Raw genomic sequence first — 55,042 nt, forward strand, 5'->3', positions numbered from 1 at the left:
ATCGAGCACCGGCCTTCGGGGGCGGACGCCAACCCCTACCTGGTGATGGCGGCGATCCTCGCCGGGATTCATTACGGCATCACCGAGAAGTCCGAGCCCGGCAATCCGGTGAACGGCAACGGCTACGAGCGCCGCGCCAAGTACATCCCCGGCAACTGGTTCGACGCCATCGACGCCTTCTGGCGGGCCTCGATCCTCAAGGAGTATTTCGGCAAGGAATTCGTGGACACCTATTGCACGCTGAAGGAGGTGGAGGCCGACCGCTTCTACGCCGAACCCACGGCGCGCGACTTCGAGTGGTATCTGCGCACTGTCTGAGGGGTAAGAAGATGCCGCCGGATTTCCTGTTCCTGCTGCCGCCCGCCGGCATTTTCATCTCCGTCCTTCTCACCGTGGCTGCCGTTGCGCTGGCCTTCGAACTCCTGATGATGCTTCGCCCGGTGCGCGAGGCGAGCGCCCGCTTCGCGGAAATCACGCCGGGCGTGGTCGCCGTTTCGGGCGCCCTGTTCGGGCTCTCGGTGACCTTCCTTGCCAATTCCGTGTGGACGACGGAGGACCGCGCGCGGGAGACGGTGAATGCCGAGGCCCGCGCCCTCCGGGTTATGCAGGTCTACATGGACCAGATGACGGGGCCCTCGCGCGATGGGCTCTCACGGCTCATCGCGGACTACGGAACTGCCGTTTCGGCGGAATGGACGGCGATGACCGACAGGCAGGCGCGGAGCCGGGGCGAGCAGGCGCTGCGCGACGTCTACGCCTCGGTCATCAAGGGGTTTTCCGAAGGCGAACAGAACCGCACCCTGCAGCAGCGCCTGCTGACGGCGCTCGATACGCTCTCGGCGGCGCGCCAGCAGCGGCTCTCCATGGCGCAGGACGTCGTCAGCGGCGGGCAGTGGTTCCTGGTTACCGGCCTCGGCGCCGTGCTGCTGTCGATCGTGGCGATGAGCCATGCGAAGGTGCCCTTCGCGCGGCGCGTGGCGCTCTGCGTCGTCACCACGGCGGCGAGCATCATGCTGTTCATGATCGTGCTGCACGACAGGCCCTTCGTGGGCCATGCGGCGGTGACGCCGCAGCCGATCCTCAGGGCTGCGGGCTTCATGCCTTAGGAGCGACGGGTTGACCCGGCGCCCTCCCTCGTGCCTGATGCGCGGCGGATCTGACGCGCGCATGAGGATGGAATGAACCCGCTACGATTGCTGGCCGGCAGCCTTCTGCTTTGCCTCATACCCGCGCCCGCCTGGGCGGCGGAAGGGCTGGACGGCAGGAGCCTGGGGCTTCTCTGGGCCGTGCCATTCATCGGCATGCTGCTGTCGATCGCGGTCTTCCCGCTCCTCGCGCATCACTTCTGGGAGCATCACCGTGGCAAGGTGGCGGGTTTCTGGGCGCTCGCCGCACTCGTGCCGATCGCACTGGCGAGCGGCGCAGGAACCGCCTCGGAGGCCGTGGTTCACACCGCCCTCCTCGAGTACATCCCTTTCATCCTGCTGCTTCTGGCGCTGTTCACCGTGGCGGGCGGCATCGTGATCCGCGGCAACCTTCACGGTTCGCCCGCGACCAACACGGCGCTCCTGGCGATCGGGGCCGGCATGGCGAGCGTCATCGGAACGACCGGTGCAGCGATGATCATGATCCGCCCGGTGATCCGCGCCAATGACGACCGCAAGCACAATGTCCACGTGGTCGTCTTCTTCATCTTCCTCGTCGCCAATGCGGGAGGCGCGCTGACGCCGCTCGGCGATCCGCCGCTGTTCCTCGGCTTCCTGCGCGGCGTGGACTTCTTCTGGCCCACCGTGCACCTGCTGCTGCCGACGCTGCTCATCGTCGGCGTGCTGCTGCTCGGCTTCTTCCTTCTCGACAGCTGGATCTACGGCAAGGAAGGCCACGGGACGCGGGATCCCACGCCGGACCGCGCCGTTTCCGTGACGGGCGGCGTCAACTTCCTGCTCATTCCCGCGATCATCGGGGTCATCCTGCTCTCGGCGTCGCTCGACCTCGGCAGGGTGACCATCCACGGCACCGAGGTGGCGATCGCAAGCCTGGCGCGCGACCTCGCCTTCATCGTGATCGTCGTCCTGTCGCTCGCCTTCACGCAGAGCGGCAACCGCGAGGAGAACAGCTTCAGCTGGGAGCCGATCCGGGAAGTGGCGGAGCTCTTCGCCGGAATCTTCATCACCATCATCCCCGTGCTCGCCATGCTGAAGGCCGGGACGGAGGGAGCCTTCGCGCCGCTCGTCCAGCTGGTCGCCGGGCCTTCCGGCGCGCCCGACAACCTCGCCTACTTCTGGATCACCGGAGGGCTCTCCTCCTTCCTCGACAACGCGCCGACCTACCTCGTGTTCTTCGAACTCGCAGGCGGCGATCCGCAGCAGCTGATGACGGAGGGCGCGGTGACGCTCGCCGCGATCTCGGCTGGTGCCGTGTTCATGGGGGCCAACACCTATATCGGAAATGCACCGAACTTCATGGTCTATGCCATCGCGCGTGACGCCGGCGTGAAGATGCCGGGCTTCTTCGGCTACATGCTGTGGTCCGGCGCCATCCTGCTGCCGCTCTTCGCGGTGGTCTCATGGCTGTTCTTCGCCGGGTGAGCCTCTCCTACTCGCCTTTCGACTTCTTGGTCGAGGCCATGAGCCGGTCGATATAGGCGAGAATCAGCGCGGAGACGACGAAGGCCAGGTGGATGATGGTGAGCCACATGAGCTGGCTGTCGGTGTATTGCTGGGCGTTGAGGAACACCTGCAGGAGATGGATCGACGAGATCGCCACGATGGTGGAGGCCACCTTGATCTTGAGCGATCCGGCGTCGACCTTGCCCAGCCAGGATATCTCGCCGCCGTCGGCGTTGTCGAAGCGGCTGACGAAGTTCTCGTAGCCCGAGATGATGACCATCACGACGAGGCTCGCCACGAGTGCGGCATCGATCAGCGCCAGCATCTTGAGGATGGTGTCCGTCTCGCGGAGAACGAAGAGCTTGGCGACGAAATCCAGCAGCTTGCTGCTGAAGGAGATCGCGTAGAGCAGGAGCGCCGCCGCGAGGCCGAGATAGAAGACGACCAGGAGCCAGCGCGAGGCAAGGATGATGGCCTCGATCGTGTGTTCGAGCTTCTTCATGACAAGGGACCCGTCAATTGGACGGGCCCCCTGATAACGCAAATTCCGCCCAAGGCAAGCGGCTCAATCGGCCGGCCTGGCGCCGGGGACGGGCTCCGGCATGTCGTTCCGCGTCTTCCACAGCGACCAGCCGATGCCCGACGCCAGCACGCCGATGGTGACGGCGAGCGAGAGCGCGGTATCGATCTTCACGCCGAGCGGCACGAGGAAGATCTTGATGCCGACGAGGACCAGGATGACCGCCAGCGAATACTGCAGGTACTTGAAGCGGTGCATGGCGGCGGCGAGCGCGAAATAGAGGGCGCGCAGGCCCAGTATGGCGAAGATGTTCGAGGTGTAGACGATGAAGGGATCCTGCGTCACCGCGAAGATCGCCGGCACCGAGTCCACCGCGAAGACCAGGTCCACGAACTCGACGATGATGAGCGAGACGAAGAGCGGCGTGATGAACAGCGCCATCTTGCCCGTCTTCGGGTCGACCTGGCGAATGGTGAACTTCTCGCCGTGCAGCCTCTCCGTCACCCGGAAATGGCGCTTGATGAGCCTCAGCATCCAGTTGTCGTCGAGGGAGGGCTTGTCGTGCGAGGTCTTGAACATCTTGAGGCCGGTGAAGACCAGGAAGGCGCCGAAGAGGAACAGGATCCAGTGGAACGACATGACCAGCGCCGCGCCGAGCCCGATGAGGATGGCGCGGAACACGATGACGCCGAGGATGCCCCAGAACAGCACCCGGTGCTGGTAGATCCGGGGAATGCCGAGGAAGGCGAAGACCGTGGCGATGACGAAGATGTTGTCCATCGCCAGCGACTGCTCGATCAGGTAGCCGGTGAAGAACTCGAGGCCGGACTGGCTGCCGCGGGCATACCAGACCCAGCCGCCAAAGGCGAAGGCGATGGCCATGTAGCCGCCGTAGAGCAGGAAGCTCTCCCTGGCCTCGATCTCCTTCTGGCCCTTGTGCAGGAAGCCCAGGTCGAGAACGAGGAGGCCGATCACCACGGAGATGAAGATCAGCCAGAAATAGGCGGGAGTGCCGAGAAAATCGGTGAATAGCGTCGCCTGGATCAAATCCATCGCCGGACCCTCTGTTCGCAGTTGATCGTCTGCGGCTCCGACATCGCGAGACATGCCGTCTCGCCAGAGGGGCCCGGCGCCGCTGTGTCTGGCGAAATAATGCGAATTGCGGCAAGTTCAAGAATTGACACGATGAAATTTTCGTAAGGTTGGGAGGCGGGATTGCGAAGCACCAGGTCCATTCAGGTGGTGGGCTGCCATGCCGAGGGCGAGGTGGGCGACGTGATCGTCGGCGGAGTGGCCCCCCCGCCGGGAGAAACGGTGTGGGAGCAATCCCGCTTCATCGCCGCGGACGGAACGCTCCGCGCGCTGGTGCTGAACGAGCCACGCGGCGGCGTCTTCCGGCATGTGAACCTGCTCGTTCCGCCGAAGAACCCGAAGGCGCAGATGGGCTTCATCATCATGGAGCCCGAGGACACGCCCCCGATGTCGGGGTCCAACTGCATCTGCGTGGCAACCGTGCTGCTCGATGCCGGCATCCTGCCGATGAGCGAGCCCGAGACACGGCTGGTGCTCGAGGCGCCGGCGGGGCTCGTCGAGGTGGTGGCGCAGTGCCGGAACGGCAAGGCGCAGTCGATCACGCTCCGGAACGTGCCGGCCTTCGCCGAGAGGCTCTGCGTTCCGCTCGAGGTCGAGGGGCTCGGCACCCTCACGGTGGACACCGCCTTCGGCGGCGACAGCTTCGTGATGGCGGATGCGAAGAGCCTGGGCTTCGCCGTGGCGCCGGACGAGGCGCGCGAGCTCGCCATGATCGGGCGCCGGATCGTGAAGGCGGCGAATGAGCAGCTGGGCTTCACCCATCCGGACCTGCCGGGCTGGAAGCACTTCTCCTTCGCCTTCCTCACAGGGCCGCTCGAGACCGTGGACGGCTGCCTTTCGAGCCGCAACGCCTGCGTGATCAAGCCCGGCAAGATCGACCGCTCGCCCACCGGCACCGGCTGCTCGGCCCTGATGGCGGTTCTCCATGCGAGAGGGCTGATGAAGGAGGGCGAGCGCTATGTCGGGCGCTCGATCATCGAGAGCCGCTTCACCGGCGAAATCGCCGGCACCGCGAAGGTGGGCAATCACGCCGCCATCATCCCCACCATCACGGGCCGCGCCTGGATCACCGGGCAATCCACACTGCTGCTCGACCCGGAGGACCCGTGGCCGGGAGGCTACAGGATCGCCGATACCTGGCCCATGGAGGTGAAGGAATGAAGATCACGGAAATCCCGGTCACCTGCCTCGTGGAGGCGCGCGACAAGCTCGGCGAGGGCTGCTTCTGGGACGCCGCCAACGAGTGCCTGTGGTGGCTCGACATCATCGAGCCCTCCGCCATCCACCGGCTGCATGTGGCGAGCGGCGCCTATCGCCGCTGGCAGTTCTCGGAAAAGGTGACCGCCATGGCGAAGCGCCGGGACGGCACGTTGCTGGTCGGTTCGCAGAAAGGGCTGAACGTCTTCGATCCGGAGACGGGGGCGCTTTCGCCATGGCGCGCCATCGACCCGGAAACGCCGGGCAACCGCGGCAATGACGGGGCGTGCGACGCCAGAGGCCGCTTCTGGTTCGGCACCATGATGAACAACATCGGGCCCCTGGGGGAGGACCTGCCGATCACCGCCGCGACCGGCAAGCTGTTCCGCATCGATGCCGACGGCACGCCTACGGTGATGGAAAGCGGCATCGGGGTTTCGAACGGACCGTGCTGGTCGCCCGATAACCGCACCTTCTATTTCACGGACTCGATGGCGCAGATCATCTGGGCCTATGACTTCGACCTCGACTCGGGCGCGATCTCCAACAAGCGCGTGCTGAACGACACGAAGGATTACGGCTATCCGGATGGCGCCGCGGTGGATGGGGAAGGCTTCATCTGGAGCGCCAGGTGGGAAGGTTCCTGCGTGCTGCGCATCGCGCCCGACGGCCGTCTCGACCGCGTGGTGCCGATGCCTGCGAGGCGGGTCACGAATGTCTGCTTCGGGGGCGCCAGGCTCGACACGATCTACGTGACGACATCGCGGCTCCATGTGGCGGAAGTGGACCTGCGGCGGCACCCGCTGCAGGGCGGGCTGTTCTGCTTCGACCCGGGTGTCTCCGGTTTCGAAAAACACGCTTTCGCGGGGTGATGGGACGGGTTATCCGTGATGCGAACGGAGCGGCATGGGAGACAGTTCATGAACCTCGTCCAAATCCTCGACAGCAAGGGCAAGCGCCGAGTCGGACTCGTCGAGGGCGGCGAGGCGGTGCTTCTGAAGAAGGCGGCCTCGACGCTCGAGCTTGCGCGCATGGCGCTGAAGGAGGGCGTGAAGCTGAAGGCCATGGCCTCCTCCCTCGCCGGCAGCGCGCGGGAGAATTACGCGGCAGCGCTGAAGGAGAACCGCGTGCTGACGCCGGTTGACCATCCGGACCCGGCGCACTGCATCATCACCGGCACCGGCCTCACGCACCTCGGCTCCGCCGCGGCACGCGACGGCATGCACAAGAAGCTCTCGGGTGCAGCGGAAGAACTCACCGACAGCCTCAAGATGTTCAAGCTCGGCCTCGAGGGCGGCAAGCCCAAGGCCAGGGGCGAGGCGGGCGTGCAGCCGGAATGGTTCTACAAGGGCGACGGCTCCTGGCTGGTGGGCCCGGGCCGGCCGCTCCCCCTTCCCTCCTTCGCGCTCGACGGCGGCGAGGAGCCGGAACTCGCAGGCCTCTATCTGATCGACGAGAAGGGCCGGCCGGTGCGGCTCGGCTTCGCGCTCGGCAATGAATACTCCGACCATGTCACCGAACGGCAGAACTATCTCTATCTCGCGCACTCCAAGCTGCGGCATTCGGCGATCGGGCCCGAAATGGTGATGGGCCGGATACCGGACTCGGTCGAGGGCATGAGCCGCATCATCCGGAACGGCAAGGCGATCTGGGAGAAGCCCTTCCTCACCGGCGAGGCCAACATGAGCCACACGCTGGCCAACCTCGAATATCACCATTTCAAGTATGACGGCTTCCGCCGGCCGGGCGATCTCCACATCCACTATTTCGGGACGGCCACACTCTCGATCGCCGACAACGTGAAGACGGAGGACGGCGACGTGTTCGAGATTTCTGCCCCGCCGTTCGGCGCTCCCCTGCGCAACCTGCTGAAGGCCATGAAGCAGGGCTACAAGCCAGGCGGCGCCAGGAGCCTGTGAGGCTTAACCCGGGATTCAGGCCCTGCCCCTATGGTCCTCCGGCTTCATGGAGGACCACGCGATGCCCGCAGCCATGCCCGAATCCCTGTCGAAGATCATGGCCGCCGGCCGGATCGGGCCCGAGGAGGTGCTGGCGATCCGCCGCATCGTCTATCCCGATGGCCATGTCGGCGCGGACGAGGCCGGCTGGATGTTCGACCTCGATGCCGCCGCGCGGGAACGCGACCCGGCGTGGTGCGAGCTCTTCGTCGAGGCGCTGACCGATCACGTTCTGAACCAGATGCCGCCTGAGGGACATGTGAGCGGCGACAACGCCGACTGGCTGCTCCGCGGGATCGTGCGGGACGGCCATGTCAGGACGGAAACCGAACTGGCGCTGCTGGTGAACGTCCTGGAGAAGGCGGTGACGGCCCCGGGCCATCTCGCCAACCTGGCGATGGGCGAGATCAAGGCGCAGATCCTCGCGGAGGGCCGGGCGACGGCCGGGAAGGTCGATCTGCTGCGCCGCGTGCTCCATGCTTCCGGGGGCCAGCAGGCCACCGCCATCACCCGCACCGAGGCCGAGCTGCTCTTCGACATCAATGACGCGCTGGCGGAGGCCGCGAACGATCCGGCCTGGAGCGATCTCTTCGTCAAGGCGATCGCCAACCACATCATGTTCGCCTCGGGCTACAGCGTGCCGACGCGCGAGGAGGCGCTCCGGCTCGAGACCTGGCGGGACGACACGTCGGTGAACGTCGGCGGCTTCCTCGGCCGCATGGCGGACGGGCTCCGCGGCGTCGGCGCCCTCTACCGGGCGCCGAGCGAGGAGAAGGAACACGCTCGCCGCACCGCGATCCAGGCCGGCGCCGAAACCGTGACGGACGACGAAGCCCGCTGGCTCGCCGGCCGCCTGCTGCGCAACGGCAAGCTCGATGGAACGGAGCGGGCCCTCGTCGCGTTCATCCGCTCCGAGCAGCCGAGCCTCCATCCGGCTCTCCAGGCGGTCTTCGACAGGGCCGCCTGACCGGGACGGGCCGAGTTCAGCCGTGCATTCGGCGGGGCCCCGCGTTATGGATGGCCCATGAGCACGGAGTTCATCGCCCTCGACTGGGGCACAACCTCCTTCCGCGCCTACCACGTGGGCCGGGATGGCCGCGTCTGCGACACGATATCGGCTCCCGAAGGCATCCTCTCCGTGAAGGACGGGAGGTTCGAGGAAGCGCTCGAGCGCCACATCGGCGCGTGGGACGTGAAGCTTCCGGTGCTGGCGGCCGGCATGATCACCTCGCGCCAGGGCTGGATCGAGCTTCCCTATCTGCCCTGCCCCGCCAGCGCGGCCGATCTCGCCCGCGCGCTCCACATGCACACCACCGCTTCCGGGCGGCGCATCGCCTTCGCCACCGGCCTCTCCTACCGGGCGCCCAACGGCATGCCGGACGTGATGCGGAGCGAAGAGGTGCAGGTCTTCGGCTCGCTCGACCTCGGCGTCAGCCACTTCGTGACGCCGGGCACGCACTCCAAATGGATTACCACCCGGGGCGAGCAGCTCGTCCGCTATTCCACCTACGTGACGGGCGAGGTCTATGCGGCGCTGAAGGACCACACGATCCTCGGCCGGCTGATGAAGCCGGGACCGGAGGACGAGGAGGCCTTCGCCATGGGCGTGCGAGCAGCACTCGACGACCCGGCGGGCTTCCTTCACCGCATCTTCTCGGCGCGTTCCCTCGGCCTGTTCGGGGAACTGGCGCCGGAGGCGATCGCCTCCTACCTTTCGGGCCAGGTGATCGGCACGGAAGTGGCGCATGCCATCCGCGACAACCCGCGCGACGCCGAATATGCGGTGCTCGCCTCGCCCGGCATCGGCGGGCGCTATGTGAAGGCGATCGAGATCGCGGGGCTGAGGGTGCGCTACGGCGACCCCGAGGCGATCGTGAAGGGGCTGGCGATCATCGCACGAAAGGCAGGGATCATCTGATGCTCGATTTCGAACAGGCCGCCGCGGAGTGCGGCATCATCGCCATCCTGCGCGGCATCACCCTCGACGAGGTGGCGGCGGTGGGGGATGCGCTCTTCGCCGCGGGCATCCGCATCGTGGAGGTGCCGCTCAATTCGCCCGATCCCTTCCGCTCGATCGCGGCACTCGCCGCTCGCTTCCGGGGCCGCATGGTGGTGGGTGCGGGAACGGTGCTCGATTCCGGGAGCGTCGACAGGGTGAAGTCGGCGGGAGGCCAGATCTCGGTCTCGCCGGACTGCAACCCCGAGGTCATCTCCCGCGCCGTGGAGCGCGGGCTGGTGCCACTGCCCGGCGTGTTCACGCCGACAGAAGCCTTCGCGGCGCTGCGGGCCGGGGCCGTTCATCTCAAGCTCTTCCCGGCGGAAGCGGCGAGCCCCCGCACGGTGAAGGCCTGGAAGGCGGTGCTGCCGAAGCATGCGCGGCTCTATGCCGTGGGCGGCGTGACACCGTCCAACATGCAGGAATGGGCCGATGCAGGCTGCGCAGGCTTCGGCGTCGGCTCCAACATTTACAAGCCGGGCATGAGTGCCGATGATGCGGGGCGAGCGGCGCGCCAGTTCATGGCGGCATGGGCTGCACTGAGGGGGACGTGACATGAAGGTTGCGATGGTGACGGGCGCCGGTTCGGGCATCGGCAAGGCGGTGGCGCTCGCCTTCGGGCGTGAAGGTTATGCCGTTGTGCTGGCGGGGCGCCGCGCCGACCTCCTGAACGAGGTGGCGAGAGCCATCGGACCCAATGCGCTGGCGGTGGCGACCGACGTCGCCGATCCGAAATCGGTGAAGGCGCTGTTCGCCGCCTGCAGGGAGAGATTCGGCCGCCTCGACGTGCTCTTCAACAATGCCGGCACGGGAGCGCCGGGCACCATCCTGCTCGAGGATCTCTCGATCGAGATGTGGCAGAACGTCGTGAACGTCAACCTCTCGGGCGTCTTCTACTGCATGCAGGAGGCCTTCCGCATGATGAAGTCGCAGAGCCCGCAGGGCGGGCGAATCATCAACAACGGCTCGATCTCGGCCCATGCGCCGCGGCCCAATTCGGCACCCTACACCTCGACCAAGCACGCGGTGACGGGCCTCACCAAATCCGGCTCGCTCGACGGCCGGAAGTATGACATCGCCGTCTGCCAGATCGACATCGGCAACGCCGGCACCGAGATGACGGAGAAGATGAAGACAGGGATGCCGCAGGCCAATGGCAGCGTGGCGCCGGAACCGACGATGGATGTCGAAAACGTGGCGCGGACGGTGCTCTACATGGCCTCCCTGCCGCTCGAGGCCAATGCCCAGTTCGTCACCGTGATGGCGACGAAGATGCCTTACATCGGGCGGGGATAAGGCCCCTCATCCGAGGCGCGGGCACCTTCTCACTCAGTTCCCGTCTTCGGGAAGCCGCGGCAGGGGATGGACGGCGATGCCTTCCTCGATCAGCGCCTTGGCGTCTTCCGGCGAAGCCTCGCCGTAGATGCCGCGCTGCTCGGTCTCCTCGTAATGGATCTTGCGCGCCTCATCGGCGAAGCGCTCGCCCACATATTCGGCGTTCTCCTCGACGTGTTTGCGCATCTGGCGGACCATCTGCATCATCATGGCGAGGCGGGGATCGACAGGGCCCGAGACCATCTTCCTGGGAGCATCGTCCTTGCGGTTCGCCTTCGCGGGAATGCCCGGCGCCATCAGCTGCTTCTCGACCTTGGTGGAACCGCAGAGGGAGCAGGCCACGAAGCCGCCCGCCGCCTGCGCGTCATAGGCGGCGCTGTTGCGGAACCAGCCGTCGAAGGCGTGGCCCTGGTCGCATATGAGGTCGTAGCGGATCATGGGCCTCAGGTAGCAATGCCAGAGAAGGCTTTCAAGATCGTAACGCCGGCTGCTTGCCCGTGGTTCAGGGCCGGTATGCGCGCACGGGCGCGATCCGCCTCGCCAAGCTCGATCCCTGCCATGAGCACGCCGGGTTCGGTTCCCGCTTCCGCCAGCACCTCGCCCCAGGGCGAGACGACGAGCGAGTGGCCATAGGTCTCGCGGCCGGACTCATGCCGCCCGCCTTGCGCCGCCGCCAGCACGAAGCTTCCCGTCTCGATGGCGCGCGCCCGGAGCAGAACGTGCCAATGCGCCTGGCCGGTGGGCACGGTGAAGGCCGAGGGCACGGTGAACAGCTTCGCCCCGGCCTGCGCCAGCGCGCGGTAGAGATGGGGGAAGCGCATGTCATAGCAGATGGTGAGGCCGACCGGCGCCAGGGCCGTTTCCGCCAGAACGGCGATGGAGCCCCCCTGATAGGCGTGGGACTCGCGCAGGCTCTCGCCGGTCGGCAGGTCCACGTCGAAGAGGTGGATCTTGTCGTAGCGCGCCGCCACCGATCCATCGGGTGCAAAGAGCAGCGAGCGGTTGAGGAGCTTCTCGCCCGGGCCCTTCAGCGCCAGCGAACCGATGTTGAGCCAGATGCGCAGCTCGCCCGCCAGAGACGCGAAGCCCGCAACGCACTCATCTTCCGCCTCGGGCCGCACCAGCGCACGCAGGCGGGCACGGTCCGGCTCGAGGATGTTCGTCATTTCCGGGGTGGAGACGAAGCCGGCGCCCTGCGCTGCGGCATCACGGATCATATCAGCCGCATCAGCGAAGTTTCGAGCCATGTCGCGGCCCGAGCGCATCTGGACGAGGGCGGCGCTGATCACTGGGGCTGGAGCAGCGGGTCCAGCTTCCCCCGCCGGTCGAGCTCGTGGATGTCGTCGGACCCGCCGACATGGGTTTCGCCGATGAAGATCTGCGGCACGGTGCGCCGGCCGTTGGCGCGGATCATCATCTGCTGGCGGATGGCGGGGTCCTGCACATCGATCTCCTCGAAGGCAACGCCTTTCCTCTTCAGCAGCGCCTTGGCGGCGTGGCAGTAGGGGCAGTAGGGAGTCGTATAGACCGTGACGTGGGGCTTGGCAGTCATGGAGGTCAAATATGAGGCTTCGCCGGCAGGGCGACAAGGGCGAAGCTCAGCAGCCCGACGCGTGCCGCACCCGCAGCCTTGAGCGCGGCGGCGCAGGCTTCCGCGGTCGCGCCGGTGGTGCGCACGTCGTCGACGAGCAGCACGCATTTCCCCGTGAGCGCTCCCGCCCCGCCGGGCGAAACCTCGAAGGCGCCCTTCACGTTCCTGCGGCGCTCCGCCTGGTCGAGACCCACCTGTGCCCGCGTCCGCCTCGTCCGGAGCAGGAGATCGTGCCGCCAGGGTTTCCCGGCCAGGCGGGCGACATGCTGCGCCAGGAAGGCGGACTGGTTGAACCGCCGCTGCCAGAGGCGCAGCCGGTGCAGCGGCACGGGAACGATCACGTCGGCTTCGGCGAGAAGCTTCCACCCCGCCCGCGCCATCATGCGCGCCATGAGGAGGCCCGCCTCCTGCCGGTCCTGGTACTTGAGCGCGTGCACCAGCTTCGCGGCATGATCCTCGAAGAGCACGGCGGCGCGCGCCCGGTCCCATCCCGGAGGGTCGGCGAGGGCGGCGGCGGAGAGCGCCCCTTCGCCCTGGTCATAGACGAAGGGCGTTCCAAGCATGTCGCAAACGGGTTCATCGAGGTGCTGCAGCTTCGCCCAGCACAGGACGCAGAGCGAGGCCGGCTCGCCGACGCCCGCCGCGCAGGCGAGGCACAGGCTGGGAACGAGAAGATCCACGGCGCCGCGCCAGATGCGGGTGGGGAGAGATGAGAGGGGTGCACGCATGACGTAACGTCATCATAGCGGTGGAACCGTGGATTTGCAGCGGCATTTCGTCTAACAGCGGCGCCGAACAGTTCCCCGGAGCCCCGATGTCCTTCACCCGCACCGACCTCGACCGCCTCGCCGCCATCATGGCGGAAGCCGCAGAGACCGAAATCATGCCGCGCTTCCGCAGCCTCGAGGATGGCGGCATCCGCGAGAAGACGGGCGCCCTCGACCTCGTGACCGATGCCGACGAACAGGGCGAGTGGCTGATCCGGGACCTCTGCGCCAAGGCCTTCCCTCAGGCGCTGTTCGTGGGCGAGGAGTCGGTGGCGCGCGACAAGGGGCTGCTCGCCAAGCTCAAGGACGCCGACCTCGCCATCATCGTCGACCCGATCGACGGCACCTCGAACTTCGCCTGGGGCCTGCCGCTCTTCGGCGTGATGGCGGCGGTGGTCTCGAAGGGAGAGACGGTGGGCGGCCTGATCCTCGATCCCGTGGGCCGAGACTGGCACAAGGGCCTGAAGGGCCACGGCGCCTGGGCCGAAAGCGCCACCGGCCGGACGCGCGAGCTCCGCGTGGCGAAGCCCGGTCCGCTCGCGGAGATGACGGGCCTCTCCTCCTGGTACCTGATGCCGGAGCCGCAGCGCTCGAAGACGGTGGCGAACCTCGCCAAGAGCAAGGCCTGCTTCAACTACCGCTGTGCGGCCTATGAATACCGGCTGATCGCCGAGGGGCTCGTGCACTTCACGCTGCACTACAAGCTGATGCCGTGGGACCATGCGGCGGGCGTGCTGATCCACTCCGAGGCCGGCGGCTTCTCGGCCCTGCTCGACGGCAGCCCGTATGACGCCACGAAGCACGAGGGCGGCATCATTTCCGCGCCGGACCGCGAGACCTACGAGCTCGTCAAGCGCGAGCTCGTGGGCTGATGACGGGCGCCCCGGCCCTGTTCGACCGTGAACTGGCGGCCTTCCGCTTCAGCCGCAGGCGCCGGGACGAACCCAGCATCCTGACGCGGACCATCGCGGAGGAGCTGGCGGAACGGCTCTCCCTCGTCAACCGGCGCTTCGAGCGCGCGCTGCTCATCGCGGCGGAACCGGACCCCATCGCCGCGCGGCTGAGGGAGAGCGGGCAAGTGAAGGAGGTGGAGCCGCGGGCACCTTCCGCGGGCGACGATCTCGGCCTCGCACCGGCGCAGTACGACGCCATCTTCAGCGTGCTCGACCTCCAGTCCTTCAACGACGTTCCCGGTGCGCTGATCCAGATGCGCCGCGCGCTCAGGCCCGACGGGCTGCTGATGGCCTGCCTGTTCGCGGGCGAGACGCTGAGCGAGCTGCGCCAGTCATGGCTGGCGGCGGAAAGCACGGTAACGGGCGGCGTCACGCCGCGCGTGGCGCCGATGGCGGATGTGCGTGAGCTCGGTTCCCTCCTGCAGCGCGCGGGCCTCGCACTGCCCGTGGCCGATCTCGACCGCACCATGGTGCGCTATGCCGATGCCGTGGCGCTGATCCACGAGTTGCGGGAGCTCGGCCTCTCCAACATCCTGGCCGACCGCTCGCGCACACCCGTGACGCGCCAGCTCCTGGGCGCCGCCGTCAACCACTACCACCAGCATTTCGCAGATCCCGACGGGCGCATCCGCGCCACGGTGGAGATTGCATGGCTCACCGGCTGGGCCCCGCATGAAAGCCAGCAGCAGCCGCTGAAGCCCGGGAGCGCCAGGGCGCGGCTGGCGGATGCGCTGAAGGTGGTGGAAAAGAAGGTCTGAGGGCCTCTTGAGGAACCTACAGCAGATCGATCAGATGCGGGATCAGCGGCACGTCGGCCGGCGGCATCGGATAGTCCCTGAGTTTCAGCGGCCGGACCCAGGCCAGCTCCTGGCCTTCCATGCCCTTCACCTGGCCCTTCCAGCGGCGGCAGACGTAGAGCGGCATCAGCAGGTGGAAGCTCTCGTAGGAATGGCTGGCGAAGGTCAAAGGGGCGAGGCAGGATTCGGCGACGTCGATGCCGAGCTCTTCCTTCAGTTCACGGATCAATGCGGTTTCGGGCCTTTCGCCCTGCTCCACCTTCCCGCCCGGGAATTCCCAGAGGCCACCCAGCTGCTTCTCCGCCGGGCGCTTCGACAGCAGCACGCGGCCATCGGCATCGACGAGCGCCACGGCGGCGACGAGCACGATCTTCATGGAGGGATCAGCTGCGGTAGGAGCCGTTGATGTCGATGTAGCGGTGGGTCAAATCGCAGGTCCAGACCGTGGCCCTGCCCTTCCCGACGCCGACGTCGGCCTCGATCACGATGTTCCGGCCCTTCATGTGCGGCATGATCTCCTCCTCCCTGTAGGAGGGCTCGCGCATGCCGTTCTTCGCCACCGTGATGCCGCCGATCTTGATCTTCAGCCTGTCGCGCTCGGCCTTCTCGCCCGCCTTGCCGACGGCCATCACCACGCGGCCCCAATTGGCGTCCTCGCCGGCGATCGCCGTCTTGACCAGGGGCGAATTGGCCACCGACATGGCGATGCGGTGGGCGGCGCGATCGTTCTCCGCGCCGGTGATGGTGATCTCGATGAACTTCTCGGCCCCCTCGCCATCCTTCGCAACCTGCTGGGCGAGATCGAGGCACAGGCCGTCCAGCGCTCTCGCGAAGGGTCTGAGCCGCGCATCGTCCGGGGAACGCAGGCCCTTCACCGCACCACCCGCCCCGCCGGTGGCGAAGAGCAGCACCGTGTCGGACGTGGAGGTGTCGCCATCGACCGTGATGCAGTTGAAGCTCCTGTCGACGCTGCGGGTGAGCAGCTTCTGCAGGATCTTCGGCGGCAGCGCCGCATCGGTGAAGAGGAAGACGAGCATCGTCGCCATGTCGGGGGCGATCATGCCCGAGCCCTTGGCGATGCCGTTGATGGTGACGGTCCTGCCGCCGAGCTTCACCTTGACGGTGGCCGCCTTGGGGAAGGTGTCCGTCGTCATGATGGCCTTGGCGGCCATGCCCCAGCCGTCGGGCCGGGCCTCCCCGTTCAGCTTTTCGAGCGCGTCGGTGATGAAGGAGGGATCGAGCGGCTCGCCGATGACGCCGGTCGAAGCCTGGAAGATCTCGGAAGGCGAGCAATCGAGGAGCCGGGCTGCCGACTTCGCCACGGCCCGGACCGTGGAGACACCCGCCTTGCCGGTGAAGGCATTGGCGTTCCCGGCATTGATGACCACAGCGCGGGCGGATCCTCCCGCGAGGCTCGCCGCGCACCAGTCCACCGGGGCCGAGCGCGATTTCGAGCGGGTGAAGCAGCCTGCAACCGAGGTTCCGGGCTCCATCACGGCCAGCAGAACGTCGGGCCTGTTCCTGTAGCGGATGCCGGTCTCGGCCGCCGCCAGCTTCACGCCGGCAATCGGCGGAAGCTCCGGAAACGCCGCCGGCGCCAGCGGCGAAACCTGATGTGCCATGAACCGTCCCCCCTGAACCCGCCGGCCGGAGCCGGCTTACTGCGCCGGAAGCTGCAGGTCGCCCTTGCCTCCGCTCGATTCGCCGGCCGGAGCGCTATCCGTTCCCGCCGCCGCAGCGCCGCCCTGCTCGAGGGACTTCTGCTGCTTCTCCTGGAAGGCCTTGGCGGCCTTGGAGGCCTCCTCGGCGTATTTCTTCAGGTCCTCGTCGACGATCTCGACCTTGGAGGCCGCGCGGATCTTCTCCATGGTCTCGCCGACCTTGCGGCGCAGCAGCACGTTGCGGATCGCCGACTTCACCTGGTCATAGGGCTGGGCGGCGCCCTGCTTCCTGTCCTCCAGGCGGATGATGTGCCAGCCGAAATCGGTCTTGATGGGCTGCGAGGTCTCGCCCACCTTCAGCGCGAAGGTGGCCTTGGAGAATTCCGGCACCATTTCGGGCGCGGTGAAATAGCCGAGGTCGCCGCCGTAATCCTTGGAGCCGTCGAGGCTGAACTTCTTCGCCAGGTCCTCGAACTTCTCGCCCTTCTGCAGGCGGGCGAGGATATCCTTGGCCTCCTGTTCGGTGCCCACAAGGATATGGCGGGCGCGCACCCGCTCCGTCTGCTGGAGCTTGGCGGCTTCCTGGTCGTAGACGGCGCGAATCTCCTCTTCCGTCACCTGCGGCCGGATCTTCTGGAAGAAGTAGGCGTCGCGCAGCGCCTTGGCCTGGTAGAGCGCCAGGCGGCGCTTGTATTCCTCGGTGTCGGCGATTCCTTCCTTCACGGCGTACTGGGCGAGCAGGTGCCGCTCGATCAGGTACTCCACCACGAAGGGATAGCGCAGCTTCGGCGGCAGGTCCGGGAGCTGGCCGATGATGTCGTCGGTGGCCATCTGCACTTCCGACACGCGGATCTCGTGGCCATTGACCACGGCCACCACCTTGTCCTCCTTCGGGGCAGCATCCTCCTGCGCCGAGGCGGGGATCACGAGGGTGAGTCCCAACAGGGCTCCGGCCGCGCAACCATTGAGAAACTTTCGAGAAAACGACATAAAGTCCACCGTTCCAGAGCCCAACCGACCGGCCCCGCCTGAGTTGCCGAGCGCTGCTCTTTGTCTTCCAAAGAAGGCAAGAATAAGCCCCGGCCACCGTTCGGGGCGGCCGCAATTCGGGGCGCACATTGGGCTTGCCGGGCCACGCACGCAAGTGGCCGCCGAACAGAATGGGGCCGCTGTTGCGCGGATGCAACACATTGAAATCGCGCGGCCTTGGCCCCATCTCGCGCGCTGACGCGAGATAAAAGCGCGGCGGCTGATTGCCCCCGTCCCGCAACTTGACTAGAAAGCGCCACGGCCACGGGGCGCAACCGCCCTTTCCTGAAGGAACGAATCAATGTTCGGATTGCGCGGCATCGCCGCAAAGATTTTCGGCTCGAGCAATGACCGGAAGGTCACCAAGTACCGCGGCCGGGTCGAGGAGATCAACGCGCTCGAACCGGAACTCGCCGCCCTCTCGGACGAGGCGCTGCGCGCCCGCACGGCCATGCTCCGCGAACAGGCGGCCGGCGGCAAGAGCCTGGACGAACTCCTCGTTCCCGCCTTCGCCACCGTGCGCGAGGCCGCCAAGCGCACGCTGGGCCAGCGCCACTTCGACGTGCAGCTGATCGGCGGCATGGTGCTGCACGAGGGCCGCATCGCCGAGATGAAGACCGGCGAAGGCAAGACGCTGGTCGCCACTCTTCCCGTCTATCTCAATGCGCTCGCCGGCAAGGGCGTTCACGTGGTGACGGTGAACGACTATCTCGCCCGCCGCGACGCCGCCTGGATGCACCAGATCTACGGCTTCCTCGGCCTCACCACCGGCGTCATCGTCCACGGGCTCACCGACGAGCAGCGCCGCCAGGCCTACGGCTGCGACGTCACGTATGCCACCAACAACGAGCTCGGTTTCGACTATCTGCGCGACAACATGAAGTACCATCTCGAGGAGATGGTGCAGCGCGGGCACAGTTTCGCCATCGTGGACGAGGTCGACTCGATCCTCATCGACGAGGCGAGGACGCCGCTCATCATCTCGGGGCCGGTGGACGACAAGTCCGACCTCTACAACGCGGTGAACCGGTTCATCCCGGCACTGACGCCCGAGGATTACGATCTCGACGAGAAGCAGCGCGCCGTCACGCTCACCGAGAAGGGCAACGAGCACCTGGAGCAGGTGCTGGGCGAGGCCGGCATGCTGCGCGGCACCAACCTGTACGACGCCGAAAACGTGACGATTGTTCACCACGTCCAGCAGGCGCTCCGGGCGCACAAGCTGTTCCAGCGCGACAAGGACTACATCGTCAAGGACGGGCAGGTCATCATCATCGACGAGTTCACCGGGCGCATGATGCCGGGCCGGCGTTACTCGGAGGGGCTCCACCAGGCGCTCGAGGCCAAGGAGCAAGTCGCCGTGCAGCCGGAGAACGTCACGCTCGCCTCGATCACCTTCCAGAACTACTTCCGGCTCTACGGCAAGCTCGCCGGGATGACCGGCACGGCCGCCACCGAGGCCGAGGAGTTCATGGACATCTACAGTCTCGATGTGCTCGAAATCCCCACCAACGTGCCGGTGGCGCGCCAGGACGAGGACGACCAAGTCTACCGCACGGCCCGCGAGAAATACACCGCCATCATCGAGACGATCGAGGAGGCGCGCGGCCGCGGCCAGCCGGTTCTGGTCGGCACCACCTCGATCGAGAAGTCGGAGGTGCTCTCCGACCTGCTCAAGGCCAAGAACATTCCGCACAACGTGCTGAACGCGCGCTACCACGAACAGGAAGCCGCCATCGTGGCGCAGGCGGGCGTGCCCGGCGCTGTCACCATCGCCACCAACATGGCGGGCCGCGGCACCGACATCAAGCTCGGCGGCAATCTCGAGATGCGCGTCGCCATCGAACTCGCCGAGACGCCGGCGGGAGCGGAGCGCGAAGCCCGGATCGCCGCCATCAAGGACGAGATCGAGGCCAACAAGCAGAAGGTGCTGGAGGCCGGCGGGCTGTTCGTGATCGGCACCGAGCGCCACGAGAGCCGGCGCATCGACAACCAGCTGCGCGGCCGCTCCGGCCGCCAGGGCGACCCCGGCCGCTCGCTCTTCTATCTCTCGCTCGAGGACGACCTCATGCGAATCTTCGGTTCCGAGCGCATGGACTCGATGCTGAAGACGCTGGGCCTCGAGGAGGGCGAGGCGATCGTCCATCCGTGGATCAACAAGGCCCTCGAGAAGGCGCAGCAGAAGGTCGAGGCGAGGAACTTCGACATCCGCAAGAACCTGCTCAAGTTCGACAACGTGATGAACGACCAGCGCAAGGTGATCTTCGAGCAGCGCATCGGCATCATGCGCGGCGAGGAGGTGTCGGAGACCATCGACGACATGCGCCACAACACCATCGAGGAGCTGGTCACCAAGCACATTCCGCCCAACTCCTATGCCGAGCAGTGGGATGCCGAAGGCCTGCGCGAGCGCCTGCGGGAGGTGCTGGGCATGGACTTCCCGGTCGATGAATGGGCCAAGGAGGAAGGCATCGCCGAGGAGGAAATCCTCGAGCGCGTGAGCACGGCGGCGGACGAGCATTATGCCGCCAAGCGCCAGGCCTATGGCGCCGAAATCATGAACCAGGTGGAGAAGACCTTCCTTCTCCGCACCCTCGACCAGCTCTGGCGCGACCACATCATCACGGTCGAGCAGCTGCGCCAGGTGATCCATCTCCGCGGCTACGGCCAGCGCGATCCGCTGAACGAGTACAAGACGGAAGGCTTCAACCTGTTCGAGAGCATGGTGAACCGGCTGCGCGAGAACGTGACCGCGCAGGTCATGCGCGTCGAGGTGCAGATGCGCGACGCCTCCGAGCTCGCGGACCTTCCGGACGAGGACGAGCTTCCCTTCATGGAGGCGCATCACATCGACGCCACCACCGGCGAGGACGACGTCGGCGAGGGCCTGCTTCTCGTCGACATGGCGAAGACCGCCGGAGCGAAGCCGGGGATCGACCCCAAGGACCCGAAGACCTGGGGCAAGGTCGCCCGCAACGACCCCTGCCCCTGCGGCTCCGGCAAGCGCTACAAGCACTGCCACGGCGCCTACGCCTGAGAAGGGCTCCGCCTCAGGCGGCGCTGGTGTAGGCGATCGTTCCCATCATGCCGGCGTTCATGTGATAGGCATGGTGGCAGTGGAAGGCCCAGGTGCCGGGATTGTCGGCATCGAAGACGATCGTCACCGTCTCCATGGGAGGAACCAGCACCACGTCGCGGAGCGCCCCGTCGATCGCCGTGTTGCCGATGGCCGTCACCTTGAAGTAATGCCCATGCAGATGCATCGGATGCGACATGCTCGTCATGTTGTGCATCATCACGGCGATGCGTTCGCCCTGGCGCACCGAGAAGATCACGTCGTGCATGGATGCCTTGCCGTTGAGGCCCCAGAGATAGTCCGGCCCGCCGCCCGTCAGCATCAGCATCTCGGTGCGGCTCACCGGCTCCTCGCGCAGCTTGGCGACGGGGCGGTAGAGCATCTCCTGCCGAAGATCGACGGCCGGCGCCGCCTCTCCCGCCCCCGCGAGTTTCGGGACTGAGGCACCCGATGTCGCGAGAACGATGCCGGTGCGCTCGCCCACGCCCTCGGGCCGGAACAGGACGGGGAAGGCGCCGCCGCTTCCGGGGACGCGGATGCGGAGATCGGCGCGCTGGGCGATGGCGAGCGGGAACAGGCTGGCCCGGAAGGGCAGGATGGCGTGGCCGTCGACCGCGATCAGCTCGGCTTCGAGGGCACCGAGATCGATCCACATGTTGCTCGCGGCAGCCGCATTGATGATGCGGAGGCGGACGGAGCCGCCCTTTTCGACCTGCAGGACTTCCGGATCCTCGAGCGTGCGGTCGTTGGCGAGGAAGGCGTCGTAGGCGACGTCGTTCAGCATACCGGCCGCCGGCGGCGCGCCCCCTCCCGCGGCATGGCCCATCTGCGCGTGGTCCATGCTGCCATGGTCCGTTCCATGCGCGGCATGGCCACCGCCACCGCCGCGGAGTTCCGCAAGGATCTCGGCGGGGTCGCGGAAGGTGAAATCGTGGAGCATCACCACGTGCTCCTGCTGGTCGAAGAGGGGTTCCTCGGTTTCCCGCACGATCAGCGGTGCGGCCAGCATCTGCTGTTCCTGGAGGCCGACATGCGAGTGCATCCAGTGCGTTCCGGAACGGGTGTTGGCGAAGTCATAGTCGTAGGACTGGCCGGGGCCGATCGCGTCCTGCCCCAGCATGGCGACGCCGTCCTGGCCGTAGGGGGGCGTCAGCCCATGCCAGTGGATGATGGTTTCGGCATCGGTGTCGTTGAGCAGCCGCACCCTGAACCGTTCGCCGAGCAGCATGTCGAGCCCCGGCTTGCCGTTGCTCCCCGTGAGGCCGTAGACGGTGGCCGCCCTGCCCTTCACCTCGATCGTTCGCTTCGAGACGGTGAGAATCCGGGGCTCGGCCGCAGCAGCGGGCCTGCCGAGCCCCGCGGAAAGGGCGGCTGCGCCGATTCCGCCCAGGAAAAGTCTGCGATTCATGGAAGTCCTTCGCTGATTTGCCATTCCGGCCATATCTGCCGGTGCAAGCCGACGCGATCAAAGCGACATTTTCGCAATTCTCCGTGAAGTGGAGAAATATGAGCGGATTTAGCAACCAAAAGTTTATGGCGCCATGCTCATCTGTCGCCCGGAGCGCGGGCGAGGAATGATCGATGAAAGGCTTGTTTTACAGCTTCCGGAGAGACGACGCGGGGACGGTGTCGGTGGAGTATGTGCTGATCGCCTGCGCCATCGCCGTGGGGCTGGCTCCCCTGATCGGCAGGACGGCCGGGGTCACGGGGCAGCTTTACACGCCGCTCGCCAATTATTTCGAGGTTTTCGCCAACTGACCGGGCTCAGAGGCCGCGCCCGATCGCCAGGAACTTCTCCCGGCGCTGGCTGCGCAGGGTTTCGCCCGGCACTGCGTCATAGGATTCGAGCGCCCGGGAGATCGCTTCGCCCGTGGCGGCGATCGCCTCTGCCGCGCCGCGGTGCGCGCCGCCCTTCGGCTCGGGGATGATTTCGTCGATGACGCCGAGCTTCTTCAGATCCTGGGCGGTGATCTTCATGGCGGCGGCGGCGTCCTTGGCGCGCGCGGCATCGCGCCAGAGGATGGAGGCCGCCCCTTCCGGCGAGATCACGCTGTAGATGGCGTGCTCGAGCATCAGCACGGTGTTGGCGGTGGCGATGGCGATCGCTCCGCCGGAGCCGCCCTCGCCGATGATGACGGCAATGCTCGGCACGCCGAGGGCCAAGGAGCAGTCCGTCGAGCGCGCGATGGCCTCAGCCTGGCCGCGCTCCTCCGCGTCGATGCCGGGATAGGCCCCCGCCGTGTCGACGAAGGAGATGACGGGAAGGCCGAACCGGTCCGCCATCTCCATCAGCCTCACCGCCTTGCGGTAGCCCTCGGGCCGCGCCATGCCGAAATTGCGCTTGAGGCGGGAGGGCGTGTCATTGCCCTTTTCCTGGCCGATCACCATCACGGGGCGGCCCGCGAAGCGGCCGAGGCCGCCGACCACGGCGAAATCCTCGGCGAACTTGCGGTCTCCGGCAAGCGGCGTGAACTCGGTGACGAGCTGGCCGATATAGTCGAGGGCATGCGGGCGCTCGGGGTGGCGGGCGACCTGCGCCTTCTGCCAGGGATCGAGACCGGCATAGAGATCGGTGAGAAGCTTCGCCGCCTTCTTCTCGAGTCCCTTCACCTCATCCGAGATCGAGACGGCCTTGTCGCCGGCGGCGAGCGCGCGCAACTCGGCGATCTTGCCTTCGAGTTCGGCAAGCGGGGCTTCGAATTCGAGATAGGTGGGCATTTGGCCTCTGGCTTGGTCGCGTTTGGCGCGGAAACTGGCCGTCCGCGCTCCGGAAGTCAACTTTTCTTGGCAAGGGGATGATGCGTCTCGACCACCGCCGTCAGCCGTTCCGCCTGCACATGGGTGTAGATCTGGGTGGTGGAAATATCGGCATGGCCCAGCATCTGCTGCACGGCGCGGAGATCCGCCCCGCCGGCCAGCAGATGGCTGGCAAAGCCGTGGCGCAGAACATGGGGCGAGACCTTGCCGGCATCGAGGCCCGCCTCCCGCGCCAGGCTCTTGAGTTCCAGCGCGAAGTGCTGGCGCGTCAGGTGTCCGGCGGCGCCGAAGGAGGGAAAGAGCCATTTGTGCGGCGCCCCTCCCGCCCGGGCCAGAAGCCCCAGATAGTCCTGCAGGGTCTCGCGCGCCCTGCCGGACACCGGCACCAGCCGCTCGCGGCCGCCCTTGCCGCGGACGAGGATGAAATCGCGCTCGGCGGTGGCGGCCTGGACGGTGAGGCCCACCAGCTCCGAGACGCGGAGACCGGTGGCATAGAGGAGTTCGACCAGGCAGATGAGCCGCCAGGCCTTGAGCAGCGCCCTGCCCTTCGCCTTCAGCGCCCGCCGGCGCGCCGCATCGAGGAGCAGGCTCACATCCTGTTCCGAGATCATCTTCGGAAGCGGACGTGAGCCACGCGGGCTGTCGATGGCAGTCGCCGGGTTTTCGGGGCTCAGCCCGTCGCCATGGAGGAAGCGGTGAAACTGGCGGATGGCGGAGAGCTTGCGGGCGGCCGAGCTCTTCGCCATGCCCTGCGCCTCGAGCGACACGAGATGGCCGCGGACGTGTTCCGGCCCGGCCGAGCCGAGGTCGACCCCCCGGGCCGCGGCGTGAGCGGCATAGGCTTCGAGATCGCGGCGGTAGGCGGCGAGCGTGTTCGCCGCTGCGCCACGCTCGGCGGCCATCATCTCGAGAAAGCGATCGATGAGGCGATGGTCCGCCGCGGCCTGAGACCTGCTGCCCGGCTTGCTACTTGGCACGGAGCTTTTCGCTCGACAGGGGCTTCACCACCTCGGCCTGCTCCGGCGGGAAATTGGCCAGTGCCCACACGCCGCCGTAGATCGCGCCGCCGAGGCACAGGAGAACCAGCAGAAACTTGACCGTATCAGGCATCGACTCCCCACTTCGGAAGCAAGCTTAGCGGTTAAGCCCTGCTTCGGAAAGGCTTTGCGGTCAGGGATCATGCGCGATAGAACCCGCCCAGTTGAGGTTATTGGATGGCACGCCGCTCGATTGCAAAGGAGACCGAGGCCGTGAGGCAGCGCCTGGGCGCACGTCCCATCGTGCTGGTGGGCCTGATGGGAGCGGGCAAGACCAGCGTCGGCCGCAGGCTCGCCGAAAAGCTCGGCATTCCCTTCGTCGACGCCGACCACGAGATCGAGGCGGCGGCGGGGAAATCCATCAAGGACATCTTCGCCGAGCACGGGGAGGCCTATTTCCGCGAGGGCGAGCGCCGCGTCATCCAGCGGCTGATCGGCAACGGGGCACAGGTGCTGGCCACCGGCGGAGGCGCCTACATGAACGAGGACACCCGCGCGAGGATCAGGCAGCATGGCATCTCGGTCTGGCTCAAGGCCTCCCTGCCGGTGCTCATGAAGCGGGTGGCCAAGCGCCAGGACAGGCCGCTCCTGCAGAACGGAGACCCCGAGACGGTGATGCGCAACCTGATGGACAAGCGCTACCCCGTCTACGGGCTCGCCGACGTGACGGTGGAGAGCCGCGACGTGCAGCACGGCCAGATGGTCAACGACGTGATCCGTGCCCTCGCGCAGTGGGACGGCTGGGACAGGCAGACGCATGGCTGAGATCAATGCCGCGGAACGGCACGACATGGTTCGCGTAGCGCTGGGCGAGCGGAGCTACGACATCCACATCGGCGAGGGGCTCCTCGCGCGTGCCGGAGACATCGTGACCCCGCTGCTGAAGCGGCCCCTCACGGCGATCGTGACCGACGAGAACGTGGCGGCGCACCACCTGGCGACTCTCGAGCGGGCGCTGGCGGCGAAGGGCATCCGCTCCACCGCCATCGTGATGCCGCCCGGCGAGGCGAGCAAGAGCTACCGGCACCTCGCCGAACTCTGCGACAAGCTGCTCGCCGCCGGAATCGAGCGGCGCGACCGCGTCATCGCCTTCGGCGGCGGCGTCATCGGCGACCTCGCCGGGTTCGCCGCGGCGATCCTGCGGCGGGGCGTGGACTTCATCCAGATTCCGACGACGCTGCTTGCCCAGGTCGATTCCTCGGTGGGCGGCAAGACCGGCATCAACTCGCCCCATGGCAAGAACCTGATCGGCGCCTTCCACCAGCCGCTGGCGGTGATCGCCGACATCGGGCTGCTTTCCACCCTGCCGCGCCGCGAGCTCGCCGCCGGCTATGCCGAGGTGGCGAAGTACGGACTCCTCGGCGATGCCGGCTTCTTCGAGTGGCTGGAAGGGGCTGCACCCGCCATCCTGCGCGGCGATTCCCAGGCGCGCATCCACGCGATCCGCACCTCCTGCGAGGCCAAGGCGCGAATCGTGGCGGAGGACGAGACGGAAACGGGCGTGCGCGCCCTGCTCAATCTCGGCCACACCTTCGGCCATGCGCTCGAGGCCGCCACCGGCTATTCACATCGCCTGCTCCATGGCGAGGGCGTGGCGATCGGCATGGTGCAGGCCTTCCGCTTCTCGGAACGCCAGAAGCTCTGCCCCGCGGGCATAGCGGACCGGGTGGCGCGCCACCTGAAGAGCGCGGGCCTTCCCGTGCATGCGAGCGAGATCGCAGGTGAACTTCCGCCACCCGCCACCCTTCTCGACATCATGCGCCAGGACAAGAAGGCCCAGGGCGGCCGGCTCACCTTCATCCTCGCCCGAGGCATCGGCCAAGCCTTCATCGCCAGGGACGTGGCCGAGCACGACGTGCTGGACTTCCTCACGGAGGACCTGCGCCAGCGATGAGCCCCGAGCCCGGATGGACCATAGCCGCGATCTTCCTCCTGCTTGTTCTTTCCGCCTTCCTTTCAACCCTGCGCGCGGCGCTTGAGAACGTCTCACGCACACGGCTGGCCGAATTGCAGAAGAAGGGCGTAAGCCGCGCCGGGCTGGTGCTGAAGCTGCTGGACGCGGAAGACCGCAGCACCGGGGGGCTGGCGCTCGGCCAGATGCTGGCGGCGATCCTCGCCGCCTCGGCGGCCGCCTTCGGCCTCGCGGCGGGTGAGATGCTTCCGCACGAGTCGCTTGCCCTCGCCGCGGCGGGGCTCGTCCTGTTCGTCTTCTTCGGGCGCGTTCTGCCCGCCGCCTATGGCGCTGCGCGGGCAGAGCGCGCGTCGATCGTGCTCGCCGGCGCCGGCCAGGCGGCCTTGGTGCCGCTCCAGCCGCCCGCCGCATGGCTTTCCGCCGCGGCGCGCGTCCTGCTCCGGCAGTTCGGGCTCAACGGCCGGCACGACGGCCACTCCGTGCACGAGGAACTGCGCGAGACCATCGACCTCCACATCAAGGAGGGAACCGTGATCAAGAACGACCGGGACATGCTGGGCGGCATCCTGGCCATGCAGGACCTCGAAGTGGCCGACATCATGGTCCACCGCACCAAGATGACGATGATCGACCGCGCGGAAGACCCGAAGGAGATCGTCGCCAAGGTGCTGAGGAGCGGCCACACGCGCATTCCGGTGTGGAAGGACGACCCCGACAACATCATCGGCGTGCTGCATGCCAAGAACCTCTTCGCGGCTCTCCAGAAGCATGGCGGCGATGCGGCGAAGATCGACATCGAGGATATCCTGCTGCCGCCCTGGTTCGTGCCCGACACGCGCGCCATTCCCGACCAGCTCAACGCCTTTCTCAAGCGCAAGAGCCATTTCGCCATCGTGGTCGACGAATATGGCGAGGTGCAGGGGCTCGTCACGCTCGAGGACATCATCGAGGAGATCGTCGGCGACATCAAGGACGAGCACGACCAAATGGCGAGCGGTGTGCGGCCGAAGCCGGACGGCTCCTATCTGGTCGATGGCGCGGTGCCGATCCGCGACCTGAACCGGGCCTTCGACTGGTCTCTGCCGGATGAGGAGGCAAACACCATCGCCGGGCTCGTCATCCATGAGGCAAGGATGATTCCCGAGGTCGGCCAGGCCTTCATCTTCCACGGCTTCCGCTTCGAGATCCTGAAGAAGCGACGCCACCAGATCACGGCGCTGCGCATGAGCCCGCTGAAGCGAGAGGCGAATGACGCCGAGGCCGGTTGACCTCGCCATCGTCGGCGCGAGCTTTGCTGGCCTCCTCTGCGCCAGGGCGGCGGCGCTGCGCGGGCTCAGAACCGTGGTGATCGAGGCCAAGAGCGATCCCGGCGCGCGCATCCACACCACCGGTATCCTGGTGAAGGAGGCGGCGGACGAGGTGGACATGCCGCCGCAATTCTCCCGCGCCATCCATGGCGTGCGGCTCTATGCACCTTCGCTGAAGTCGATCGACCTCGCCTCGCGCGAGTATTATTTCCTCACCACCGACACGGCGGGGCTCATGCGCTGGTTCGCGGCGGAGGCGCGCCGTGCCGGTGCCGAGATCCTGTGCGGCCGCAAGCTCGAGACCGCGGTGCGCCGCGAAGAAGGGTTCCTGCTGCCGCAGTTCGATCTCAGGGCCCGCTATCTCGTCGGCGCCGACGGGGCGCGCTCGACCGTGGCGAAGCTCTTCGGCCTGGGGCGGAACGAGAGGTTCCTGACCGGGCTCGAGATCGAATACGAGGATCTGCCGAGGGCAGACCCGGATCTGCTTCACTGCTTCCTCGATACGCGGCTGGCGCGCGGCTATCTGGCCTGGGTGGCGCCGGCGCCCGGCTTCTTCCAGGCGGGGCTTGCCACCAACGATGCGGCGAAGCCCGATCTCAAGGCCTTTCTCGCCCGCACCGAGGGATTGTTCGGCTTCTCGACGGCAAGGGTGAAGGAGCGGCGTTCCGGGCTCATTCCCTGCGGCGGGCCGGTCACGCCCTTCGCCGCGCCCGGCGTCCTGCTGATCGGCGATGCGGCGGGGCACGTCTCGCCGCTCACCGGCGGGGGCATAAGGCTTGCCTTCCGCTATGGCCGCCGCGCCGGGCAGCTCATCGCCGACCACCTGCTGCGCGGCGGGCCGCCGCCCGGGAACGTCCTGGCGCGGGAGCTTCCCTCCTTCGGCAAGAAGCTGGCGCTGAGGAGCGTCATGGACTTGGGACCGCCGAACTGGCTCTACGACCTCGCGATCGGAACGGCGCCGATGCGATGGTTTGCGCGGCAGGTCTATTTCCACCGCCGCAAGGGCGAAGCGCCAGGACCGGGGGGTCAGGAAGGCGGCGAAGACTGAATGGCAAGCGCGTGGACGCGCTCCTTCAGCTCTTCGGCAAGCGCGGCGTTGACCATGCGGTGCTGCTCGACGCGGGACTTGCCGCGAAAGGCCTCGGCCACGATCTTCACCCGGAAATGGCTCTCGCCATCAGGCCTGGCACCGGCATGGCCGGCATGGCGGTGCGATTCATCGACCACCTCGAGCGCCGCCGGGGCGAAAGCCTGCACGAGCTTTGCGGAGATTTTTTGGCCTACGGGGCCGAGTTCCGGGCCGGGCGTCATTCGGTCTCTCCTCGATGGCGGCGCTTGCTTGGACGGGCCTCTATCACCATAATTGCCGCCGATGAAGCTCGATTCAAAATACTTCGACAAGATCCGCGTGAAGAAGCCCTCGACGGAGAAGAGGGCTTCCGACTCGATTCCCCAGTGCGACTGGCCGGACTGCCCGCGCCCGGGCCGGCACAAGGCGCCGATGGGGCGCGGGCACGAGGGCAAGTTCTACAACTACTGCACCGAGCACGTGCAGGAATACAACAAGACCTACAACTACTTCTCGGGCATGAAGGACGACGAGATGGCGGAGTTCCAGAAGGAAGCCCGCCTCGGCCACCGCCCGACGTGGAAACTCGGCCAGAACGCGACACCCAACGCCTCGAACGTGCGCCGCAAGGCCGCCCAGATGCGGGCCGATCCTTTCGGCCTCAACGGAGCGGGCGACAAGATGCCGGGCCGCCACCCGACCGGCCGCGCGCTGCGCTCGACCGAGATCAAGGCGCTGCAGACCCTCGGCCTCGACGACAGCGCAACGCCCGATCAGGTGAAGAGCCAATACAAGACGCTGGTGAAGCGGCTTCACCCCGATGCCAACGGCGGCAGCCGGATCAACGAGGACACGCTCAAGGCCGTGATCCAGGCCTATGATCACCTGCGTTCCAGTGGGTTCTGCTAGGCGGGGCTGAGCCTTGCCCTTACGGGCACGAACGTCTAAAACCCGCCCGCGCAACACCGGAACATGAAGATTTCCTGACATGAATGCAAAGGCCACCGCAGAGGCGAACGGCATGCCCGACATCAAGGTGTCGGTGAAGCAGCTCTTCGGCTTCGATTCCAATCTCGAAGTTCCCGCCTACTCGAAGGCCGCGGAGCATGTCCCCGATCTCGACCCCGACTATCTGTTCAACCGGGAGACCACGCTCGCCATCCTCGCGGGCTTCGCCTACAACCGCCGTGTGATGGTGACGGGCTATCACGGCACCGGCAAGTCCACCCATATCGAGCAGGTGGCCGCGCGCCTCAACTGGCCCTGCATCCGCGTCAACCTCGATAGCCACATCAGCCGCATCGACCTCATCGGCAAGGATGCCATCGTGCTGCAGGAGGGCAAGCAGGTCACGGAGTTCCGCGAGGGCATCCTGCCCTGGGCTTACCAGCACAACGTGGCGCTCGTCTTCGACGAGTATGACGCCGGCCGCCCGGACGTGATGTTCGTGATCCAGCGCATCCTCGAAAGCTCGGGCAAGCTGACGCTGCTCGACCAGTCCAAGGTGATCCGCCCGCATCCCGCGTTCCGGCTTTTCGCCACGGCCAATACGATCGGCCTGGGCGACACCACCGGGCTCTACCATGGCACGCAGCAGATCAACCAGGCCCAGATGGACCGCTGGTCGATCGTCACGGCGCTCAACTACCTGCCGCATGCGCAGGAGGTGGGGATCGTGCTCGCCAAGTCGAAGTTCTTCGACAACGACAAGGGCCGCAAGACCATCTCCAACATGGTGCGCGTCGCGGACCTTACCCGCAACGCCTTCATGCAGGGCGACCTCTCCACCGTCATGTCTCCCCGCACCGTCATCACCTGGGCGCAGAATGCCGAAATCTTCGGCGACGTCGGCTTCGCCTTCCGCGTCACCTTCCTCAACAAGTGCGACGAGCTCGAGCGCAGCGTGGTGGCCGAATTCTACCAGCGCTGCTTCGGCGAGGAACTGCCCGAGTCCTCGGCGCACATCGCCATCGCCTGAGTGAAGAGCGGTGGCGAAGGAGAAGGACTCACCCGCCAACGAATTCAAGCGCGTCCTCACCGTCGCGATGAAGACCATTGCCGAGGACCCGGAACTCTCCGTCGCCTTCGGCAATGAAAGTCCCTCGCTTGCGGGCAACCGCGCCAAGCTGCCGCAGGTCGGCAACGAGCTGAAGGCCTCCGACGTCGCCATCGTTCGCGGCCTGTCGGACAGCTTCGCCCTGCGGCTCGCCAATCACAGCGACAAGGTCCATGCACGCTACCAGCCGCAGGGCAAGAACGCCCGCGCCGTGTTCGAGGCCGTGGAGCAGGCCCGCATCGAGGCCTTGGGCGCAAATGCGATGCCCGGCATGAAGGTCAATCTCGCGGCCATGCTGGACGACCGCTACCGCAGGAAGGACGTCGCCCGCTACACCGACCGCAAGGATGCGCCGCTGGACGAAGCCGTGGCGCTCATGGTGCGCGAGAAGCTCACCGGTGAGCGCCCGCCGGAGGCGGCACGCGCCATGGTCGATCTGTGGCGGCCGTGGATCGAGGACAAGGCTCAGTCCCAGCTCATCCATCTCCTCGACAATATCCACGACCAGGCCGCCTTCTCGCGCATGTCGCGCGACATCATCGCGGCCCTCGACATGGCGGAGGAACTCGGCGAGGACCCCGACCAGTCCGACGAGAACGACGAGAGCAGCGAGCCGCAGGAAGAATCCGGCGAAAGGCAGGAAACGCCCGAGGGCGAGGAGCAGGAAAGCGCCCAGCAGTCCATGGAGGAGATGCAGGACGCCGAGGGCGAATCGGAAGCCGCCGAGATGGACGCCCAGCAGATGGACGTCGACGAGCAGCCGGACGAGCAGGAAGGCGAGGAGGAAGCCGACGGCGAGGAGCCCTGGCGCCCGCAGCTGCCCTTCTCCTCCCTCACCAACGAGGATTTCTACAAGGTCTTCACCAACCAGTTCGACGAGGAGATCTCGGCCGAGGAGCTCTGTGACGCGGACGAACTGACGCGCCTCAGGAACTACCTCGACAAGCAACTCTCGAACCTGCAGGGCGTGGTCGCCCGGCTTGCCAACCGGCTGCAGCGCCGCCTCATGGCGCAGCAGAACCGCTCCTGGGACTTCGACCTGGAGGAAGGCGTGCTCGATGCCGCGCGCCTGACGCGCGTTGTGATCGATCCGATGCATCCGCTCTCCTTCAAGGTGGAGCAGGACACGGAATTCCGTGACACGGTGGTGACGCTGCTTCTCGACAATTCGGGCTCGATGCGCGGCCGGCCGATCACCGTGGCCGCCACCTGCGCCGACATCCTCGCGCGCACGCTGGAACGCTGCGGGGTCAAGGTGGAGATTCTCGGCTTCACGACGCGCGCCTGGAAGGGCGGGCAATCGCGGGAGAAATGGCTCGCCGCCAACAAGCCTTCGAACCCGGGCCGCCTCAACGATCTTCGCCACATCATCTACAAGTCGGCGGACAGCCCATGGCGGCGCGCCCGGCGCAACCTCGGGCTCATGATGCGCGAGGGCCTGCTCAAGGAGAACATCGACGGCGAGGCGCTGATCTGGGCGCACAACCGGCTACTGGCGCGGAGCGAGCAGCGGCGCATCCTGATGGTCATCTCGGACGGCGCCCCGGTGGACGACTCGACGCTCTCCGTCAATTCCGGGAACTATCTCGAAAAGCATCTCCGCCAGGTGATCCACGACATCGAACAGCGCTCGCCGGTGGAACTCATCGCGATCGGCATCGGCCACGACGTGACGCGCTACTACAAGCGCGCGGTGACGATCGTCGATGCGGAGGAGCTGGGCGGCGCCATGACGGAGAAGCTCGCCGAGCTCTTCTCCGAGAAGGCCGCTCCGCCGCAGCCCGCGAACCGGCCGAACCCCAAGAAGCGCGCCCGGGCTTGACCCCGGTCCGCACCGCTTTGCTGCTGCTTCTGGCTCTTGCGCCGCAAGCCGCGGCAGAGCCCGTCACCATCCTTGCCGAGCCGGTGCCATCCTTCGCAAGGCTTTCCTCGGCGGAGAGCTTCGGCCCCTTCGCGTGGCGGGGCGGCCTCACGCTCTCCTCACCGGAGGAGCGCTTCGGCGGGCTCTCCGGCCTGGTGCTGGGGCCGGATTGCGAGGAGCTGCTGGCGGTGAGCGATCGCGGCAACTGGCTCAGCGGCCGGCTCTCCTACGAGGGAGGCAGGCTCTCCGGTTTCGCCGCCGCCGAAATGACGCCCGTCCTCGACAGCAAGGGCCGGCCTCAGAGGAACAAGGCCTGGGGCGATGCCGAAGCTTTGGCGCGGCTGGCCGACGGGCGCATCGCTCTCGGGTTCGAAAGCCGGGTGCGCTTCGGGACCTACGATGTGGCAGGCGATGGCCTTGCAGCCCGCTTCAGGGCCGTCCCTCACCCGAAGGAGATCGATTCCGGCCCGGAAAACGCCGAGGTCGAGTCGCTCGGCCAACTGCCGGACGGCAGGTTCATCGCCATTTCGGAGGGCCAGTTCGACGAGGGCGGCAAGATACGCGCCTGGGCGTGGAAGGGACGCAAGGCCGCGGCTTTTACACTCGCGCGGTTCGGCGATTACCGCGTCACCGATCTCGCGGTCACCGCGGACGGCGATGTGCTGACGCTCGAGCGGCGCTTCACCTCGACCTCCCTTCCCGGCATGGCACTGCGCCGCTTTCCGGCATCGAGGATCGAGCACGGTGCCAGCCTGGAACCGGAGCTCCTCCTCGAAGTCACCGCGCCGCTCCACGTCATCGACAACATGGAAGGGCTGGCCCTGTGCGAGCGCGACGGCGAGACGCGCGTCACGCTCATGTCGGATGACAACTTCAACCGCTCGCTCCAGAGCACCGTTCTGCTGCAATTCGCCTATCGGCCCTGAGACGCCTCGTAACGCGCGAGGAAGGCTTCGGCACTCATGGTGCGCATGTCCTCGACCGCTTCCGCCAGCCGCTGGTGCTGCCAGTCCCACCAGGCGAGCCTGACGATGCGGGCGCTGATCTCGGGCGGGAAACGCCATCTGAGGAAACGGGCCGGGACGCCAGCCACGATCGCGTGTGGCGCCACGTCCTGCGTCACCACGGCCCCCGCAGCCACGACCGCGCCATGGCCGATCTTCACGCCCGGCAGGATGATCGCGCCATGGCCGATCCACACGTCATGGCCGATTTCCACCTTCTGAGACATGCGCTTCTCGCGGAAGGCCTTGTCGAGCCTCGCGCCGACGAAATACTCGTTCGGCCGGTAGGTGATCTTGTGCTGGCTGATGCGTTCCGTGGGGTGGTTCAGCGCGTTGATGCGGCAGTGGGCGGCGATGGCGCAGAACTTGCCTATGACCGCATAGATCGCCTCGCTGTCACGCTCGATGTAGGAATAGTCGCCGAGGACGGAATCGAGAAGCTGTACGCGCTCCTTCACCTCCGTGAAGCGGCCGAGCGTGGCGTTGCGCAGGCTGGCCGAGCCGTGGACGCGCGGGCTCCCGTCCCGCGGTGTCTGCGGCGGCCGCGTCTCTCGCTCTTCACCTTCGCTCATGGGCCCAGCCATAAAGCAAAAGCCGCCCCGGTTGGAGCGGCTTCTTGAAACGGGCGGAGCCCCGTATGATCAGGCGGCGGCCTTGGCACCCTCGAGCTTGCGGGCGATCGAGCGCTTCAGGCGCAGAGCCTTGTCGGACAGCTTGGCGTTGTCGGCCTTCAGGAGGAAAGCGTCGAGGCCGCCGGCGTGCTCCACCGACTTCAGCGCGATGGCCGAGATGCGCAGGCGATAGGTCAGGCCCATCGCATCGCTCATCAGGCTCACGTCGCAGAGGTTGGGCATGAAGCGGGTCTTGGTCTTGTTGTTGGCGTGGCTGACCTTGTTGCCAACCAGCGCGTTCTTTCCCGTCAACTCACAACGGCGGGCCATGGGCGAAACTCCAGAATAAGAATTGGGTCCGGACGGCAGGCTGCCCCCGGCTCGGATGCCGGGTCTATAGTGGCAGAGGCCTCGCCGGTCAAGCCACGGCGGCCGGTTTTTGCGCTCTCACCCCGCCAGCAAAAGGAGTCCCATTCCGGGACGAACCCGTTAATGAAGCGAAGACCGCAGCTGGGCTTCGGGCTGCCCGCACCTTCCCGCCTTGTGGCGAGACCGGGTCCCTCCTACCACATCTTGGGTGAACAAAACAAGAAATCTGCGCCTTCACCGATTCGCCCCCGCTCTGTTCCGGGCCTGATCCGGTTCGTTAAAATTCGAAGCTCCTCGCCTGCCGAGCCGGCAAGCTTTCCTCAACCTGGGGCCAAGGACCTTAAAGGAAGATACTGGCGGGGTCCTCCCGGATTGCCGGGTGCGCACCCGCCGCCGGGCAGGGGCAGGCTGGCATCGCGCCCGGAAATGCTGGGCAAATCCTTGGGAACGAAAGCGGAATCGCCCCCCGGCAGCGATTCGGGCCAGATTCGTTCTGCTTTGAATCCGTTCGCTAACGGAGCGGTTCAGAATGGGGCAAATTTCCTTGACCTGCCGGGACCTGCGCCCCAACTGTGAAGCAAGGATTTTTGCAGCCGCACCTGATGCCTTCTCCCAAAACCGTAACCGCCGTGCTGGGGCCGACCAACACCGGCAAGACCCATCTCGCGGTGGAGCGCATGCTCGGCCACGGCGGCGGCATGATCGGGCTTCCCTTGCGTCTCCTCGCCCGCGAGATCTATGACCGCGTGCGCGGCCGCGCCGGCGATGCCGCCGTGGCGCTGGTGACGGGGGAGGAAAAGATCATTCCCGCCCAGGCACGCTACTGGATCTGCACAGTCGAGGCCATGCCGGCCGATGTCGACGTGCCCTTCCTCGCCATCGACGAGGTGCAGCTCTGCGCTGATTTCGAGCGCGGCCACATCTTCACCGACCGCGTGCTGCACCGGCGCGGGCGCGAGGAAACGATGCTGCTGGGTGCCGCCACCATGCGGCCCATTCTCGAGCGGCTGCTGCCCGGCACGAGCTTCGTGTCGCGGCCGCGTTTCTCGCAACTCCTCTATGCCGGGCAGAAGAAGATCACCCGGCTGCCACGGCGCACCGCCATCGTCGCCTTCTCCGCAGACATGGTTTATGCGACGGCCGAATTGATCCGCCGCCAGAGGGGCGGTGCGGCGGTGGTGCTGGGCGCCCTTTCGCCGCGCACCCGCAACGCGCAGGTGGCGCTCTACCAGTCGGGTGACGTCGATTACATCGTGGCGACCGACGCCATCGGCATGGGCCTCAACATGGACGTGGACCATGTGGCCTTCGCCTCCACCCGAAAGTTCGACGGTTTCCAGTACCGCCAGCTCAACCCTTCGGAGTTGGGCCAGGTAGCAGGCCGCGCCGGGCGCTACATGAACGACGGCACCTTCGGCGTCACCGGCGAGGCCGACCCATTCGACCAGGAAACGGTGGAGCGGCTCGAGAGCCACAATTTCGAGAACGTGCGCATGCTGCAGTGGCGCAACCGCGATCTCGACTTCGGCTCGCTCGAGCGGCTCAAGCAGTCGCTGAACCAGCTGCCGCAACTCCACGGCCTGACGCGCGCCCAGCCGAATGCCGACGTGCTGGCGCTCGAGGCATTGGCGCGCGACCCCTCGACGCGCGATCTCGCCACAAGCCGCAAGGACGTGAAGCGCCTCTGGGAGGTGTGCCAGATCCCCGATTACCGCAACATCTCGAACTCGGAACACGCCTCGATCGTGTCCCGGATCTACCAGTTCCTGCAGTCGGGCGACGGCTTCATCGACGAGGACTGGTTCGTCCGCCAGCTCAAATACTGCGAGAACACCCAGGGCGACCTCGACACGCTGTCGAACCGCATCAGCCACATCCGCACCTGGACCTTCGTCGCCAACCGGCCGGATTGGCTGAAAGCGCCTCTCTATTGGCAATCTTATGCCAGAGAGATAGAGGACAAGCTGTCAGATGCCTTGCATGAAAGGCTGACACAGCGTTTTATCGACCGCCGCACCAGCGTCCTGATGAAGCGCCTGGCCCAGAAGGAAGAATTGATGTCGACTGTTGAGGAAGATGGCGCCATCCACGTGGAGGGCGAGTATATTGGCCGGATCAAGGGCTTCCTGTTCGTGCCGGACGGCGCCACCGAAGGGGCCGAGGCCCGCGCCCTGAAGGCTGCCGCAATGTCTGCCGTCGCCGCCGAAATCACCGCTCGTGCCAAGGCGGTGGCCGCCTCCGCCGACACGGCGCTGAAGCTCACCCGCGACGGGCAGATCATCTGGAACCACGCTCCCGTCGGCAAGCTCGAGCCCGGAAACACGCTTCTGAGGCCGCGCGCCAGCGTCATCGCCGGAGACCAGCTCTCCGGCGCCGAGCGCGAGGAGGTGCAGGCCAGGCTGCAGAAGTTCGTCGACCGGCACGTCGCCGCCGTGCTCGAGCCGCTGATCAAGCTCGAAGAGGGCGAGGGCCTCGAGGGCATCTCCCGCGGCATCGCCTACCGGCTGGTCGAAACGCTCGGCGTGCTCCCGCGCGACACGGTGGCGGAAGAGGTGAAATCGCTGAGCCAGGACGATCGCGCCAAGCTGCGCGCATTCGGCGCGCGCTTCGGCGCCTTCAACGTCTATGTGCCCGCATTGCTGAAGCCCGCCCCCACCGAACTCCGCCTCCTGCTGTGGGCCCTCAATCTTCAGAAGGAAGGAAAGCTGGAACCCGCCGCCCTGCCCCAGCCGCCGGGCCAGGGCCTCACCTCCGCCCTTTTCGACCGCTCGACGCCGAGGGGTTTCTACGGCGTTTGCGGCTACCGCATCTGCGGCTCGCGCGTGGTGCGGATCGACATGCTGGAGCGGCTCGCGGACCTGATCCGCGACCGTGTGTTCTGGCGGCCGCGCTTTCCCGAGGAGCAGAGGCCGGCAGGCTCGGTCGAGGGCGGCGGCTTCACCGTGGTGCCTGACATGATGTCGCTCGTGGGCTGCTCGGGCGAGGATTTCCTGGGCATCCTGCGCAGCCTCGACTACCGCATGCAGAAGAAGAAGGTGAAGCGCCCGGTCGTGGCGGAAGCCGCCGCGGCGCCTGAGCCCGGAAAGCCGCAGGAACTCCCCGGCAACGCCCCGAGCGAGGTTCCCCCGCCTGCTCCGCCCCAGGAGGCCCCGCAGCCTTCCGAACCGCCGACACCGCAGCCCACCGAACCGCCGGCCGAACCGGCAACGCCACAGGAACTGCCGCCCGCACCGGTGGAGGTGCCGCCCAACCCGGCCACCCCCGCCACCGAGACGTCCGAGGCCTCCGCTGCCGATGGTCCGGTTCCGGCGCAGGACGACACCGCAGGCGGGGAGGTTCCGGCCGCCGCGATGGAGGAGGTCGAAATCGAGGTTTGGTGGCCGCGCGACACCGGCCCCTTCCGCCATCGGCCCGAGCGCCAGCGCGAGCACGCGAAGCGCCAGCCGCACCGCCGCGAGCATGCTCCCGCCGGCGAGGGAGACCAGAAGGCGGAGGGCGAACACCGCCCGGCAAAGCCCCATCGACACGGCAAGGGCGGGCATTCCCGCCGCGAGGAGCACCCGGAGAACCAGGAGGCCGAAGGGCGGCACCATCGCAAGCCCCGCCGGGAGGAGCGCAAACCCGCCTTCGAGGAACGCAAGCCCCGCCCTGAAAAGCCCATCGACCCCAACTCGCCCTTTGCCGTGCTGGGGGCCCTGAAGGCGAAACTTGCCGGCAAGTGAGCCCGCGGGCGCTCGCCAGCGCCTCGACAAGTGGCTGTGGTTCGCGCGGGTGGTGAAGACGCGGGAGGCCGCGGCGGCACTGGTCGAATCCGGGCATGTGAGGATCAACGGCCAGAAGACGCTGAAGCCTGGGCATGCCGTCAAGGAAGGTGACGTGCTCACCGTCGTTCTCAACGCCCGGGTGCGCGTGCTGCATATCGCCGCACTGGCGGAGCGGCGGGGTCCGCCCGAGGCGGGCCGCCTTCTCTACCGCGAGCCGGGCATGTCCAAAGCTGATGGCGATGCGCCGTAAAAAGAGGTGCAGAGGCTGGAGGAAATTGCTAGACCACCGTTCGGAATAAAGAACGGTTGAGCCTCCATGACCTATATCGTCACTGATAACTGCATCAAGTGCAAGTACATGGACTGCGTGGAAGTCTGCCCCGTGGACTGCTTCTACGAGGGTGAGAACATGCTGGTGATCCACCCGGACGAGTGCATCGACTGCGGCGTCTGCGAGCCGGAATGCCCGGCCGAGGCGATCAAGCCCGACACCGAGCCGGGGCTCGAATCCTGGCTCAAGCTCAACACGGACTATGCGGCCAAATGGCCCAACATCACCACCAAGAAGGAGCCCCCGGCGGACGCCAAGGAGTTCGACGGGGTGGATGGCAAGCTGGAGAAGTACTTCTCGCCCAATCCCGGCGAGGGCGACTGAGAACCGCTCGCCGCTGCCATGCCCCCAGCGCAGGCAGGCCATGCGAATCCATTGGCGGAATTAACCTTTTCGCCCCGATTCATCCGTGTGCGGCGGAAGATTCCGCCGTACACGGACATCTCGGACTTTAAAATTGCCCGAACTTGTGGTATTTAGGCCACGATGAGTATGTAAACCGAGTAGGGACGACGGATCCGGGCGCAAAGCTCGGGTTTTTTTCGCGCTAACGCCGGCAATCCGCGGCACGTGAACGGGGCTCGAGGGCGCCCTTCCGCCGGATTGGTACGCGATCGGCGGATACGGGAAGCGGACGAAGAGGCAAGGCGCGCCGTGGGGCGTGCCAATCGTCCCCTGTTTGCCGCATTCGGAGCGCATATTCCATAACAAGATCGGGCAAAGGGCGAAGGACAGAAATGACGAAAGCGAAGACGAAGACAGCAGCTGCGAAGAAGCCCGCGGCCAAGGCCAAGACCAAGTCGGCCCCCAAGAAGACCTCGAAGCCGGTCACTGCCGCCAAGGCCAAGCCGGCGGCTGCAGCCTCCAAGCCCCAGGCCAAGACCCAGGCGAAAGCCGCTGCCGCGAAGCCGGTTGCCGCCTCCAAGCCCGTTACCGCCAAGCCGGCTGGCGCCAAGCCCGCCGCGGCGAAGCCGGTGGCCGCCAAGCCGGTGGCCGAGCCGCGCAAGGCGCCTGCCGCGAAGCCCGCTGCCGTTGCCGCCGCACCGCAGCCGGTGGCCGTTGCCGCTCCCGCCGCTGCCGTGAAGCCCGCCCCGGGCGGGCCGGTCGTCGGAACGCCGGCGGCCAAGAAGCTGGTTTTCAAGGTGAATGAGCTGGTGGTCTACCCCGCCCACGGCGTAGGCAAGATCATCCAGATCGAGGAACAGGAGATCGCCGGCGCCAAGCTCGAACTCTACATCGTGGATTTCGAAAAGGAAAAGCTGCGCCTGAAGGTGCCGACCGGCCGCGCCGAGCAGAAGGGCATGCGCCGGCTCTCGGACAAGGGCCAGATCGAGGCAGCGCTCAAGATCCTCAAGGGCCGGGCCCGCATCAAGCGCACCATGTGGTCGCGCCGGGCGCAGGAATATGATGCAAAGATCAACTCGGGCGACATCATGGCCGTGGCCGAGGTGGTGCGCGATCTCTACCGGTCCGAGCGCCAGCCCGAGCAGTCCTATTCCGAGCGCCAGCTCTTCGAGCAGGCGCTGGACCGCATGGCCCGCGAAATCGCTGCCGTGAAGCGCATCGATGACGACCAGGCCGTGAAGGAGCTCGAGGAGTTCCTCTCCAAGAACGCCAAGCGCGCCCCTGCGGGCGAAAAGGCCGAGGATGAGGTGCCGGCCGAAGAAGCCGCATAAAGGAGCCTTCAGCATCGTTCTTCGAGGCCCGGTCCGAGGACTGGGCCTCTTTCATCTGAGGCCCGCCCTTTCCAAATCGGCCGGGGAAGGGTAGAAGGTGACCCGGCCAAGGGTCCCGTAGCTCAGCTGGATAGAGCATCAGTTTCCTAAACTGAGGGTCACAGGTTCGAATCCTGTCGGGGCCGCCAATTAATCTAAAGGGTTAGTCTTGTTGCACCGCCATGGCGGAAACAGCAGGGCCTATGACCCAGCGGTTGAAACCCGACGGGATTTCGCGGCCCCACTGGCCGACCGGCACGTTCACGAGCGTGCCGAGCGAATAGTGCAGTTTTTCGTCGGGCCAGGCCAGCGTCGCGCCGAGAACCGGATCGCCTTAGGCCCCCACATCGCGGTCGGAAGGGCGATGTAGGCATCCGCTTCGACTCCGCCCGACAACTCGAGCCCAGCCGTTTCGAAGTCGATGTCGGCGTCGCCGTCGTGGTCTTCGATCCGCGGCGGCTGTGGCGGACCGGTCCACCCGGGCCTGGAATGTGTCCGGCTTGCTCAGAAATAGACGATTACGTATCCGCTGCCCGACTTCTGATAATATGTGCCGCCGCAGTAGTAGAGATTATAGCCGTAATAGGATCCGTAAGTGCAGCCCACCGGGATTGCGGCAATGTAAGCCCCACGGCGGATGGTGCGCCGTGTCGTCCTCCGGGCAACACCAGCCACCGAAGCCGGAGTTGCAGGGCGGCCTACGCGCGCTGCCGCCGAAGATATCAACCCCTCCGCCGACCGCGAGAACAACGCGGTACCGAGTTCCGTCTCGCCGGCAACGAACAATACGGCCAGCGCCATGATGGCGCGCCTGGTGGACGTTCTCATTGTTCAGCTCCTTCCGAAAGCATGGGCTTGACTTCGTCGAGTCCCTCGAACTCGTCGATCTTGACGACCTTCGCGCTACCGCTCTCGATACGGAAGCTGTTCCCTGCAATCCCGGCTCCGGACTTCCAGTCCGAGACATCGATCCTGTAGCTTGGCGCCATCGCGGTAAGCTTGCTGGTGATCTCGAGACGGCATGGGTAAGGGCGGTCACCCTGGGCGATCCAGATCTGCCAGTCGACCTCGCGCGTGCGGAACGCCAGATGATCGCACATCTGCCCGCGAATGACGCCGCTACCAAGATCCATGGCAGAGGTGACGTTCGACATCATCGCGTCATAGGGATTGGATGACAGCAGATCAGCCGCCGGAGCCTCGGCGCCGTATTCAAAGCGCAGCGTATCGATCAGTTCATCGATCGATCCCTTTGTTTCCGCCGACGTGAAGACATTCAGTTTCTTGCCGAGAACGCTCAGTACGCTTCCGTCATATGCCATGTCCACATCGGCGAAGCCACCGGTGCGGGTGACCCTGATCTTGTCAGGACGTGCCAGCGCCACCGTTCCGGAACTTGCGAAGCCGACCTTCATCATGTCGGCCGTGACGATCTCGAGACTGGCATCGTAGCTGAACGACAGCTCATTTTGGCCGGCAATGTAGTCCGACATGGCCTTGAACAGTGCCTTGGCATCGCTCTCCTCGGCTGAAGAGGGCAATGAAAGGACCGTGGCGGCAGCTACCATGGCCGAAGCTGCCGCATAGCTGCGCAGAAGTCCAACTGCTGACGTGATCTTGATCTTCATGAGACACTCTCCTCCGGAGGCGTTAGGAAGCGGGCTTGTACCAGATCGGCGAGGTATAGGCCCTCTCCTGGATTGTCGCTGGAACGTCGGTTGGAACGGGAAGGCCGTAATATTTCGCATCATAGGTGGTCCAGCGCGGCGTTGGGATTTCAAGAACGCGGCCGTAGTAGAATGCGCTCTGCCTGTGATCGAACTCGGGATCCGTCCAGACGGCGATCAGTTCGGGTGACCCGATCGTATTGGTCCATGTTGCGTTTGCCACATCGACCGTATTGCCAACGGCAGGCACCTTGCCGTCTGCGCCAGGCTTGCGGTCACCGGACCATACGACGTCGTAGACTTTCTCGTGGGTCTCGCCCTGCTCGTCCATCCAGCCCTTGACGATCTGGTAGCGGTCGAGATTGGCGCCAATGGGATCCTTCAATGCGGCAACGAGGAAGGTCGGAGCCTTCCCTTCGGGTGCGGCACCGAGATCCCCGCCCATGGGAACGCCCTTCCCGTAGCCCGCGACGGCAGGATTACGGCTCCTGGCGTCGCTTTCGGTGAACTCATAGCCGCCGAACAGACGGACCATCATGCGGGTACCCGTCGTGGCATAGACCTCGCGGCGCTCCATCGCGTCAAAGATCGACTCCCGGGTGTTCTCCGTTGCCCAAACCGCTGCATAACCGGCCGCGACAACATCCCTGTCATTGACGATGATGCCGGTCTTGGGGTTGTTGACGAACGTGTTTGTCAGCCTCTCTGCGCTAGGCTCCATGGGCGCGACCTTGCCCCAGAAGTTGTCTTCCTCGACTGCAGGAAGTCCTGTATGTGCATCGGTCGATCCAATCATTCCGAACTTGAATGGATTGACGCCAAATTCCTTCTCCATCTTGAGCCCAAGCTTCAAGCCGGACCGGGCATATTCATGCTGCAGCATCTCCGGTTTCTTGGCTTCGCTCATGTCGAGATTGCCCTTGTCCCACGTCTCGAAGTTGGCAAACTCGTCATTGGGTGACAGGAAGGGATGCGCCTCGCCGTCGCCTTTCATCTGCGTCACTTCGTAGATTGGCTCCCACCGATGGCGGGCTTCCGCATACTGCTGATCGACCGGCTTGTCCGTGAACGGCTGGATGAACGGAAACATCAGGCCATTGCTCACATTGCCATTGTGGGCAATGGCAAGCACATCGCCACCCGTCTTCGACTCGTAGTCGGCCATCCACTTCCAGAGGTCCGTTTCTTTCGGGCTCCCCAGCGGCGCACCTGTCGTGAAGGGAAGCGACTGACGCGCAACATCGCCGCCATCCTTGAAGATGACGTTGCGGTGAATGTTGAACGACCCCTGGGCGGTCCATTCATATCCGATGAAGGCCGTGAAGCGGCCAGGGTCGTTGTTCTCCTCCGCGGCTTCGATCGTGTCGAGCCATGTGGACTTGAATGCCGCCGTGTCCGGTTCATAGACGAGCGAGCTTGGGAAACTGCCATCGGAGAAGGCAGCGATGACCTGGAGAGCGGCTTCCTGCCCCTTGCCCTCCTTCATCATCTCATACCACTTGCGTCCCTGCGGATCCGCGACGATGTTCGGCTTGCCCGCCGCTAGGTCCGGGAACAGGCCCATGTTGTCGGAGTGATCGGCCACCACCAGGAAATCGAGCGGACGCGACAGCCTGGCTTGCTGCCCGGTGTTCGTCGTAACCTGCTCCCCCTTGGCGAAGCGGTAGGCATCCCGCGGTGAGAGACGGGCGCCAAAAATCCCCGCGTCGAAAGAGACAGCCGTATGAAGGTGGGTATCTCCGAACAGTGGACGCGTCGGAAAATTGCGATCAGCATACGGGGAGTATGGCCTCTTGGTCGGAAAAACCTTCTCGATCTTCTCCTTGGTGACCTGACCGGCATCACCATCGGCAAGGACAGGGTTGCAGAACACCAGCGCAGTTGCTCCAAGCAGCGTTGCCTTCACGAGCGACATCCGCATCTCGAGGTTCTCCCTTCCTGAATTGAGCAGACAACTGAAGAATGTACCTTTTAGACCCGATCTCACGTGCAGGACATTGACGGAAATCAATGCCGATGCATGACCATGCAGCCCAAAGGCTTACGTCGTCGGGCAGGTTCTGCCAATCTCGGTGGCGGCAGTGACGCAACGGAGCTACTGAGCATTGGCACTGGAGGTTGCTTGCAAGTACCTCCACGAGAGTCAGCTGCAGAATTGGCGGTGGCAGTCTCTCGAAGAGTGAGCAGGACCCTTTCAGCCGACTCGTGCCGGTGGGTAAGCGCTATCTGTCGTAAATGCCATAAGAAGGGGTATAGAACGAAAGATGATACAGCGGTTCATGAAGGAGCCCCTGCTGCATTTCCTCCTGGCCGGAGGATTGATCTTCTTCGTCTACATGATGGTCAATGGCGATGGCTGGAACACCAACCGCATCACTGTTTCCGCTGCGAAGATCAACCAGATGACGGAGATCTTCGTCAAGACCTGGCAGCGGCCTCCCAGCGCCGACGAGCTCAAGGCGATGATCGACGACTATGTGAAGGAGGAACTTTACGTTCGTCAGGCGCTGGCGCTGGGGCTCGACCAGGATGACACGGTCATTCGCAGACGTCTTCGCCAGAAGATGGAATTTCTGGGGAATGCCGAGGCTGAGAGCATCGTTCCGACAGATGCCGCGCTACAGGCCTATCTTGATTCACACCCCCAGAGTTTCGAGATCGAGCCGCAGATTGCGGTGGAGCAAGTCTTTCTCAGTTCCGAGCGCCATGCCGACACCCTTGAGGCAGACGCGGCCGCAATGCTGGCGACGCTCGAATCCAAGCCGGATACCGACATTTCCACCCTCGGGGACTTCACGATGTTGCCCCCCAGTCTGCCACTGGGTCGGCTCACAGGCGTCGGGGACACCTACGGACCGGAAGTTTCCGAAGCGGCGCGCAAGGCTCCTGTCGGCGAGTGGCTGGGTCCTGTCCGGTCTGGCTACGGCTTCCACCTCATCCGGGTCACGGAGCGACAGCCCGGGCGCATTCCCGTATTGGCCGAAGTTCGTGAGGCAGTGAGGACAGAATGGGTGCAGGCAAAGCGCCGCGAGGTCGAGGACCTTCGACTGGCTGATTTGCTCAAGCGCGTTGAGGTGGTGATCGAACCCACCACCACGGGATCCAAGCCATGAGGCTCTGGCAACTGTTGCTTGTCCTGCTGCCGCTGCTCGCCGGTGGACCTGCGGCGGCGCATGAGCTTAGGCCGGCCTATCTCGATCTGCGTGAAGTGGCGCCCAACGAGCTCACGGTATTGTGGAAGGTTCCGGCACTGGGGCAGATGCGCCTTGGCTTGCATGCGCGGTTCCCGGAAAACTGTGTCCGAAAAACCGAACCAGCGAGATCCATCGAGACCGGCGCCTATCTGGAGCGCTGGACGACATACTGCAGCGGCGGCCTGAAGGGCCGGACCATTACTATCGACGGCCTCAGCTCCACCATGACCGATGCACTGGTGCATATCACCTACATCGATGGTGCGACTGAGATCGCCAGGCTGACGCCAGACCTGCCTTCACTCACCGTCGCCGGGCAGCAGACGACGCTGGATGTCGCCGCGACCTATTTCGTGCTCGGTGTCGAACATATATTGAGCGGATTCGACCATCTTCTCTTTGTCCTTGCCCTCATCCTTCTGATCCATGACCTGAAGCAACTGCTGAAGACCATCACCGCCTTCACCGTTGCACACAGCATCACGCTTGCGGGATCGGCACTCGGCTACCTGAACCTGCCGCAGCCGCCGGTCGAAGCAATCATCGCCCTCAGCATTGCGTTCGTGGCAAGCGAGATACTCAAGTCCGATCCCAAGGCTTCACGGCTCTCGGAACGATACACGTGGGTTGTCGCCTTCGCCTTTGGCCTCTTGCACGGCTTCGGCTTTGCCGGCGCCCTCAAGGAAATCGGACTCCCGCACTCAGACATTCCCATGGCGCTGCTCACTTTCAACCTTGGAGTCGAGGCCGGGCAGCTCATCTTCATCGTAGCGGTGCTCACGGTGTTTGCCGCCTCGAAAGCGATGCTTGGGACCATACCGAGCATCTCACGCGCCGCCGCGGCTTATGCCATCGGCATCACCGCCACTTTCTGGCTGATTTCCCGGCTCTGGACATTCGGCGGCTAGCACGAAAGGTCTCTTTGTAGAGACGGCCACAATGCCGGCAATCTGTAGAGATCGTCGGACCTCGTCGTCGCCCACCGACCGAACGATCGTGCATTCGAACCATGACTGGCCGGAAGTGCCGGCAAGTTGCCCAATAACCCTGACCCCGCCGACGAGGCCAAAGTTCCGATGGGCGACAGGGACCTACGTGAACTGCGATCTAGTGCCCTCCCCCCTCGCTAGGAGCCAGTTCGCGATCTCCTGGACTGCGTTCGAGATACCGCTCCACATATGTCTTCTGCACCAAGGTCAGACCCAGTGCGGCCAATGGGGTCGCGAGTGCGAGGCCGAGGATACCGAAGAGCACGCCCATGAACAGTTGCACCGAGATGGTCAGTGCTGGCGGCAACGAGACTCGCTCCTGCTGAAGAAGGGGAGTTATGGCATAACTCTCGAGCGTCTGCACCACGAGGTAAACCCCGACAACAAGCAGTGCCGTGGTTGGTCCTTGCGCAAACGCCAGGAGAACGGCCGGTACCGCTGCAATGATGGGTCCGATGTTGGGTATGAAGGTTAACAGTGCCGCCAGCAGCCCAAGCACCGGCGCGAGCGGCATGCCAACTAGCCAGAGGCCCAGCCAAGTCAGAACTCCCACCACGGCCATAGCCATGAGCTGCGCAGACAGCCAGTTCTTCAGCGACTCGGTGGCCTGGTGAAGCGTGTCCTCCACTGAAGACCGCAAGGAGGGCGCGAAGAGGCTGACGAGACCGTGGCGGTATGTCATCGGGTCCAGAGCCACATAGAGGCCGATGAAGAGCATGATGATGAAGTTGCCGAGAGCCCCTAGCGTGGTCGTGACCGCGGTTGCGGCCGTCCCACCCCCGCCGGCCCTCATCAGCGCACCCGGCGTCGCCCGCCGGAGGAATTCCTCGCCCCAGGCATACTGCTCAACGCGGGACCGGAGCGATGCCAGAGCGGATGGGATCTCCCGAGCCAGCCTGTCGAACTGCTCGGCCACGGCTGGCGCGAAGAAGAAGCCTGCGCCTGCGAACGCCAGGACGATCAGGAGAATGAACAAGGCAATGCCCCAACGGCGGCCCACTCCCATCTGCCTTGCCAACCACTCTCCTCCACTCCCGAAAAAGACGCCGAATAGCAAGCCCGCGAAGATTACCAACAACACATCGGGGGCGTAGATGAGGATCAGTGCCAGCGCCGCAGCGACGACAAGCAGCGACGCGGTGCGACGCAGCGGGTAGGCACTTTCCAGGTGGCCGCCTGCGTCATTCATTCTCCGTCGGCTCCTCCGGGCACACACTTTCGCTGAACGCACAGCTTCGAAACTCTCCGTCCAGCGGCGGCCTATCGTGGTTGCACACCATTGAACCCTTCGAGATCACCTCGCTGGAACCGCTGCTGAGCCCCGTTCCTGGGCCTCCGCGTGGCAGTTCGGATGGCAAGCCCAAATCGTTGCGGCCAATTCTATCAGCTCACGCCTTCCTGCATATCCGCAGATCCCAACGCAGCTGCAGTTCCTGCCGGAAATCCGATGCCTGGGGCGCTGCTGATGCCGCCATGACTCATCCATGGGTCTGACTCACCCTGCGCTGGAGCCGCTGCAGCGCCCGCAAGGATGAGAACTGTAGAGAGAGCAAACACTGATAACGCACGAAGCGCAATCCCATGACTTTCCCGGGCCACTCCGAGTAGAGTAGTCGCACGCTCCTGACTCTTTAATTTTTCTGCCATGGATCCGGCAAAAGTCCCTAGCGTTCTACTGAACCTGATCGGGAGTGAGAGCCTTGTCCGCGCCTCCGCCGGAGACAAGAGGTTCGCATTGCTGCATGCAACGGGTGTTGGCAACGTCGGGCCTGGGATCTGGCCCAAAGAATCCATCCTCGTTCGGCATCTGCACCTGTGGAAGTGATCTGGCGTCCAACACGGCATCCTCTGGCACAAGGCCGTTCAAGTGAAGAATATATGCGGAAACTGCGTAGACTTCGTTGTCTGCCAGGCTTTGGGGCTGATCGAACGGCATGGCGCGATGGACATAATCGAAGAGGGTTGCAGCGTAGGGCCAATAGCTCCCCACCGTCTTGACTGGCTTGGATGTGTCGAGTGAGTCCTTTCCGCCGACCAGCCTGTCCATCGGACCTTCTTCTCCGCTGACGCCGTGACAGGCGACGCACTTCGCTTCGTAGATCTGTTGGCCTTCTGATACCGACCCGCGACCGCCTGGAAGGCCCGCGCCGTCCGGCCGCACGTCGATGTCCCAACCGGAAATCTGTTCAGCGCTCGGCTCCTCTCCGATGCCGTAGCGCTGCTGCGCGTGCGCCTGAGTTCCGAAGCCGACACCCAGTCCGATCATCACCGCCAATGCCGTACTATTAAGCCGCAGCATTGGAAATCGCTCCATTCTGGTCAATGTCCCACGTCTGTATTGCGTTATAGTGGTAGACATAGTTGCGTCCACGCGCGGCGATGAGCTGTTGTCGGGTCGGCTGCACATATCCAGTCTCATCCGTTGCACGGCTCGCCAGCCTGGCTGGCGCTCCCGTCCAGTCCCACGGCAGCCTGAAACGGGTCAGACATTTTGGCAGGACAGGCTCCTGCAGTTGGGCCCTCGCCCAGCTGCGGCCCCCGTCGACGGTCACGTCGACATGGGCAATCCGGCCGTTGCCGGACCAGGCAAGGCCGGAAATCTCATGAAATCCGGGGCTGCCGATCGACCTTGGCGGGGCAGGATTGGTGATGACCGACTTGGCCTCCATCACATATGTGAAGCGCCGGGCTTCGCCGTCCGGCATCAGGTCCGTGTATTTGGACGTCTCCTCGCGGGTGTGCCAAGGCTCGTCTCCAACCTCGATGCGGCGCAGCCATTTGATCGACATGTTGCCCTCATATCCCGGCAGCAGAAGCCGGAGGGGATAGCCCTGCTCTGGCCGGAGCCGTTCCCCATTTTGCGAATAGACCACCAGTGCATCATCCAGCGCCTTGCCGATCGGCACGCTGCGGGTCATCCCCGCGGCGTCGGCGCCTTCGGCGAGGATCCACGCTGCGTCAGGTCTCACACCTGCTTCCTGCAGGATGGTAGAGAGAAGAACCCCCGTCCACTCGCAACAGCTGAGCAGGCCATGGCTCGTCTGCACGCTGGGCTGAGGGTTATTGTACTCGGTGAGAGAATTGCCCGAGCACTCGAGGAAGAAAGTTCGCGAAACTGAGGGGAACCTCAACAGCTGATCCATGGTGAAGATCAGCGATCGCTCCACGAGCCCATGCACAATCAGCCTGTGTTCATCAGGATCGATGGCAGGAACTCCGCCGTGGTGACGCTCGAACACCAGGCCGTTGGGGGTGATGACGCCATGGAGATCCTGGAGCGGCGTGAAGCTCCAGGAACTGGTGTCCGTCGGCGTCAGATCCGTGGGACGCCGCACGACATCCCTCTCGAACGCGGATGGCAGCCCGTAGGCAGGACTTAGGATTGGCTTACCCTGCTCCCTCATCCATTTCGGCACATTCGGGGGCACGCTCGAGCCGCTCTCCTGTGCCAAGGCGCTTACGGGGCGCGCAACTGCTCCTACTCCGGCCGCGCCTGCAAGTGTTCTCAGCAACCGACGGCGGCTGGCAACGAAGCCACCAAGGCTCCCGACGTTTGGCATGCAAGCTCCTATTCAGGGAATGAGTCGGATGCCTCTCCAGATAAGAGTCGATGCTGATGTTGACTGGCCGGTGAAGAGATCCGCTGCAAGGCCGAACGCCTTTCCCAACCGCGGGTTCCCTGCGATGCGACTGGCGGTGAAATAAACCATCGACTGATGGCCCTCTGAATGGCTCAGAACAGCCGCAGCGCACGTGTCGTCACCGTAACACGCCAAGAAGATGGCCCGAGCTGCAAACGCCTACGCTGCCTACCGTGGTGGACAAAGGGCACTGCCCTGCTATCCATGCGGTGACCGCACTGAGCCCGACTTATCCTGTTTCAACTCCCCCCATCATGAGAGAGGTTAGGCGTCTCGAGCCGTTCACCTGCGACAGGCTGACGACAGCACCCACGAACGTCTTCACCTGCGGGTCGCACCGTGCCTCAGCGGGGCTGGTCATTCCTCCGGGACATCTTCGACAAGGCCGCGGCGCGCCCGTGCGATTGCCTCCAGGATGTCCCTACGGTCTTCTCCGGTGAATGACCCCAGAGACACCGTCCCCTCTAGCCGGATCAGCTGCTTGAGCAGGAGTTTCCTCTGTACTCCGTGTGTGGTCCCCGCGGCGAGTTTGGCAAGTACGTCGGCCATGCCGATCAATATCATGGGATGTCCACGGGCCGACTGCCGGATGGGCTGCAAGGCTGCGTCCAGCAGGTCCTCGACACTGCTGCGGCACGCCGTTACTCTGACCGTTCCATTTGCGTCGGCAAACCGGCAAGGCTGCGGATCGCGGCAGAAGACCTCTTCAAAGACAGCCCCTAGCCTGTCGAGCACAGCAGCAGCCGAGAACAGGTCGTTGATGCCCGGAGACAAGGCCCGCGTCGCGATCTCGACCAGATGCCGCAGACCGTATTCCGGGTCCTGCGCAGGCGTTCGCTCGGCTCCGATCGTGAAGGCGGCGCGGATCCGAACGCAGGTCTTCTCCGCGGGTGCCGCCGCTGCATGTACTGCAATGTGATCACCGTTCCTGAGAAGATAGTCTCCCGCCCTCACCCGAACGTCGATCGACATGTCGTACTCGCACGCCAATTCGACGAGGCCTCTGTAATCGACGACCTGCAGATAGCCAATTCTGGCGAGCGGAACGGCCCAGCTGGCCGCAGAAGCCGCCGCGTGTCCGGCGTTCCCGCTATGCTCGCGCCGTTCAGGCAGGATGTCGTGCAGGGTGTGCCGGAAGGCGCGCGCGACCGCCTCGATCACATTATCGGCGACGATGGATCTGGCAACCTTGTGGATGTAGAAAAGCAGTGCCAGCAGGCAGATGACCGTCAGGAGACTTGCCGCAGTAATGGCAAGATGCGGCACGCCTTCGGAACCGAGCGTGTCGTCGAGGGTACGCAACACAAGTATGACATACAGGATTGTGCCGACGAACAGTCCGAGCACGGCCTGTATCTGTCTGTCTCCCATGAAGGTTTGGATCAGCCGCGGGCCGAGCTGGTTCGCTGCCAGCGTGAGAATGACGAAGGTTACCGAAACCACCAGTGACGTCATGGTCATCAGGCCCGCCAGCAGACTCGACAGGAGATCGCGCGCGGTGCGAGCCTCACCACTGTAGAGCCACCACTGGCTTCTCTGTACATTCTCGATGAGGAGCGAACCATAACCGAGGAGCCCGACAGCGAGAAGAACCGCACCGAGGGCAAATAGCGCTGGTATGAGCCACAGCTGACCCTGCAACAGGGCGAGAATGTTTCGATAGCTACTCATGCGGCTTGTTCCCGATCCCCGAAGGCCTAGGTGCGGAGGGAGCGGTCGTTAGCCAAGAACCGGCCCGACGACCATCCTCGAACGCCGCGATAGCCGATCTTGCACCAGTATCCTGAAGCCAGTTGCTTGCAGCCGTAGTTGCGGATGGCCTCGGTATTGTGCCGCAGGAGGCCGATTCGCCGAAAATGCTTTCCTGGTCCGGAGCGGATCCACAGCACCTGCCCGCTGCGAAGACCATCGACCTTGACGTAACGTGCCGTGATCTTGCCATCTTCCGCCCCGGATGTACTCTCACCCGGACCCACGAGCACTACGACTGCAACGAGAGCGATGGAGATAGCTTTTACCGGTGCCGAGATCCTCCTCGCGTTCATCGAGTCTTTCCTCGCATTGGTATTGGGGATCATGTCGTTTCCGGCGCGAACGGAAATGGCACTCACTGGAACTCAGCATTTAGCTGCTCTGTTCCGAAACCTGCCCCGCACTTCGAGTTTTCCTTCCGGGGCGCCATGGCTTGGTGCCGCACTCACGCATTAGGCCACCGCCCTGGCGTTTCGCCTCGCCTCAAAGGTGCAACCGCGGCGGCCAGCCTTCGCCAGTCGCATGCCCGCCGCATCGGCGAGCTGGTGACCCCGCCAACCGGAGCGTCGGAGCGGGCCCCGCCTGCACGCTGGCGAACTGCGCACGGCCAGCAAAATGACCGCGACAGCCTGGGTCACGTCCTCACCTCTGACCAGCGGCGTCTCGAGCACCCGCGCCAAGAAGTTCGGCATGGTGTGTTGTTCGCCGCTCATGAACGGCGGGACCGCCAAGCAGCTCCTGACGCAGGCTCTCCATTAACGCCACGTTGCGATTGTTCTCAAACTCCTGGGCCGAAAGCGGGTGGCTATAGAGGAAGCCCTGCGCATAGTCACAGCCGAGCTCCGCGAGAGCACTTGCCTGCTCCGGGGTCTCCACGCCCTCTGCCACAATTCCGACTTCCAGACACTTGCCCAAGGCGATCACTGACCTGACGATCGCAGAAGAACTCTGCTTGGTGGTCAGACCCGCTACAAAGGCACCATCGATCTTGATCTTGTCCAGCGGGTAAATCTGCAGGTAGTGCAGACTTGAATACCCTGTTCCAAAATCGTCGATCGTGAGTGAAAAACCCAGTTTCTCGAGCTCACAAAGGCGCTGATGGGTGAATTCGCTGTGGGTCATGGCTGTGCGCTCGGTTATCTCCAGGTCCAGGTCACCAGGAGTGACGCCGGCGGCCATGACGCAGCTCATCAGATCGCGAACAAAGCCTTCGTTTTGCAATTGCCTGGCTGAGACGTTGATACTTACCGGCATTCGGGGCAGCCCCGCAGCGCTCCACCTCCTCAGGTGAGAGCATGCCTCCTGAACGACCCACTGCCCAACATCCAGAATGAGGCTCGACTCTTCGGCAATAGGTATGAACTTTGCCGGTGACACTGAACCGAGGTCCGGATGATTCCAGCGGAGCAGCGCCTCAGCACTCGCGATCCTCGCCGTCGATAGGTCGATCACTGGCTGGAAGTACAATTCCAGCTGACCTCGCGCAATGGCCGACCTGAGCTCGCTCTCAATCACCAGCCGGTCCCTCGCATTCCGGCTGAGACTTGGCGTGTAGAAGGAGTGGGTTCCGCGCCCCTCTCTCTTGGACTGGTACATTGCGGAATCCGCTTGTTTCATCAGCTCGGGCAGGCTTTCACCGTCACAGGGGAACAGGCTCACTCCGACACTGACAGACAAACTGATCTGGCAGCCTTCCACGGAGAGGGGCTTCGACAGATGCTGCTTGATGACGTTCGCCAGCCGGGTCGCCGCAGCGACTGCGTCTTGTTCGTTCTCGGCGCCTCCGAGGATAACGAACTCATCGCCCGCGAGTCTCGCAAAGAGATCTCCGGAGGGAAGGAGATGGTCGATGCTTTCCGCGAAAGCCCGCAGCACAGCGTCTCCGTAAAGGTGCCCGTGCACGTCGTTTATGTTCTTGAAGTTGTCGAGGTCGAGGAAGAGCAGAGCGTAAGCCCCACTGCGGCGCTCGAGCCGCTCGGTCGCGAGTTTCTCGAACAGGTTCCTGTTGGGGACTCCCGTCAAGGCGTCGTGGGTGGCAAGGTAGGCGAGCTCGCGCTGCGTCTTCCGGAGATCTGTGAGGTTTTCATGGGCGGCGACAATTCTCTCCACTCCGCCGCATTCGGTTCGCGTTAACTTCGCCACAAACCAACGTTCTTCATTGGGGGCATGGCAGGTGTACTCGAACCGGTACTCTTCCCTCGAACCTGCTATGAGAGCTCGAATGGCCTTCGCCACGCTGGCGGCGATCTCATCGCCCTGACTGGCCGCTCGGTCGCATGCATCGAGGTAGTTTGCTCCAACTCCGGTACTGGAGGGATCAGCACCATTTTCCGCGCTGAAGCGTTCCCACGGCCCGTTGGCGGCACAGATCACTCCATTCTGATCAAGAATGACAATGTGATCGTTCAAGGCAGAAAGAGTTGCGCGAGCCAGATGCTCTGCCTCTCGGCGCTTCCTCTGCTGTGTGACTGCGTGGGTTACATCCGTCCCCTTCAGGAGGATCCGGAGAAATTGCCCGGAGGGCGCATGCATGGGCCGGTAGGAGAACTCGAAGTACCGCCCCGCAGATGCTTTCGACCCGAAACGAACCGGCCCACAGTTCTCATGGCGGCAGTAGGAGTAGTAGACTTCGCGAAGATAGCCGAGTTGACCCGATGTTTCGAACTCCGGCAGCACGTCCCGAAGCCTAACGCCGGGCTCGGCCGGTTCGGCCATCAGGCTGGAAAAGGCCGAATTCCAGTGTGCGAGGCGATAGTCGGGACCCTCGAGAACTGCGACCGGGTGAGCTAATCTGGAGATCGTATACTGGCTTTCGGGCCGGGCGGTTCTGGGGCTTTCTGCGGGAAAATCGTTCATGCACTTCTCCTGACCGGTAGCAGACACACCTCACGCCGGCATCTGAGTGAGGTTCGAACGGTCATCTGCCCCACTCCCAGACCCTTAGCTTTGTAGGTATTAATTCCCTCTTTCGAAACTGCTTTAAAAGTTTAATTCACCCGATTTCCCGCTCGCACAACTGAGCGGCGAAATCTCCATGCCATCAAAACTCCTAGCATCCTTGTGGCAAGCGCCCCGCGGACGTAGTTTACACCCTTGCTCTGCACGGGGTGCCCTTTGGCCAAGATCACGGTTCACAGTTTCAAGGTATTCCACGCCATGAAGGGCGAATATGTCGAAGCCGGCTACAAGGCTACTCGCGAGTGGATCGCGAGGGCGGGGGGCGAAGTCATTCCAGACAGCGAAGAAGAGATCGACGATATCTGCCTGGACGGGACCGGAAGATACTTTCCGGCGAACAAGGAAGGTACCGATTAGCGTTCTGGCCGGGCGCTTAACCACGGCTTGGATGTGATACCTCCACGACCCCTTCATGCGTCATTACCGGGTTGATTGACGGTTGGACCACCTGTAAGCCACGGATGGCC

The 55,042-nt window shown here is 65.0% G+C and carries 53 protein-coding genes, 1 tRNA gene and 2 pseudogenes; 30 read left to right on the forward strand and 26 right to left on the reverse strand.

Features of this window, described 5'->3' with window-relative positions:
- From ACK4HL_RS09485 to ACK4HL_RS09495, 3 genes and pseudogenes are all read left to right on the forward strand, one after another.
- Positions 1–318, forward strand: a pseudogene (locus ACK4HL_RS09485) (glutamine synthetase); the annotation flags it as partial.
- Between the two features lie 11 nt (positions 319–329).
- Entirely contained in the window at positions 330–1,106 is a 777-nt protein-coding gene (locus ACK4HL_RS09490; RefSeq protein ID WP_409759201.1) for a hypothetical protein, read from the forward strand.
- A gap of 72 nt (positions 1,107–1,178) precedes the next feature.
- A complete protein-coding gene (locus ACK4HL_RS09495) occupies positions 1,179–2,588 on the forward strand; it encodes a sodium:proton antiporter (protein ID WP_409759204.1) in 1,410 nt (469 codons plus the stop codon).
- 7 nt (positions 2,589–2,595) lie between these two features.
- Here ACK4HL_RS09495 and ACK4HL_RS09500 read toward each other — a convergent pair whose 3' ends face one another.
- Together ACK4HL_RS09500 and ACK4HL_RS09505 are read right to left on the reverse strand one after the other, a co-directional pair.
- Positions 2,596–3,111, reverse strand: coding sequence for a TIGR00645 family protein (locus ACK4HL_RS09500; protein WP_409759207.1), 516 nt, complete (start codon positions 3,109–3,111; stop codon positions 2,596–2,598).
- Between the two features lie 63 nt (positions 3,112–3,174).
- A complete protein-coding gene (locus ACK4HL_RS09505; RefSeq protein ID WP_409759210.1) occupies positions 3,175–4,182 on the reverse strand; it encodes a TerC family protein in 1,008 nt (335 codons plus the stop codon).
- Positions 4,183–4,344: 162 nt separating this feature from the next.
- Between ACK4HL_RS09505 and ACK4HL_RS09510 the strand changes: the two genes are divergently transcribed.
- The 7 genes from ACK4HL_RS09510 (at position 4,345) to ACK4HL_RS09540 (ending at position 10,668) form a co-directional block, all read left to right on the forward strand.
- Complete coding sequence (locus tag ACK4HL_RS09510) at positions 4,345–5,382, forward strand: trans-3-hydroxy-L-proline dehydratase (RefSeq protein ID WP_409759213.1); 1,038 nt, start codon at positions 4,345–4,347, stop codon at positions 5,380–5,382.
- Positions 5,379–6,290 carry an SMP-30/gluconolactonase/LRE family protein gene (locus tag ACK4HL_RS09515; protein WP_409759216.1) on the forward strand — a complete coding sequence of 304 codons (912 nt, stop codon included), beginning with the start codon at positions 5,379–5,381 and terminating at the stop codon, positions 6,288–6,290. The genes ACK4HL_RS09510 and ACK4HL_RS09515 overlap by 4 nt, the downstream gene beginning before the upstream one ends.
- A 48-nt stretch (positions 6,291–6,338) precedes the next feature.
- Positions 6,339–7,337 carry an AraD1 family protein gene (gene araD1, locus ACK4HL_RS09520; RefSeq protein WP_409759219.1) on the forward strand — a complete coding sequence of 333 codons (999 nt, stop codon included), beginning with the start codon at positions 6,339–6,341 and terminating at the stop codon, positions 7,335–7,337.
- 61 nt (positions 7,338–7,398) lie between these two features.
- Complete coding sequence (locus ACK4HL_RS09525; protein WP_409759221.1) at positions 7,399–8,343, forward strand: hypothetical protein; 945 nt, start codon at positions 7,399–7,401, stop codon at positions 8,341–8,343.
- 57 nt (positions 8,344–8,400) lie between these two features.
- Positions 8,401–9,294 (forward strand): 2-dehydro-3-deoxygalactonokinase, encoded by an 894-nt coding sequence (locus ACK4HL_RS09530; RefSeq protein WP_409759224.1) that lies wholly within the window; start codon positions 8,401–8,403, stop codon positions 9,292–9,294.
- Positions 9,294–9,926 (forward strand): 2-dehydro-3-deoxy-6-phosphogalactonate aldolase, encoded by a 633-nt coding sequence (locus ACK4HL_RS09535; protein WP_409759227.1) that lies wholly within the window; start codon positions 9,294–9,296, stop codon positions 9,924–9,926. The genes ACK4HL_RS09530 and ACK4HL_RS09535 overlap by 1 nt, the downstream gene beginning before the upstream one ends.
- 1 nt (position 9,927) lies before the next feature.
- On the forward strand, positions 9,928–10,668 hold the full coding sequence (locus ACK4HL_RS09540; protein ID WP_409759230.1) for an SDR family oxidoreductase: 741 nt from the start codon (positions 9,928–9,930) through the stop codon (positions 10,666–10,668).
- A gap of 33 nt (positions 10,669–10,701) precedes the next feature.
- Here ACK4HL_RS09540 and ACK4HL_RS09545 read toward each other — a convergent pair whose 3' ends face one another.
- From ACK4HL_RS09545 to ACK4HL_RS09560, 4 genes are read right to left on the reverse strand one after another with little or no spacing between them, the layout of a single operon-like run.
- Positions 10,702–11,145 carry a DUF1178 family protein gene (locus ACK4HL_RS09545; RefSeq protein ID WP_409759233.1) on the reverse strand — a complete coding sequence of 148 codons (444 nt, stop codon included), beginning with the start codon at positions 11,143–11,145 and terminating at the stop codon, positions 10,702–10,704.
- 5 nt (positions 11,146–11,150) lie between these two features.
- Positions 11,151–11,996: a carbon-nitrogen hydrolase family protein gene (locus ACK4HL_RS09550; protein WP_409759236.1), complete on the reverse strand. Its 846-nt coding sequence runs from the start codon at positions 11,994–11,996 to the stop codon at positions 11,151–11,153.
- The gene (grxC, locus tag ACK4HL_RS09555) at positions 11,993–12,259 is read right to left on the reverse strand and encodes a glutaredoxin 3 (protein WP_409759239.1); all 267 of its coding nucleotides are present in this window, start codon (positions 12,257–12,259) and stop codon (positions 11,993–11,995) included. Before grxC ends, ACK4HL_RS09550 begins: the two co-directional genes overlap by 4 nt.
- A 5-nt stretch (positions 12,260–12,264) precedes the next feature.
- Entirely contained in the window at positions 12,265–13,026 is a 762-nt protein-coding gene (locus ACK4HL_RS09560) for a ComF family protein (protein ID WP_409759242.1), read from the reverse strand.
- 86 nt (positions 13,027–13,112) lie between these two features.
- Between ACK4HL_RS09560 and ACK4HL_RS09565 the strand changes: the two genes are divergently transcribed.
- Together ACK4HL_RS09565 and ACK4HL_RS09570 are read left to right on the forward strand one after the other, a co-directional pair.
- Positions 13,113–13,937, forward strand: a complete 825-nt coding sequence (locus tag ACK4HL_RS09565) for an inositol monophosphatase family protein (RefSeq protein WP_409759245.1) — start codon at positions 13,113–13,115, stop codon at positions 13,935–13,937.
- Positions 13,937–14,776 carry a class I SAM-dependent methyltransferase gene (locus ACK4HL_RS09570; RefSeq protein WP_409759248.1) on the forward strand — a complete coding sequence of 280 codons (840 nt, stop codon included), beginning with the start codon at positions 13,937–13,939 and terminating at the stop codon, positions 14,774–14,776. The genes ACK4HL_RS09565 and ACK4HL_RS09570 overlap by 1 nt, the downstream gene beginning before the upstream one ends.
- 16 nt (positions 14,777–14,792) lie before the next feature.
- Here the strand turns inward: ACK4HL_RS09570 and ACK4HL_RS09575 are convergent, their stop codons facing one another.
- From ACK4HL_RS09575 to ACK4HL_RS09585, 3 genes are read right to left on the reverse strand one after another with little or no spacing between them, the layout of a single operon-like run.
- Positions 14,793–15,191: a (deoxy)nucleoside triphosphate pyrophosphohydrolase gene (locus ACK4HL_RS09575; RefSeq protein WP_409759251.1), complete on the reverse strand. Its 399-nt coding sequence runs from the start codon at positions 15,189–15,191 to the stop codon at positions 14,793–14,795.
- A 7-nt stretch (positions 15,192–15,198) separates the two neighbouring features.
- A complete protein-coding gene (gene argJ / locus ACK4HL_RS09580) occupies positions 15,199–16,437 on the reverse strand; it encodes a bifunctional glutamate N-acetyltransferase/amino-acid acetyltransferase ArgJ (RefSeq protein ID WP_409759254.1) in 1,239 nt (412 codons plus the stop codon).
- Between the two features lie 36 nt (positions 16,438–16,473).
- Positions 16,474–17,418: a peptidylprolyl isomerase gene (locus tag ACK4HL_RS09585; RefSeq protein WP_409759257.1), complete on the reverse strand. Its 945-nt coding sequence runs from the start codon at positions 17,416–17,418 to the stop codon at positions 16,474–16,476.
- A gap of 388 nt (positions 17,419–17,806) precedes the next feature.
- Here ACK4HL_RS09585 and secA point away from each other — a divergent pair, with 388 nt between their 5' ends.
- Positions 17,807–20,542 (forward strand): preprotein translocase subunit SecA, encoded by a 2,736-nt coding sequence (gene secA / locus ACK4HL_RS09590; protein WP_409759260.1) that lies wholly within the window; start codon positions 17,807–17,809, stop codon positions 20,540–20,542.
- A 13-nt stretch (positions 20,543–20,555) separates the two neighbouring features.
- On the opposite strand, the gene ACK4HL_RS09595 is transcribed toward secA, so the two are convergent.
- Positions 20,556–21,989 (reverse strand): multicopper oxidase family protein, encoded by a 1,434-nt coding sequence (locus ACK4HL_RS09595; RefSeq protein ID WP_409759263.1) that lies wholly within the window; start codon positions 21,987–21,989, stop codon positions 20,556–20,558.
- Positions 21,990–22,162: 173 nt separating this feature from the next.
- Here ACK4HL_RS09595 and ACK4HL_RS09600 point away from each other — a divergent pair, with 173 nt between their 5' ends.
- Positions 22,163–22,339, forward strand: coding sequence for a hypothetical protein (locus ACK4HL_RS09600; protein ID WP_409759266.1), 177 nt, complete (start codon positions 22,163–22,165; stop codon positions 22,337–22,339).
- A gap of 6 nt (positions 22,340–22,345) precedes the next feature.
- Here the strand turns inward: ACK4HL_RS09600 and ACK4HL_RS09605 are convergent, their stop codons facing one another.
- Genes ACK4HL_RS09605 through ACK4HL_RS09615 form a run of 3 tightly spaced genes read right to left on the reverse strand, consistent with a single transcriptional unit; the run spans position 22,346 to position 24,448 of the window.
- Positions 22,346–23,299 (reverse strand): acetyl-CoA carboxylase carboxyltransferase subunit alpha, encoded by a 954-nt coding sequence (locus tag ACK4HL_RS09605; RefSeq protein ID WP_409759269.1) that lies wholly within the window; start codon positions 23,297–23,299, stop codon positions 22,346–22,348.
- 56 nt (positions 23,300–23,355) lie between these two features.
- Positions 23,356–24,315: a site-specific tyrosine recombinase XerD gene (locus tag ACK4HL_RS09610; RefSeq protein ID WP_409759272.1), complete on the reverse strand. Its 960-nt coding sequence runs from the start codon at positions 24,313–24,315 to the stop codon at positions 23,356–23,358.
- A complete protein-coding gene (locus tag ACK4HL_RS09615; RefSeq protein ID WP_409759275.1) occupies positions 24,305–24,448 on the reverse strand; it encodes a histidine kinase in 144 nt (47 codons plus the stop codon). The genes ACK4HL_RS09610 and ACK4HL_RS09615 overlap by 11 nt, the downstream gene beginning before the upstream one ends.
- A 104-nt stretch (positions 24,449–24,552) precedes the next feature.
- On the opposite strand from ACK4HL_RS09615, the gene ACK4HL_RS09620 reads away from it, so the two are divergent.
- The 4 genes from ACK4HL_RS09620 to ACK4HL_RS09635 are packed head-to-tail and all read left to right on the forward strand — an operon-like array spanning position 24,553 to position 28,642.
- On the forward strand, positions 24,553–25,140 hold the full coding sequence (locus ACK4HL_RS09620) for a shikimate kinase (protein ID WP_409759278.1): 588 nt from the start codon (positions 24,553–24,555) through the stop codon (positions 25,138–25,140).
- Positions 25,133–26,269, forward strand: coding sequence for a 3-dehydroquinate synthase (gene aroB, locus ACK4HL_RS09625; RefSeq protein WP_409759281.1), 1,137 nt, complete (start codon positions 25,133–25,135; stop codon positions 26,267–26,269). Before ACK4HL_RS09620 ends, aroB begins: the two co-directional genes overlap by 8 nt.
- Positions 26,266–27,555, forward strand: a complete 1,290-nt coding sequence (locus ACK4HL_RS09630) for an HlyC/CorC family transporter (RefSeq protein WP_409759284.1) — start codon at positions 26,266–26,268, stop codon at positions 27,553–27,555. Before aroB ends, ACK4HL_RS09630 begins: the two co-directional genes overlap by 4 nt.
- Positions 27,536–28,642: an NAD(P)/FAD-dependent oxidoreductase gene (locus ACK4HL_RS09635; RefSeq protein ID WP_409759287.1), complete on the forward strand. Its 1,107-nt coding sequence runs from the start codon at positions 27,536–27,538 to the stop codon at positions 28,640–28,642. Before ACK4HL_RS09630 ends, ACK4HL_RS09635 begins: the two co-directional genes overlap by 20 nt.
- Here the strand turns inward: ACK4HL_RS09635 and ACK4HL_RS09640 are convergent.
- Positions 28,621–28,905 (reverse strand): BolA family protein, encoded by a 285-nt coding sequence (locus ACK4HL_RS09640; protein ID WP_409759290.1) that lies wholly within the window; start codon positions 28,903–28,905, stop codon positions 28,621–28,623. The genes ACK4HL_RS09635 and ACK4HL_RS09640 overlap by 22 nt on opposite strands.
- A 61-nt stretch (positions 28,906–28,966) precedes the next feature.
- Here ACK4HL_RS09640 and ACK4HL_RS09645 point away from each other — a divergent pair, with 61 nt between their 5' ends.
- From ACK4HL_RS09645 to ACK4HL_RS09660, 4 genes are all read left to right on the forward strand, one after another.
- A complete protein-coding gene (locus ACK4HL_RS09645; protein ID WP_409759293.1) occupies positions 28,967–29,572 on the forward strand; it encodes a J domain-containing protein in 606 nt (201 codons plus the stop codon).
- A gap of 79 nt (positions 29,573–29,651) precedes the next feature.
- The gene (gene cobS, locus ACK4HL_RS09650) at positions 29,652–30,641 is read left to right on the forward strand and encodes a cobaltochelatase subunit CobS (protein WP_409759296.1); all 990 of its coding nucleotides are present in this window, start codon (positions 29,652–29,654) and stop codon (positions 30,639–30,641) included.
- Positions 30,642–30,651: 10 nt separating this feature from the next.
- On the forward strand, positions 30,652–32,541 hold the full coding sequence (gene cobT, locus ACK4HL_RS09655; protein ID WP_409759299.1) for a cobaltochelatase subunit CobT: 1,890 nt from the start codon (positions 30,652–30,654) through the stop codon (positions 32,539–32,541).
- The gene (locus ACK4HL_RS09660; RefSeq protein ID WP_409759302.1) at positions 32,538–33,506 is read left to right on the forward strand and encodes an esterase-like activity of phytase family protein; all 969 of its coding nucleotides are present in this window, start codon (positions 32,538–32,540) and stop codon (positions 33,504–33,506) included. Before cobT ends, ACK4HL_RS09660 begins: the two co-directional genes overlap by 4 nt.
- Here the strand turns inward: ACK4HL_RS09660 and ACK4HL_RS09665 are convergent.
- Both ACK4HL_RS09665 and rpmB read right to left on the reverse strand, forming a co-directional pair.
- Positions 33,494–34,156, reverse strand: a complete 663-nt coding sequence (locus ACK4HL_RS09665) for a DapH/DapD/GlmU-related protein (RefSeq protein WP_409759305.1) — start codon at positions 34,154–34,156, stop codon at positions 33,494–33,496. The two genes, ACK4HL_RS09660 and ACK4HL_RS09665, sit on opposite strands and share 13 nt — an antisense overlap.
- 69 nt (positions 34,157–34,225) lie before the next feature.
- Positions 34,226–34,525, reverse strand: coding sequence for a 50S ribosomal protein L28 (gene rpmB / locus ACK4HL_RS09670; protein ID WP_409759308.1), 300 nt, complete (start codon positions 34,523–34,525; stop codon positions 34,226–34,228).
- 641 nt (positions 34,526–35,166) lie between these two features.
- Here rpmB and ACK4HL_RS09675 point away from each other — a divergent pair.
- The 5 genes from ACK4HL_RS09675 to ACK4HL_RS09695 all read left to right on the forward strand — a co-directional run bounded on the left by ACK4HL_RS09675 (position 35,167) and on the right by ACK4HL_RS09695 (position 40,523).
- A complete protein-coding gene (locus ACK4HL_RS09675) occupies positions 35,167–38,286 on the forward strand; it encodes a helicase-related protein (RefSeq protein ID WP_409759310.1) in 3,120 nt (1,039 codons plus the stop codon).
- Positions 38,273–38,578: an RNA-binding S4 domain-containing protein gene (locus ACK4HL_RS09680; RefSeq protein ID WP_409759313.1), complete on the forward strand. Its 306-nt coding sequence runs from the start codon at positions 38,273–38,275 to the stop codon at positions 38,576–38,578. The genes ACK4HL_RS09675 and ACK4HL_RS09680 overlap by 14 nt, the downstream gene beginning before the upstream one ends.
- Before the next feature lie 66 nt (positions 38,579–38,644).
- Positions 38,645–38,983 (forward strand): ferredoxin FdxA, encoded by a 339-nt coding sequence (fdxA, locus tag ACK4HL_RS09685; RefSeq protein WP_409759316.1) that lies wholly within the window; start codon positions 38,645–38,647, stop codon positions 38,981–38,983.
- A 413-nt stretch (positions 38,984–39,396) separates the two neighbouring features.
- Positions 39,397–40,335, forward strand: a complete 939-nt coding sequence (locus tag ACK4HL_RS09690; protein ID WP_409759319.1) for a CarD family transcriptional regulator — start codon at positions 39,397–39,399, stop codon at positions 40,333–40,335.
- Between the two features lie 111 nt (positions 40,336–40,446).
- Positions 40,447–40,523, forward strand: a tRNA-Arg gene (locus ACK4HL_RS09695).
- Positions 40,524–40,537: 14 nt separating this feature from the next.
- Here ACK4HL_RS09695 and ACK4HL_RS09700 read toward each other — a convergent pair.
- From ACK4HL_RS09700 to ACK4HL_RS09715, 4 genes and pseudogenes are all read right to left on the reverse strand, one after another.
- Positions 40,538–40,696: pseudogene (locus tag ACK4HL_RS09700) on the reverse strand (hypothetical protein); the annotation flags it as partial.
- A 182-nt stretch (positions 40,697–40,878) separates the two neighbouring features.
- Positions 40,879–41,202: a hypothetical protein gene (locus ACK4HL_RS09705; RefSeq protein ID WP_409759322.1), complete on the reverse strand. Its 324-nt coding sequence runs from the start codon at positions 41,200–41,202 to the stop codon at positions 40,879–40,881.
- Complete coding sequence (locus ACK4HL_RS09710) at positions 41,199–42,002, reverse strand: DUF2092 domain-containing protein (RefSeq protein ID WP_409759325.1); 804 nt, start codon at positions 42,000–42,002, stop codon at positions 41,199–41,201. The genes ACK4HL_RS09705 and ACK4HL_RS09710 overlap by 4 nt, the downstream gene beginning before the upstream one ends.
- A 22-nt stretch (positions 42,003–42,024) precedes the next feature.
- A complete protein-coding gene (locus tag ACK4HL_RS09715) occupies positions 42,025–43,962 on the reverse strand; it encodes a DUF3604 domain-containing protein (RefSeq protein ID WP_409759328.1) in 1,938 nt (645 codons plus the stop codon).
- A gap of 358 nt (positions 43,963–44,320) precedes the next feature.
- Here ACK4HL_RS09715 and ACK4HL_RS09720 point away from each other — a divergent pair, with 358 nt between their 5' ends.
- A complete protein-coding gene (locus tag ACK4HL_RS09720; RefSeq protein WP_409759331.1) occupies positions 44,321–45,154 on the forward strand; it encodes a peptidyl-prolyl cis-trans isomerase in 834 nt (277 codons plus the stop codon).
- Positions 45,151–46,143: a HupE/UreJ family protein gene (locus tag ACK4HL_RS09725; RefSeq protein ID WP_409759334.1), complete on the forward strand. Its 993-nt coding sequence runs from the start codon at positions 45,151–45,153 to the stop codon at positions 46,141–46,143. Before ACK4HL_RS09720 ends, ACK4HL_RS09725 begins: the two co-directional genes overlap by 4 nt.
- Positions 46,144–46,342: 199 nt before the next feature.
- Here ACK4HL_RS09725 and ACK4HL_RS09730 read toward each other — a convergent pair whose 3' ends face one another.
- The 6 genes from ACK4HL_RS09730 to ACK4HL_RS09755 all read right to left on the reverse strand — a co-directional run bounded on the left by ACK4HL_RS09730 (position 46,343) and on the right by ACK4HL_RS09755 (position 54,473).
- Positions 46,343–47,413, reverse strand: coding sequence for an AI-2E family transporter (locus tag ACK4HL_RS09730; RefSeq protein WP_409759337.1), 1,071 nt, complete (start codon positions 47,411–47,413; stop codon positions 46,343–46,345).
- A gap of 483 nt (positions 47,414–47,896) precedes the next feature.
- Entirely contained in the window at positions 47,897–48,523 is a 627-nt protein-coding gene (locus ACK4HL_RS09735; RefSeq protein ID WP_409759341.1) for a c-type cytochrome, read from the reverse strand.
- On the reverse strand, positions 48,510–49,784 hold the full coding sequence (soxC, locus tag ACK4HL_RS09740) for a sulfite dehydrogenase (RefSeq protein ID WP_409759344.1): 1,275 nt from the start codon (positions 49,782–49,784) through the stop codon (positions 48,510–48,512). Before soxC ends, ACK4HL_RS09735 begins: the two co-directional genes overlap by 14 nt.
- A gap of 438 nt (positions 49,785–50,222) precedes the next feature.
- Positions 50,223–51,536, reverse strand: a complete 1,314-nt coding sequence (locus tag ACK4HL_RS09745) for a DUF2254 domain-containing protein (protein WP_409759347.1) — start codon at positions 51,534–51,536, stop codon at positions 50,223–50,225.
- 26 nt (positions 51,537–51,562) lie between these two features.
- Positions 51,563–51,943: an SH3 domain-containing protein gene (locus ACK4HL_RS09750; protein ID WP_409759351.1), complete on the reverse strand. Its 381-nt coding sequence runs from the start codon at positions 51,941–51,943 to the stop codon at positions 51,563–51,565.
- Between the two features lie 316 nt (positions 51,944–52,259).
- Entirely contained in the window at positions 52,260–54,473 is a 2,214-nt protein-coding gene (locus ACK4HL_RS09755) for an EAL domain-containing protein (RefSeq protein ID WP_409759354.1), read from the reverse strand.
- 258 nt (positions 54,474–54,731) lie between these two features.
- On the opposite strand from ACK4HL_RS09755, the gene ACK4HL_RS09760 reads away from it, so the two are divergent.
- Positions 54,732–54,932 (forward strand): hypothetical protein, encoded by a 201-nt coding sequence (locus ACK4HL_RS09760; protein WP_409759357.1) that lies wholly within the window; start codon positions 54,732–54,734, stop codon positions 54,930–54,932.
- The last annotated feature ends 110 nt before the right edge of the window (positions 54,933–55,042 follow it).

The organism is Aestuariivirga sp. (assembly GCF_046294715.1).
GTDB lineage: Bacteria > Pseudomonadota > Alphaproteobacteria > Rhizobiales > Aestuariivirgaceae > Aestuariivirga.

What these genes read in the sequence shown, in the direction of transcription:
- ACK4HL_RS09540 (WP_409759230.1), top strand. Translation starts at nt 9,928, where the DNA reads ATGAAGGTTGCGATGGTGACGGGCGCCGGTTCGGGCATCGGCAAGGCG.
- grxC (WP_409759239.1), bottom strand. Translation starts at nt 12,259, where the DNA reads ATGACTGCCAAGCCCCACGTCACGGTCTATACGACTCCCTACTGCCCC.
- ACK4HL_RS09630 (WP_409759284.1), top strand. Translation starts at nt 26,266, where the DNA reads ATGAGCCCCGAGCCCGGATGGACCATAGCCGCGATCTTCCTCCTGCTT.
- ACK4HL_RS09715 (WP_409759328.1), bottom strand. Translation starts at nt 43,962, where the DNA reads ATGCGGATGTCGCTCGTGAAGGCAACGCTGCTTGGAGCAACTGCGCTG.
- ACK4HL_RS09535 (WP_409759227.1), top strand. Translation starts at nt 9,294, where the DNA reads ATGCTCGATTTCGAACAGGCCGCCGCGGAGTGCGGCATCATCGCCATC.
- ACK4HL_RS09575 (WP_409759251.1), bottom strand. Translation starts at nt 15,191, where the DNA reads ATGAAGATCGTGCTCGTCGCCGCCGTGGCGCTCGTCGATGCCGATGGC.
- ACK4HL_RS09665 (WP_409759305.1), bottom strand. Translation starts at nt 34,156, where the DNA reads ATGAGCGAAGGTGAAGAGCGAGAGACGCGGCCGCCGCAGACACCGCGG.
- ACK4HL_RS09755 (WP_409759354.1), bottom strand. Translation starts at nt 54,473, where the DNA reads ATGAACGATTTTCCCGCAGAAAGCCCCAGAACCGCCCGGCCCGAAAGC.
- ACK4HL_RS09750 (WP_409759351.1), bottom strand. Translation starts at nt 51,943, where the DNA reads ATGATCCCCAATACCAATGCGAGGAAAGACTCGATGAACGCGAGGAGG.
- ACK4HL_RS09725 (WP_409759334.1), top strand. Translation starts at nt 45,151, where the DNA reads ATGAGGCTCTGGCAACTGTTGCTTGTCCTGCTGCCGCTGCTCGCCGGT.
- ACK4HL_RS09515 (WP_409759216.1), top strand. Translation starts at nt 5,379, where the DNA reads ATGAAGATCACGGAAATCCCGGTCACCTGCCTCGTGGAGGCGCGCGAC.
- ACK4HL_RS09615 (WP_409759275.1), bottom strand. Translation starts at nt 24,448, where the DNA reads ATGCCTGATACGGTCAAGTTTCTGCTGGTTCTCCTGTGCCTCGGCGGC.
- ACK4HL_RS09545 (WP_409759233.1), bottom strand. Translation starts at nt 11,145, where the DNA reads ATGATCCGCTACGACCTCATATGCGACCAGGGCCACGCCTTCGACGGC.
- aroB (WP_409759281.1), top strand. Translation starts at nt 25,133, where the DNA reads ATGGCTGAGATCAATGCCGCGGAACGGCACGACATGGTTCGCGTAGCG.
- ACK4HL_RS09690 (WP_409759319.1), top strand. Translation starts at nt 39,397, where the DNA reads ATGACGAAAGCGAAGACGAAGACAGCAGCTGCGAAGAAGCCCGCGGCC.
- ACK4HL_RS09505 (WP_409759210.1), bottom strand. Translation starts at nt 4,182, where the DNA reads ATGGATTTGATCCAGGCGACGCTATTCACCGATTTTCTCGGCACTCCC.
- ACK4HL_RS09570 (WP_409759248.1), top strand. Translation starts at nt 13,937, where the DNA reads ATGACGGGCGCCCCGGCCCTGTTCGACCGTGAACTGGCGGCCTTCCGC.
- ACK4HL_RS09720 (WP_409759331.1), top strand. Translation starts at nt 44,321, where the DNA reads ATGAAGGAGCCCCTGCTGCATTTCCTCCTGGCCGGAGGATTGATCTTC.
- ACK4HL_RS09705 (WP_409759322.1), bottom strand. Translation starts at nt 41,202, where the DNA reads ATGAGAACGTCCACCAGGCGCGCCATCATGGCGCTGGCCGTATTGTTC.
- ACK4HL_RS09525 (WP_409759221.1), top strand. Translation starts at nt 7,399, where the DNA reads ATGCCCGCAGCCATGCCCGAATCCCTGTCGAAGATCATGGCCGCCGGC.
- ACK4HL_RS09730 (WP_409759337.1), bottom strand. Translation starts at nt 47,413, where the DNA reads ATGAATGACGCAGGCGGCCACCTGGAAAGTGCCTACCCGCTGCGTCGC.
- ACK4HL_RS09745 (WP_409759347.1), bottom strand. Translation starts at nt 51,536, where the DNA reads ATGAGTAGCTATCGAAACATTCTCGCCCTGTTGCAGGGTCAGCTGTGG.
- ACK4HL_RS09560 (WP_409759242.1), bottom strand. Translation starts at nt 13,026, where the DNA reads ATGCGTGCACCCCTCTCATCTCTCCCCACCCGCATCTGGCGCGGCGCC.
- rpmB (WP_409759308.1), bottom strand. Translation starts at nt 34,525, where the DNA reads ATGGCCCGCCGTTGTGAGTTGACGGGAAAGAACGCGCTGGTTGGCAAC.
- araD1 (WP_409759219.1), top strand. Translation starts at nt 6,339, where the DNA reads ATGAACCTCGTCCAAATCCTCGACAGCAAGGGCAAGCGCCGAGTCGGA.
- ACK4HL_RS09595 (WP_409759263.1), bottom strand. Translation starts at nt 21,989, where the DNA reads ATGAATCGCAGACTTTTCCTGGGCGGAATCGGCGCAGCCGCCCTTTCC.
- ACK4HL_RS09710 (WP_409759325.1), bottom strand. Translation starts at nt 42,002, where the DNA reads ATGAAGATCAAGATCACGTCAGCAGTTGGACTTCTGCGCAGCTATGCG.
- ACK4HL_RS09635 (WP_409759287.1), top strand. Translation starts at nt 27,536, where the DNA reads ATGACGCCGAGGCCGGTTGACCTCGCCATCGTCGGCGCGAGCTTTGCT.
- ACK4HL_RS09605 (WP_409759269.1), bottom strand. Translation starts at nt 23,299, where the DNA reads ATGCCCACCTATCTCGAATTCGAAGCCCCGCTTGCCGAACTCGAAGGC.
- ACK4HL_RS09500 (WP_409759207.1), bottom strand. Translation starts at nt 3,111, where the DNA reads ATGAAGAAGCTCGAACACACGATCGAGGCCATCATCCTTGCCTCGCGC.
- ACK4HL_RS09565 (WP_409759245.1), top strand. Translation starts at nt 13,113, where the DNA reads ATGTCCTTCACCCGCACCGACCTCGACCGCCTCGCCGCCATCATGGCG.
- secA (WP_409759260.1), top strand. Translation starts at nt 17,807, where the DNA reads ATGTTCGGATTGCGCGGCATCGCCGCAAAGATTTTCGGCTCGAGCAAT.
- argJ (WP_409759254.1), bottom strand. Translation starts at nt 16,437, where the DNA reads ATGGCACATCAGGTTTCGCCGCTGGCGCCGGCGGCGTTTCCGGAGCTT.
- soxC (WP_409759344.1), bottom strand. Translation starts at nt 49,784, where the DNA reads ATGCCAAACGTCGGGAGCCTTGGTGGCTTCGTTGCCAGCCGCCGTCGG.
- ACK4HL_RS09675 (WP_409759310.1), top strand. Translation starts at nt 35,167, where the DNA reads ATGCCTTCTCCCAAAACCGTAACCGCCGTGCTGGGGCCGACCAACACC.
- ACK4HL_RS09495 (WP_409759204.1), top strand. Translation starts at nt 1,179, where the DNA reads ATGAACCCGCTACGATTGCTGGCCGGCAGCCTTCTGCTTTGCCTCATA.
- ACK4HL_RS09735 (WP_409759341.1), bottom strand. Translation starts at nt 48,523, where the DNA reads ATGCTGCGGCTTAATAGTACGGCATTGGCGGTGATGATCGGACTGGGT.
- ACK4HL_RS09530 (WP_409759224.1), top strand. Translation starts at nt 8,401, where the DNA reads ATGAGCACGGAGTTCATCGCCCTCGACTGGGGCACAACCTCCTTCCGC.
- ACK4HL_RS09640 (WP_409759290.1), bottom strand. Translation starts at nt 28,905, where the DNA reads ATGACGCCCGGCCCGGAACTCGGCCCCGTAGGCCAAAAAATCTCCGCA.
- ACK4HL_RS09600 (WP_409759266.1), top strand. Translation starts at nt 22,163, where the DNA reads ATGAAAGGCTTGTTTTACAGCTTCCGGAGAGACGACGCGGGGACGGTG.
- ACK4HL_RS09645 (WP_409759293.1), top strand. Translation starts at nt 28,967, where the DNA reads ATGAAGCTCGATTCAAAATACTTCGACAAGATCCGCGTGAAGAAGCCC.
- fdxA (WP_409759316.1), top strand. Translation starts at nt 38,645, where the DNA reads ATGACCTATATCGTCACTGATAACTGCATCAAGTGCAAGTACATGGAC.
- cobS (WP_409759296.1), top strand. Translation starts at nt 29,652, where the DNA reads ATGAATGCAAAGGCCACCGCAGAGGCGAACGGCATGCCCGACATCAAG.
- ACK4HL_RS09490 (WP_409759201.1), top strand. Translation starts at nt 330, where the DNA reads ATGCCGCCGGATTTCCTGTTCCTGCTGCCGCCCGCCGGCATTTTCATC.
- ACK4HL_RS09620 (WP_409759278.1), top strand. Translation starts at nt 24,553, where the DNA reads ATGGCACGCCGCTCGATTGCAAAGGAGACCGAGGCCGTGAGGCAGCGC.